62 protein-coding genes, 6 tRNA genes, 1 other RNA gene and 1 other annotated feature (1 of these 70 cut by a window edge) are annotated in these 57,490 nt (G+C 37.0%); of the genes, 20 read left to right on the top strand and 49 right to left on the bottom strand.

Annotated features, from left to right (window positions below; all coding sequences use genetic code 11):
* From rimO to B5D29_RS05030, 5 genes are all read left to right on the top strand, one after another.
* Positions 1-575 carry the end of a 30S ribosomal protein S12 methylthiotransferase RimO gene (rimO, locus tag B5D29_RS05050; protein WP_078768492.1) on the top strand. The gene continues 760 nt to the left of window position 1, outside the view, so the window shows 575 of its 1,335 coding nt (coding positions 761-1,335); its start codon lies beyond the left edge, outside the window; it ends in the stop codon at positions 573-575.
* Positions 562-1,146 (top strand): CDP-diacylglycerol--glycerol-3-phosphate 3-phosphatidyltransferase, encoded by a 585-nt coding sequence (gene pgsA, locus B5D29_RS05045; protein WP_078768491.1) that lies wholly within the window; start codon positions 562-564, stop codon positions 1,144-1,146. The genes rimO and pgsA overlap by 14 nt, the downstream gene beginning before the upstream one ends.
* Positions 1,147-1,216: 70 nt before the next feature.
* Positions 1,217-1,428, top strand: a binding site (T-box leader).
* A 41-nt stretch (positions 1,429-1,469) separates the two neighbouring features.
* Positions 1,470-2,123 carry a serine O-acetyltransferase gene (gene cysE / locus B5D29_RS05040; RefSeq protein ID WP_078768490.1) on the top strand — a complete coding sequence of 218 codons (654 nt, stop codon included), beginning with the start codon at positions 1,470-1,472 and terminating at the stop codon, positions 2,121-2,123.
* Positions 2,110-3,504 carry a cysteine--tRNA ligase gene (cysS, locus tag B5D29_RS05035; RefSeq protein WP_078768489.1) on the top strand — a complete coding sequence of 465 codons (1,395 nt, stop codon included), beginning with the start codon at positions 2,110-2,112 and terminating at the stop codon, positions 3,502-3,504. Before cysE ends, cysS begins: the two co-directional genes overlap by 14 nt.
* A gap of 3 nt (positions 3,505-3,507) precedes the next feature.
* The gene (locus tag B5D29_RS05030; protein ID WP_200803072.1) at positions 3,508-4,638 is read left to right on the top strand and encodes an aldo/keto reductase; all 1,131 of its coding nucleotides are present in this window, start codon (positions 3,508-3,510) and stop codon (positions 4,636-4,638) included.
* Positions 4,639-4,696: 58 nt separating this feature from the next.
* Here B5D29_RS05030 and dapB read toward each other — a convergent pair whose 3' ends face one another.
* From dapB to asd, 3 genes are read right to left on the bottom strand one after another with little or no spacing between them, the layout of a single operon-like run.
* Positions 4,697-5,449: a 4-hydroxy-tetrahydrodipicolinate reductase gene (gene dapB, locus B5D29_RS05025; protein WP_078768488.1), complete on the bottom strand. Its 753-nt coding sequence runs from the start codon at positions 5,447-5,449 to the stop codon at positions 4,697-4,699.
* A 19-nt stretch (positions 5,450-5,468) separates the two neighbouring features.
* Positions 5,469-6,359 carry a 4-hydroxy-tetrahydrodipicolinate synthase gene (gene dapA, locus B5D29_RS05020; protein ID WP_078768487.1) on the bottom strand — a complete coding sequence of 297 codons (891 nt, stop codon included), beginning with the start codon at positions 6,357-6,359 and terminating at the stop codon, positions 5,469-5,471.
* Positions 6,360-6,383: 24 nt separating this feature from the next.
* Positions 6,384-7,466, bottom strand: coding sequence for an aspartate-semialdehyde dehydrogenase (gene asd / locus B5D29_RS05015; RefSeq protein ID WP_078768486.1), 1,083 nt, complete (start codon positions 7,464-7,466; stop codon positions 6,384-6,386).
* 146 nt (positions 7,467-7,612) lie between these two features.
* Here asd and queA point away from each other — a divergent pair, with 146 nt between their 5' ends.
* The 5 genes from queA to B5D29_RS04990 all read left to right on the top strand — a co-directional run bounded on the left by queA (position 7,613) and on the right by B5D29_RS04990 (position 11,344).
* On the top strand, positions 7,613-8,650 hold the full coding sequence (gene queA / locus B5D29_RS05010) for a tRNA preQ1(34) S-adenosylmethionine ribosyltransferase-isomerase QueA (RefSeq protein ID WP_078768485.1): 1,038 nt from the start codon (positions 7,613-7,615) through the stop codon (positions 8,648-8,650).
* A gap of 9 nt (positions 8,651-8,659) precedes the next feature.
* Positions 8,660-9,793 carry a tRNA guanosine(34) transglycosylase Tgt gene (gene tgt, locus B5D29_RS05005; protein WP_078768484.1) on the top strand — a complete coding sequence of 378 codons (1,134 nt, stop codon included), beginning with the start codon at positions 8,660-8,662 and terminating at the stop codon, positions 9,791-9,793.
* Between the two features lie 69 nt (positions 9,794-9,862).
* Positions 9,863-10,285 (top strand): preprotein translocase subunit YajC, encoded by a 423-nt coding sequence (gene yajC, locus B5D29_RS05000; protein WP_242941748.1) that lies wholly within the window; start codon positions 9,863-9,865, stop codon positions 10,283-10,285.
* 64 nt (positions 10,286-10,349) lie between these two features.
* Complete coding sequence (locus tag B5D29_RS04995) at positions 10,350-10,730, top strand: hypothetical protein (protein ID WP_078768483.1); 381 nt, start codon at positions 10,350-10,352, stop codon at positions 10,728-10,730.
* 2 nt (positions 10,731-10,732) lie between these two features.
* A complete protein-coding gene (locus B5D29_RS04990) occupies positions 10,733-11,344 on the top strand; it encodes a stage II sporulation protein M (protein WP_078768482.1) in 612 nt (203 codons plus the stop codon).
* On the opposite strand, the gene B5D29_RS04985 is transcribed toward B5D29_RS04990, so the two are convergent.
* From B5D29_RS04985 to B5D29_RS04975, 3 genes are all read right to left on the bottom strand, one after another.
* A complete protein-coding gene (locus B5D29_RS04985) occupies positions 11,334-12,266 on the bottom strand; it encodes a tyrosine recombinase XerC (protein WP_278286413.1) in 933 nt (310 codons plus the stop codon). The genes B5D29_RS04990 and B5D29_RS04985 overlap by 11 nt on opposite strands.
* A gap of 176 nt (positions 12,267-12,442) precedes the next feature.
* Positions 12,443-13,813 (bottom strand): DNA repair protein RadA, encoded by a 1,371-nt coding sequence (radA, locus tag B5D29_RS04980; protein WP_078768480.1) that lies wholly within the window; start codon positions 13,811-13,813, stop codon positions 12,443-12,445.
* On the bottom strand, positions 13,814-14,503 hold the full coding sequence (locus tag B5D29_RS04975; protein ID WP_078768479.1) for an N-acetylmuramoyl-L-alanine amidase: 690 nt from the start codon (positions 14,501-14,503) through the stop codon (positions 13,814-13,816).
* Between the two features lie 137 nt (positions 14,504-14,640).
* On the opposite strand from B5D29_RS04975, the gene B5D29_RS04970 reads away from it, so the two are divergent.
* Positions 14,641-15,597: a D-2-hydroxyacid dehydrogenase gene (locus B5D29_RS04970; RefSeq protein WP_078768478.1), complete on the top strand. Its 957-nt coding sequence runs from the start codon at positions 14,641-14,643 to the stop codon at positions 15,595-15,597.
* A gap of 293 nt (positions 15,598-15,890) precedes the next feature.
* On the opposite strand, the gene B5D29_RS04965 is transcribed toward B5D29_RS04970, so the two are convergent.
* The 6 genes from B5D29_RS04965 to B5D29_RS04940 all read right to left on the bottom strand — a co-directional run bounded on the left by B5D29_RS04965 (position 15,891) and on the right by B5D29_RS04940 (position 19,995).
* A tRNA-Leu gene (locus B5D29_RS04965) sits at positions 15,891-15,977 on the bottom strand.
* Positions 15,978-16,013: 36 nt separating this feature from the next.
* Positions 16,014-16,610 (bottom strand): stage II sporulation protein R, encoded by a 597-nt coding sequence (locus B5D29_RS04960; RefSeq protein ID WP_078768477.1) that lies wholly within the window; start codon positions 16,608-16,610, stop codon positions 16,014-16,016.
* 46 nt (positions 16,611-16,656) lie between these two features.
* Positions 16,657-17,532: a 4-(cytidine 5'-diphospho)-2-C-methyl-D-erythritol kinase gene (gene ispE, locus B5D29_RS04955; protein ID WP_078768476.1), complete on the bottom strand. Its 876-nt coding sequence runs from the start codon at positions 17,530-17,532 to the stop codon at positions 16,657-16,659.
* A complete protein-coding gene (locus B5D29_RS04950) occupies positions 17,522-18,703 on the bottom strand; it encodes an aminotransferase class I/II-fold pyridoxal phosphate-dependent enzyme (RefSeq protein ID WP_242941747.1) in 1,182 nt (393 codons plus the stop codon). Before B5D29_RS04950 ends, ispE begins: the two co-directional genes overlap by 11 nt.
* Positions 18,700-19,179, bottom strand: coding sequence for an Lrp/AsnC family transcriptional regulator (locus B5D29_RS04945; protein WP_078768475.1), 480 nt, complete (start codon positions 19,177-19,179; stop codon positions 18,700-18,702). Before B5D29_RS04945 ends, B5D29_RS04950 begins: the two co-directional genes overlap by 4 nt.
* A 9-nt stretch (positions 19,180-19,188) precedes the next feature.
* Complete coding sequence (locus tag B5D29_RS04940; protein ID WP_159443404.1) at positions 19,189-19,995, bottom strand: histidinol-phosphatase HisJ family protein; 807 nt, start codon at positions 19,993-19,995, stop codon at positions 19,189-19,191.
* A 131-nt stretch (positions 19,996-20,126) separates the two neighbouring features.
* On the opposite strand from B5D29_RS04940, the gene B5D29_RS04935 reads away from it, so the two are divergent.
* Genes B5D29_RS04935 through B5D29_RS04920 form a run of 4 tightly spaced genes read left to right on the top strand, consistent with a single transcriptional unit; the run spans position 20,127 to position 23,778 of the window.
* Positions 20,127-21,119 (top strand): glycoside hydrolase family protein, encoded by a 993-nt coding sequence (locus B5D29_RS04935; protein WP_143406727.1) that lies wholly within the window; start codon positions 20,127-20,129, stop codon positions 21,117-21,119.
* On the top strand, positions 21,091-22,113 hold the full coding sequence (locus B5D29_RS04930; protein ID WP_143406726.1) for a right-handed parallel beta-helix repeat-containing protein: 1,023 nt from the start codon (positions 21,091-21,093) through the stop codon (positions 22,111-22,113). Before B5D29_RS04935 ends, B5D29_RS04930 begins: the two co-directional genes overlap by 29 nt.
* A gap of 24 nt (positions 22,114-22,137) precedes the next feature.
* On the top strand, positions 22,138-22,407 hold the full coding sequence (locus B5D29_RS04925; protein ID WP_078768471.1) for an ACT domain-containing protein: 270 nt from the start codon (positions 22,138-22,140) through the stop codon (positions 22,405-22,407).
* Between the two features lie 15 nt (positions 22,408-22,422).
* Positions 22,423-23,778, top strand: coding sequence for a PFL family protein (locus tag B5D29_RS04920; protein WP_078768470.1), 1,356 nt, complete (start codon positions 22,423-22,425; stop codon positions 23,776-23,778).
* Between the two features lie 106 nt (positions 23,779-23,884).
* On the opposite strand, the gene B5D29_RS04915 is transcribed toward B5D29_RS04920, so the two are convergent.
* On the bottom strand, positions 23,885-24,550 hold the full coding sequence (locus B5D29_RS04915) for a hypothetical protein (protein ID WP_078768469.1): 666 nt from the start codon (positions 24,548-24,550) through the stop codon (positions 23,885-23,887).
* Between the two features lie 224 nt (positions 24,551-24,774).
* Here B5D29_RS04915 and B5D29_RS04910 point away from each other — a divergent pair, with 224 nt between their 5' ends.
* On the top strand, positions 24,775-25,833 hold the full coding sequence (locus B5D29_RS04910; RefSeq protein ID WP_078768468.1) for a mechanosensitive ion channel family protein: 1,059 nt from the start codon (positions 24,775-24,777) through the stop codon (positions 25,831-25,833).
* Between the two features lie 21 nt (positions 25,834-25,854).
* On the opposite strand, the gene B5D29_RS04905 is transcribed toward B5D29_RS04910, so the two are convergent.
* The 30 genes from B5D29_RS04905 to B5D29_RS04770 all read right to left on the bottom strand — a co-directional run bounded on the left by B5D29_RS04905 (position 25,855) and on the right by B5D29_RS04770 (position 48,277).
* On the bottom strand, positions 25,855-26,391 hold the full coding sequence (locus B5D29_RS04905; protein WP_078768467.1) for a nitroreductase family protein: 537 nt from the start codon (positions 26,389-26,391) through the stop codon (positions 25,855-25,857).
* Between the two features lie 53 nt (positions 26,392-26,444).
* Positions 26,445-26,518, bottom strand: a tRNA-Cys gene (locus B5D29_RS04900).
* Positions 26,519-26,558: 40 nt separating this feature from the next.
* Positions 26,559-26,634 (bottom strand) — tRNA-Gly (locus B5D29_RS04895).
* 4 nt (positions 26,635-26,638) lie between these two features.
* A tRNA-Phe gene (locus B5D29_RS04890) sits at positions 26,639-26,714 on the bottom strand.
* Positions 26,715-26,721: 7 nt separating this feature from the next.
* Positions 26,722-26,798, bottom strand: a tRNA-Asp gene (locus B5D29_RS04885).
* Positions 26,799-26,828: 30 nt separating this feature from the next.
* Positions 26,829-26,904 (bottom strand) — tRNA-Val (locus tag B5D29_RS04880).
* An 81-nt stretch (positions 26,905-26,985) separates the two neighbouring features.
* Positions 26,986-27,870 (bottom strand): Hsp33 family molecular chaperone HslO, encoded by an 885-nt coding sequence (gene hslO, locus B5D29_RS04875; RefSeq protein WP_078768466.1) that lies wholly within the window; start codon positions 27,868-27,870, stop codon positions 26,986-26,988.
* Positions 27,871-27,872: 2 nt separating this feature from the next.
* The gene (locus B5D29_RS04870) at positions 27,873-28,613 is read right to left on the bottom strand and encodes a class I SAM-dependent DNA methyltransferase (protein WP_078768465.1); all 741 of its coding nucleotides are present in this window, start codon (positions 28,611-28,613) and stop codon (positions 27,873-27,875) included.
* Positions 28,606-28,908 carry a YerC/YecD family TrpR-related protein gene (locus B5D29_RS04865; protein WP_078768464.1) on the bottom strand — a complete coding sequence of 101 codons (303 nt, stop codon included), beginning with the start codon at positions 28,906-28,908 and terminating at the stop codon, positions 28,606-28,608. Before B5D29_RS04865 ends, B5D29_RS04870 begins: the two co-directional genes overlap by 8 nt.
* Before the next feature lie 109 nt (positions 28,909-29,017).
* Entirely contained in the window at positions 29,018-30,292 is a 1,275-nt protein-coding gene (locus tag B5D29_RS04860; RefSeq protein ID WP_078768463.1) for a diaminopimelate decarboxylase, read from the bottom strand.
* Between the two features lie 20 nt (positions 30,293-30,312).
* Positions 30,313-30,897: a ribosome biogenesis GTP-binding protein YihA/YsxC gene (yihA, locus tag B5D29_RS04855; protein WP_078768462.1), complete on the bottom strand. Its 585-nt coding sequence runs from the start codon at positions 30,895-30,897 to the stop codon at positions 30,313-30,315.
* A gap of 1 nt (position 30,898) precedes the next feature.
* The gene (gene lon / locus B5D29_RS04850; RefSeq protein WP_078768461.1) at positions 30,899-33,301 is read right to left on the bottom strand and encodes an endopeptidase La; all 2,403 of its coding nucleotides are present in this window, start codon (positions 33,299-33,301) and stop codon (positions 30,899-30,901) included.
* A 107-nt stretch (positions 33,302-33,408) separates the two neighbouring features.
* Positions 33,409-33,498, bottom strand: coding sequence for a stage V sporulation protein SpoVM (spoVM, locus tag B5D29_RS08900; protein WP_143406725.1), 90 nt, complete (start codon positions 33,496-33,498; stop codon positions 33,409-33,411).
* Positions 33,499-33,507: 9 nt separating this feature from the next.
* Complete coding sequence (locus B5D29_RS08695; protein ID WP_159443403.1) at positions 33,508-33,654, bottom strand: hypothetical protein; 147 nt, start codon at positions 33,652-33,654, stop codon at positions 33,508-33,510.
* Between the two features lie 51 nt (positions 33,655-33,705).
* Positions 33,706-34,350, bottom strand: coding sequence for a thiamine diphosphokinase (locus B5D29_RS04845; protein ID WP_078768460.1), 645 nt, complete (start codon positions 34,348-34,350; stop codon positions 33,706-33,708).
* Positions 34,335-35,216, bottom strand: coding sequence for a ribosome small subunit-dependent GTPase A (rsgA, locus tag B5D29_RS04840; protein ID WP_078768459.1), 882 nt, complete (start codon positions 35,214-35,216; stop codon positions 34,335-34,337). The genes B5D29_RS04845 and rsgA overlap by 16 nt, the downstream gene beginning before the upstream one ends.
* A 47-nt stretch (positions 35,217-35,263) precedes the next feature.
* Positions 35,264-37,273 (bottom strand): Stk1 family PASTA domain-containing Ser/Thr kinase, encoded by a 2,010-nt coding sequence (gene pknB, locus B5D29_RS04835; protein WP_078768458.1) that lies wholly within the window; start codon positions 37,271-37,273, stop codon positions 35,264-35,266.
* Between the two features lie 20 nt (positions 37,274-37,293).
* Entirely contained in the window at positions 37,294-38,022 is a 729-nt protein-coding gene (locus B5D29_RS04830) for a Stp1/IreP family PP2C-type Ser/Thr phosphatase (protein ID WP_078768457.1), read from the bottom strand.
* Complete coding sequence (gene rlmN, locus B5D29_RS04825) at positions 38,019-39,056, bottom strand: dual-specificity RNA methyltransferase RlmN (RefSeq protein WP_078768456.1); 1,038 nt, start codon at positions 39,054-39,056, stop codon at positions 38,019-38,021. Before rlmN ends, B5D29_RS04830 begins: the two co-directional genes overlap by 4 nt.
* Positions 39,049-40,287 carry a 16S rRNA (cytosine(967)-C(5))-methyltransferase RsmB gene (rsmB, locus tag B5D29_RS04820; protein WP_078768455.1) on the bottom strand — a complete coding sequence of 413 codons (1,239 nt, stop codon included), beginning with the start codon at positions 40,285-40,287 and terminating at the stop codon, positions 39,049-39,051. Before rsmB ends, rlmN begins: the two co-directional genes overlap by 8 nt.
* The gene (locus tag B5D29_RS04815) at positions 40,284-40,979 is read right to left on the bottom strand and encodes a zinc metallopeptidase (protein WP_242941746.1); all 696 of its coding nucleotides are present in this window, start codon (positions 40,977-40,979) and stop codon (positions 40,284-40,286) included. Before B5D29_RS04815 ends, rsmB begins: the two co-directional genes overlap by 4 nt.
* A 6-nt stretch (positions 40,980-40,985) precedes the next feature.
* Positions 40,986-41,915 (bottom strand): methionyl-tRNA formyltransferase, encoded by a 930-nt coding sequence (gene fmt / locus B5D29_RS04810; RefSeq protein WP_078768454.1) that lies wholly within the window; start codon positions 41,913-41,915, stop codon positions 40,986-40,988.
* On the bottom strand, positions 41,915-42,367 hold the full coding sequence (gene def, locus B5D29_RS04805) for a peptide deformylase (RefSeq protein ID WP_078768453.1): 453 nt from the start codon (positions 42,365-42,367) through the stop codon (positions 41,915-41,917). The genes fmt and def overlap by 1 nt, the downstream gene beginning before the upstream one ends.
* 15 nt (positions 42,368-42,382) lie before the next feature.
* Complete coding sequence (gene priA / locus B5D29_RS04800) at positions 42,383-44,608, bottom strand: replication restart helicase PriA (protein WP_078768452.1); 2,226 nt, start codon at positions 44,606-44,608, stop codon at positions 42,383-42,385.
* Complete coding sequence (rpoZ, locus tag B5D29_RS04795) at positions 44,608-44,817, bottom strand: DNA-directed RNA polymerase subunit omega (protein ID WP_078768451.1); 210 nt, start codon at positions 44,815-44,817, stop codon at positions 44,608-44,610. The genes priA and rpoZ overlap by 1 nt, the downstream gene beginning before the upstream one ends.
* A complete protein-coding gene (gene gmk / locus B5D29_RS04790) occupies positions 44,818-45,408 on the bottom strand; it encodes a guanylate kinase (protein ID WP_078768450.1) in 591 nt (196 codons plus the stop codon). It lies immediately after the preceding gene.
* Positions 45,398-45,649, bottom strand: coding sequence for a DUF370 domain-containing protein (locus B5D29_RS04785; protein WP_078768449.1), 252 nt, complete (start codon positions 45,647-45,649; stop codon positions 45,398-45,400). The genes gmk and B5D29_RS04785 overlap by 11 nt, the downstream gene beginning before the upstream one ends.
* Before the next feature lie 19 nt (positions 45,650-45,668).
* Positions 45,669-46,547 carry a YicC/YloC family endoribonuclease gene (locus B5D29_RS04780; RefSeq protein WP_078768448.1) on the bottom strand — a complete coding sequence of 293 codons (879 nt, stop codon included), beginning with the start codon at positions 46,545-46,547 and terminating at the stop codon, positions 45,669-45,671.
* A gap of 153 nt (positions 46,548-46,700) precedes the next feature.
* A complete protein-coding gene (locus B5D29_RS04775) occupies positions 46,701-47,366 on the bottom strand; it encodes a hypothetical protein (RefSeq protein ID WP_078768447.1) in 666 nt (221 codons plus the stop codon).
* A 2-nt stretch (positions 47,367-47,368) separates the two neighbouring features.
* Positions 47,369-48,277 carry a dihydrodipicolinate synthase family protein gene (locus B5D29_RS04770; RefSeq protein WP_078768446.1) on the bottom strand — a complete coding sequence of 303 codons (909 nt, stop codon included), beginning with the start codon at positions 48,275-48,277 and terminating at the stop codon, positions 47,369-47,371.
* An 89-nt stretch (positions 48,278-48,366) separates the two neighbouring features.
* Here B5D29_RS04770 and B5D29_RS04765 point away from each other — a divergent pair, with 89 nt between their 5' ends.
* The 4 genes from B5D29_RS04765 to ssrS all read left to right on the top strand — a co-directional run bounded on the left by B5D29_RS04765 (position 48,367) and on the right by ssrS (position 51,148).
* Positions 48,367-49,059, top strand: coding sequence for an N-acetylmannosamine-6-phosphate 2-epimerase (locus B5D29_RS04765; RefSeq protein WP_078768445.1), 693 nt, complete (start codon positions 48,367-48,369; stop codon positions 49,057-49,059).
* Between the two features lies 1 nt (position 49,060).
* Entirely contained in the window at positions 49,061-49,942 is an 882-nt protein-coding gene (locus tag B5D29_RS04760) for an ROK family protein (protein ID WP_078768444.1), read from the top strand.
* A gap of 665 nt (positions 49,943-50,607) precedes the next feature.
* On the top strand, positions 50,608-50,925 hold the full coding sequence (locus B5D29_RS04755; protein ID WP_078768443.1) for a DUF1292 domain-containing protein: 318 nt from the start codon (positions 50,608-50,610) through the stop codon (positions 50,923-50,925).
* A gap of 27 nt (positions 50,926-50,952) precedes the next feature.
* A non-coding RNA gene (gene ssrS / locus B5D29_RS04750) (6S RNA) lies at positions 50,953-51,148 on the top strand.
* Positions 51,149-51,243: 95 nt separating this feature from the next.
* Here the strand turns inward: ssrS and B5D29_RS04745 are convergent.
* The 6 genes from B5D29_RS04745 to tnpA all read right to left on the bottom strand — a co-directional run.
* Positions 51,244-52,263: an NAD-dependent epimerase/dehydratase family protein gene (locus tag B5D29_RS04745; RefSeq protein ID WP_078768442.1), complete on the bottom strand. Its 1,020-nt coding sequence runs from the start codon at positions 52,261-52,263 to the stop codon at positions 51,244-51,246.
* A gap of 69 nt (positions 52,264-52,332) precedes the next feature.
* Positions 52,333-53,775, bottom strand: coding sequence for a transglutaminase domain-containing protein (locus tag B5D29_RS04740; RefSeq protein WP_159443402.1), 1,443 nt, complete (start codon positions 53,773-53,775; stop codon positions 52,333-52,335).
* 88 nt (positions 53,776-53,863) lie between these two features.
* Entirely contained in the window at positions 53,864-55,261 is a 1,398-nt protein-coding gene (locus tag B5D29_RS04735) for an oxaloacetate decarboxylase subunit alpha (protein WP_078768440.1), read from the bottom strand.
* 10 nt (positions 55,262-55,271) lie between these two features.
* Complete coding sequence (locus tag B5D29_RS04730) at positions 55,272-55,649, bottom strand: biotin/lipoyl-containing protein (protein ID WP_078768439.1); 378 nt, start codon at positions 55,647-55,649, stop codon at positions 55,272-55,274.
* A gap of 15 nt (positions 55,650-55,664) precedes the next feature.
* Positions 55,665-56,987, bottom strand: coding sequence for a carboxyl transferase domain-containing protein (locus tag B5D29_RS04725; RefSeq protein WP_078768438.1), 1,323 nt, complete (start codon positions 56,985-56,987; stop codon positions 55,665-55,667).
* Between the two features lie 244 nt (positions 56,988-57,231).
* Positions 57,232-57,490, bottom strand: a 259-nt coding sequence (tnpA, locus tag B5D29_RS04720; RefSeq protein WP_143406724.1) for an IS200/IS605 family transposase, incomplete at its 5' end; no start/stop codon positions are given.

Raw genomic sequence — 57,490 nt, 5'->3', positions numbered from 1 at the left:
ATAAAGTTTGCAAGTATATTGATATTCCGCTTCAACATTCAGATGCTACTGTTCTAAAAAATATGAACAGAGTAGGGGACGGAAACGATTACAGAGTGCTCCTCAATAAAATGAGAGAGGCTATTCCGGGTTTGGCACTTCGTACAACATTTATGGTCGGCTTCCCTGGCGAAACTGATGAGCAGTTCGAAAATCTTTGCGAGTTCGTAAAAGATATGAAGTTTGACAAAATGGGTTGCTTCACTTTTTCACCTGAAGAGGACACTCCTGCTTTTGATATGGAAAATCAAATTGATGAAGATGTCATGAAGCGTAGACAGGAAGTTTTGATGAATGCTCAATTTTTCATTACCGAGGCTTCAAACAAAGGCAGAGTCGGCAATGTATACAAGGTAATTGTTGATTCTTTTGCAGACGGAAAGTACACAGGTCGGTCATATATGGATTCGCCTGAAATTGACAGCGGAATTATTTTTACTTCAAATAAAAAACTTAATATCGGCGACTTTGTCGATGTTAAGATTACAGATTTTGACGGATATGATTTGATAGGAGAACATTATGAATTTACCTAATAAAATTACAGTTTTCAGATTTTGCTGTATACCGTTTTTGTGGCTGTTTTCTCTTTGGCAGTTCAGATACCATTGGGTTGCCGCACTTTTGGTTTATTTTATAGCTTGTGTCAGCGATACCGTTGACGGCAACATTGCAAGAAAGAGAAAACTTGTAACTGATTTTGGAAAGCTGATGGACCCTCTTTCAGACAAGGCACTTGTGCTTGCGGCATTTCTTATTCAGATAAATCTCGGAATCAGAACAGATATTGTCATTATGATTATGATGGCAAGAGAATTCCTTGTTGCAGGTATGCGTATGGCAGCCACAGTTGAGGGTGAAGTTATTGCGGCAAATGTTTTCGGCAAGGCAAAGACTTTTATTCAAATGGCAACAACAGGTATGACCTTCTTGCTCCTTGCAATTATGGAAAAAGACGGAGAAATTATTATTGCCACAAATGGCTTTAATCCTCCGCAATGGCTCACTGTTTACTGTACAATCGCTTTTTGGATTGCAGGTATAGTTACAGCTTTGTCGGGTATAAAATATACATTAGACGGCTGGAAGCATATTAAAACAAAATAATTTTGTTGTTTTAATCGTTAAAAAATTAAAATTTATGCTTGCATTTTTTCAAAAAATGAATATAATGTATTTAAAGGCTATGATTGGGAGAAGTAACAGTTTTTCGCCTATTCAGAGAGCAAACGGTTGGTGAGAGTTTGTATAGGTTAAATTGTGAAATGCACCCATGAGCTTCTCAAAGGAAATTTAGTATTTTGAGACGGTGGGCACCGTTATCCGCAAAGGCTATATTGGTAGCTTGAGTATAAATCAGAGTGGAACCGCAGTATTACTGCCTCTGTCGTTTGACAGGGGCTTTTTATTTTTGAAAGGCAGATATATTAATGTTTAAACAATATAAAGAAGACATTCAGAGCTTTATTGACCATGACCCGGCAACAGATAATCCGTTAGAGATTATTTTGCTTTATCCTGGCTTTAAAGCACTTCGTTCTCATAAAAAAGCACATTGGTTTTACAATCATAATATGCCGTTTATAGCAAGGGCGATAAGTCAACGCTCTGCACATAAAACCGGTATAGAAATTCATCCGGGTGCAAAAATCGGCAGAAGGGTTGTAATTGACCACGGTCACGGTATTGTTATCGGCGAAACCGCAGAAGTCGGTGACGATGTTATGATATATCAGGGCGTAACTCTCGGCGGTACGGGTAAAGATATAGGCAAACGCCATCCTACCGTAGAAAGCGGAGTGATGATAGGTGCGGGTGCAAAGGTACTCGGGCCTATCACAATCGGAAAAAACGCTAAAATCGCCGCTGGTGCGGTTGTGGTTAAGGATGTTGAACCTAACTGTACGGTTGTGGGTGTTCCGGGTGAAATTGTCAGAATAGACGGTGAAAGAGTGGATGATTTGGACCAAATCAATATTCCTGATCCGATTATGAATGCAATAAGAAAAAATGAGGAGCAAATAAGAAAGCTCCAAGGAGATATAAAAGAATTAAAGGAGATTGTTAATAATGAAAATATTTAACACAATGTCAAGAAGAAAGGAAGAATTTATTTCCGTTGACCCAAATGAAGTAAAGATTTATGCTTGCGGACCTACCGTATACAACTTTATTCATATCGGTAACGCAAGACCGCTCTGCGTTTTTGATGTGCTTCGCAGATATTTGGAATACAGGGGATATAATGTAAAATTTGTTCAGAATTTTACCGATGTTGATGATAAAATTATCAAGAGAGCAAATGAAGAAAACAGCACTTTTGAAGAAATTTCAGAAAAGTATATCAAAGAATTTTGGACTGATGCGCATGGTCTTAATTTTAAAGACGCTACTGTTCATCCAAAGGCAACGGAAAACATTGATGAAATTATAGAAATTATTAAAACTCTTGAAGAAAAGGGTTATGCTTATGCTATTGATGGAGATGTTTATTACAGAACATTAAAGTTTAAGGATTACGGCAAACTTTCTCATCAGCCTATTGACGATTTACAATCGGGTGCAAGAATTGCTGTCGGAGATAAAAAAGAAGACCCTCTTGATTTTGCTTTGTGGAAAGCCGCAAAAGAAGGTGAACCTTACTGGGATTCTCCGTGGGGAAAAGGCAGACCGGGTTGGCATATTGAATGTTCTGCAATGAATAAAAGATATCTTGGTAATACAATTGATATTCACTGTGGCGGTCAGGATCTTATTTTCCCTCACCACGAAAATGAAATTGCTCAGTCCGAAGCCGCAAACGGTTGTATGTTTTCAAAATACTGGATGCACAACGGTTATATCAATGTAGACAATGTAAAGATGAGCAAGTCACTCGGCAACTTTAAAACTGTTAGAGAAATTGCCGATGTTTACGGCTATGAGGTAATCAGATATTTCCTTATTTCTTCACATTATCGTTCACCGATTAACTATAATCTTGAAATTATCGAACAGTGCAAGTCTGCACTTGAAAGACTTTATAACTGCCGTGAAAGTCTTGATTTTTCCATTAAGAACGCAAAAACCGATATTGCTGATGATGAAGAAATCTTGGCGTTGATTGACAGCAGAAAAGAGCAGTTTATCAATTCTATGGATGATGACCTTAATACTGCTGACGGTATTGCTGCTGTATTTGATTTGGTAAGTGATATCAATACAAAAATCATCAATAAGGATGTTTCAAAGAACGTTTGTCAAAAGGCTGCAGATATGTTTGATGAGCTTACAGGTGTTTTGGGGCTTGTTTATAACAGAAAGTCAAATGATATTAATGACGATATAGAAAAGCTTATTGAGGAGCGTCAACAAGCAAGAGCAAACAAAGATTGGGCAACTGCCGATAGAATTCGTGATGAACTCAAAGCACAAGGCATTACTCTTAAAGACACACCTCAAGGTGTAACTTGGGTTAAGGAATAAACTATGGTTGACAGAGTTAAGTTTAAAAATGTTGAAGTTTCCCGTTTGGGGCTTGGTAATATGCGGCTTCCGTGTAAAACTCCGATTAAGCGAGAGGCTAACCCTTTAATTGATTACGACAAGGCGCAACAAATAGTTGATATGGCATACGAAAACGGTGTCAATTATTTTGACACTGCGTATATGTATCACTGCGGCAAAAGTGAGAAATTTATCGGTCAAACACTAAAAAAATATCCGAGAGACAGTTACTTTTTAGCTGATAAACTTCCGATTTGGATGTGCAAAACTCCTGCCGATATGGAAAAGATATTTAACAAACAGCTTCAACGCACAGGCATTGATTGTTTTGATTTTTATCTTCTTCATTCGCTTGATAAGAGTAATTTTGAAAAGTGCGAAAAATACGGTGCTTATGATTTTGTTCTTAAAAAAAAGGCAGAGGGATTGGTTAAAAATATCGGCTTTTCTTTCCACGGAACAGTTGAGGATTTAAAGAAAATCGTTTCGGCTCACCCTTGGGACTTTGCTCAAATTCAGATGAATTATCTTGATTGGAAAAATCAGGATGCAAAAACTCAATATCAAATTTTGACCGATGCGGGTATTCCTATAATAGTAATGGAACCTGTTAGGGGCGGTAAACTTGCTGATTTGCCGAAAGATGCAGAGGCTGTTTTGAAGCAAAACGCTCCTGATAAAAGCATTGCATCTTGGGCGATGAAATTTGTTGCAAGTTATGATAACGTAATTACTATCCTCAGTGGTATGAATTCGTTAGAGCAAATGCAGGATAATCTCAATACCTTGACCGATTTTGTTCCTATGAATGAAAATGAATTTAAAGTTTGTGAGAATGTTGCATCAATCATTAATAAAAACGATATTATTCCTTGTACGGGTTGTGATTATTGTGCCGACTGCCCAAAAGGTGTAAAAATCAGCACGATATTTGATGTGTACAATAAGCTCAAAACAGGGGAGTACACCGAATTTGAAGCGAAGGATCAGTATAAAAACATTGATGTAAATCATACTGCTTGTGTAAAATGCGGCAAGTGCAAAGAACATTGCCCGCAAGGAATTGACATTCCGAATGAATTAGCAGGAAAAATCAATGATTTATTTTCATAATTTAATGTTTACTAAAAAAGAGCAAACCGTAATTGGTTTGCTCTTTAATGTTATTGGTTTATTTTACAAGTTCTGCCATATCGTACATACCGGCTTCTTTGCCTGTCATAAATACAGCAGCGTTTACAGCGCCAACAGCGAAAACTTCTTTTGACCTTGCAGAGTGAGAGAGTGTGATAATCTCATCTCTTCCGGCAAAAATAATTTCGTGCTCACCAACGATTGTGCCGCCTCTGATTGAGTGCATACCGATTTCGTTCTTTGTACGCTTTTCACGCTTCGAATGACGGTCGTATTCATACTTCATACGGTTGTCGAGTTCCTCATTGATAGCATCTGCAAGCATAAGCGCAGTACCTGATGGAGCATCAATCTTTTGGTTATGATGCTGTTCAACAATTTCAATATCAAACTCATCACCCAAAAGTGCAGCTGCTTTCTTTGCAAGAGTAGCAAGAAGGTTGATACCCAAACTGTAGTTGTATGTGAAGAATACCGGGCATTCTTTTGATGCTTCGGCAATCTTTTTCTTTTGGCAGTCATCATAGCCTGTTGTAGCAATTACAAGGGCTGTTTTTGTATTCTTGCCATATTCCAAAAGACTGTCAAGAAGTGACGGATTTGAAAAGTCAATAACAACATCTGCTTCTTCTTTTACATCCAAAATGCTTTCATAAACAGGGAAGTCGGTCATATTGTTGTTGAACTTGTCTACACCGGCAACGATAGTTGCATCATCACGGTTTGCAACAATATTTTGGATAACTCCACCCATTTTGCCACAGCATCCTGATAATATAATTCTTGTCATTTATACTTCCTCTAAAATCTTATTTAATAAGTCCGTACTTTTGCATAACGCTCTTTACATATTCTGTGTGTTCATCAGTCATTTCGCAAAGAGGCATCTTGCAAGGTCCTGCAGCCCAACCCATCATATTGCAAGCAGCCTTTACAGGGATTGGGTTAACCTCAACAAACATTGCGTTTGCAAGTTCAAGATATTTTGCCATCATTTCTGTGCACTTGTTTGCGTCACCGTCAAGATAAGCCTGAACCATATCGTGAGTTTCCTGTGGGCAAATGTTTGAAAGGACAGAGATAACGCCCTTGCCGCCACAAGCCATAACTGCAGGGATTTGGTCGTCGTTACCGCTCCAAATATTGAGGTCGTCACCGCAAAGTGCGTGAATCTTCATAACCTGGCTGATGTTGCCTGATGCTTCCTTAACACCGTTGATTCTCGGAAGTTTTGAAAGTTCTTTAAGAGTTTCAGGAGCAATGTTTACGCCTGTTCTTGACGGAACATTGTAAAGAATGATAGGTACATTTGTTGCATCATGATACATTGTGTAGTGCTTGATAAGACCTTTTTGTGTGCACTTATTATAATAAGGAGTTACAAGCAAAAGTGCGTCAACACCATATTCACAAGCCTTTTCAGCAAGTTCAAGGCCACATTCTGTATTATTTGAGCCGGCACCTGCAATAACAGGTACTCTGCCGTTAACATAATCAACACAGAATTTAATTGCTTCAAGGTGATGTACTGTTTTAAGTGTTGAACTTTCACCAGTTGTGCCGCAGATTACAATAGCATCTGTTCCGTTGTCAATCTGCCAATCAATAAACTTCTTAAATTCATCGTAATTAATGCTGAAGTCGTCATTCATTGGGGTAATGATAGCTACAGCCGAACCTGTAAATACCGGATTCTTCATAATAGTATATTCTCCTTATATAGATTAGTCTAAATAACCTTCAGCGGCAAGCAATTCTGCAAGCAATACTGCACCGCCTGCTGCGCCACGAAGTGTGTTGTGTGAAAGACAAACAAACTTGTATTGATATTGTGTATCTTCTCTGAGTCTGCCGATAGAAACTGCCATACCGTTTTCAAGCATACGCTCTGAATGAATTTGAGGTCTGTCAGGTTCTGTGAAATAGTTGAGGAACTGCTTTGGTGCAGACGGAAGCTCAAGTTCTTGTGCTCTGCCCTTGAAGTTGTTCCAAATTTCAATCATTTCTTCCTTTGTTGGTTTCTTTTCAAAGTTTACAAAAACTGCGCCGAGGTGACCGTTTGAAACAGGAACTCTGATACATTGTGCTGTAAAGTTAGGCTTTGTAGCATTTTCGATGTGGTCGCCTTCGATTTTACCCCAAAGTTTGAGAGGCTCTTTTTCACTCTTCTCTTCTTCGCCACCGATGTATGGGATAACATTGTCGATCATTTCAGGCCATGTTTCAAATGTTTTACCCGCACCTGAAATAGCTTGGTATGTGCAAACCAAAACATCCTTTACACCGAACTTGTCGTGAAGAGGGAAGAGGGCAGGAACATATGACTGAAGTGAGCAGTTTGACTTAACTGCGATAAAACCACGCTTTGTACCGAGTCTCTTTCTTTGCTCAGGGATAATGTGGATGTGTTCAGCGTTAAGTTCAGGAACTACCATAGGAACATCAGGAGTGAATCTGTTTGCAGAGTTGTTTGAAACAACAGGGCATTCATGCTTTGCATATGCTTCTTCAAGTGCCTTGATTTCGTCCTTCTTCATATTTACCGCACAGAATACGAAGTCTACCATTGATGTGATTTTTTCAATATCGTTGGTAGCGTCCATAACTACCATTTCTTTATATTTATCTGCGAGAGGTGTGTCCATACACCATTTGTTGCCGATAACTTCGCCGTAAGGTTTGCCTGCTGATCTTGATGATGCTGCAAGAACAACAACATTGAACCATGGGTGATTTTCAAGCAAGGTCATAAATCTTTGACCAACCATACCTGTGGCACCTACGATGCCGACATTAAATTTTTTCATAAATAATTCTCCTTAGAACTTGTATTATTTATCATTTTGCAATATAATAAACAAAGTGCAATTTGCACAAGATAATTTAGTATATATAATATCACTATTTATATATGGATGTCAATTAATAATTATATAAATTTGGAGAATATTTGATGAAAACTTCTGACTTTTATTATGATTTGCCTCAAGAACTTATTGCGCAGACTCCGATGGAGCCGAGAGATATGTCAAGACTTATGGTTATTGACAAGAATACAGGCGAGATAGAACATAAAATTTTTAAGGATTTGATAGATTATTTAAGACCCGGCGATTGTCTCATTCTTAATGACACAAGAGTTATTCCTGCAAGAATTTACGGTGTAAAAAAGGAAACAGGCGCTGTTGTCGAATTCTTACTTTTAAAGCAAAGTGAAAATAATGTGTGGGAATGTCTTTGCAAACCTGGCAAGAGAGCAAAGGTCGGCACATCATTTGTTTTTGGCGATGGAATTGTTGAATGTGAGGTTGTTGATGTTACCGATGACGGCAACAGAAAGGTTCAATTCAAATGTGATTCCAAAGAAATTTATACAATTTTGGACAAGATCGGCAAAATGCCTCTCCCACCTTATATTACGGAAGAACTTAAAAATGGTGAATTGTATCAAACCGTTTATTCAAAAGAATTAGGCTCTGCGGCGGCTCCGACAGCCGGATTGCATTTTACCGAGGAAATGCTCAAGAAAATTGAGGAAAAGGGTATAAAGATTGGCTATGTAACGCTTCATGTCGGTCTTGGAACATTCAGACCTGTAAAGGTTGATGATGTAAAAAATCACAAAATGCACAGCGAACATTATCATATCAGCAAAGAAACCGCTGATTTGATTAATGACACAAAGAAAAACGGAGGCAGAGTTATTGCAGTCGGTACAACAAGCACAAGAACTCTTGAATCTGTCGCAACTAAAAACGGCTGTATTTGTGAGGATGAGGACGATACATCAATCTTCATTTATCCTGGATATGAATTCAAATGTATTGACGGTTTGGTAACAAACTTCCACTTGCCTGAAAGTACTTTGATTATGCTCATTTCGGCTTTTGCAGGCTATGATAATGTAATGAACGCTTACAAAATCGCAGTGGATGAGAAGTACAGATTTTTCTCATTTGGTGATGCATGTTTCTTTACCGATATAAAATAAGGAGATATTATGGGATATAAATTATTAAAAACAGAAAATAAGGCAAGACGAGGTGAATTCTCAACTGTTCACGGCACGGTTCAAACTCCTTGTTTTATGAATGTTGCAACTGTTGCCGCAATAAAAGGCGGGCTTTCAACTGTTGATTTAAAAGAGGTCGGCGCACAGGTTATGCTTTGCAATACCTATCATCTTCATGTAAGACCGGGTGATGACAAAGTAAAAACTCTTGGCGGATTACATAAATTTACTAATTGGGACAGACCTATTTTGACCGATTCAGGCGGATTTCAGGTTTTTTCTCTTGCAAAGCTCAATAAGATTACCGAAGACGGTGTTACATTCAATTCTCATGTTGACGGCAGAAAAATCTTTATGGGTCCTGAAGAAAGTATGCAAATTCAGTCAAATTTAGGTTCGACAATTGCAATGGCTTTTGATGAATGTGTTGCAAATCCTGCAAAGTACGAATATTCAAAAGAGGCTTGTGCTCGTACTTTGAGATGGCTTGAGCGATGCAAAGTTGAGATGGATAGGCTCAATTCATTGCCTGACACAATCAATAAAAATCAAATGCTTTTCGGAATCAATCAGGGTTGCACCTTTGATGATTTGAGAGTTGAGCATATGAAAGAAATCGCAAAAATGGACCTTGACGGTTATGCTATCGGCGGTCTTGCAGTCGGTGAACCAAAAGAGGATATGTACCGAATTATCTCTGCCGTTGAACCATTTGCTCCTGTCGATAAGCCAAGATATCTTATGGGCGTCGGAACTCCCGGAAATATTCTCGAGGGTGTCAGCCGAGGTGTAGACCTTTTCGACTGTGTTATGCCTGCAAGAAATGCCCGTCACGGTCAGCTCTTTACTAAAAAAGGTATAATTAACATCAACAATGCCAAATATATCCTTGATGACCATCCGATTGACGAAGAATGTCAGTGTCCGACTTGTCGTAATTATTCACGAGCATATGTCAGACATCTTCTTAAAGCAGGGGAAATGCTCGGTATGCGCCTTGCGGTTATGCACAATCTTTATTTCTATAATAACCTTATGACCGAAATCAGAGAGAACATTGACAACAATTCATTTGAAGATTACAAAAATGAATATGTTGATAGATTGGATACAAGAATTTAAAATAGTTCTTGCAATTATTTGACAGATACTATATAATTGTAGTACTTAATGTATTTTAGGAGGCAAAAAATGATTTTAGATTTAATGCAAGCAATAACTTTAATGCAAGGAACAACGCAGGCTGCCGGTCAAACAAAGGCAGGTTCTACATCTTATATTGTACTTATGGTTGTACTCGTTGCCGTAATGTATTTTATGATGATTCGTCCGCAAAAGAAGCGTCAAAAGGAAGAGCAGGAAATGCGTGCTTCTCTTGAAATCGGTGATGAAATTATTACAATCGGCGGTATTGTTGGTAAGGTAGTTACCATCAGAGAAGAAGATATAATTATCGAAACAGGTGCTGACAGAAACAAGATGAAGATTCAGCGTTGGGCTGTAAACACAAATGTTACAAAGACAGAACAACACAAGAAAGAAGTTGAAAAGGCAAGGGAAGCTGCCAAGGAAAAGAAAGAAGCTAAAAAGTCAGACAAAAAGTCAGACAAATAATTAGTGTAATAAATAAATCATCCCCCGAATATCCTGTAATAAAGGATATATGGGGGATTTTTTTATGAAGAAAACAGATAATATTCTTTTAGGATTTGTTCTGAAATCGGTATTTTTATCAATTGCTTTTGTCGTTTTTTTGACAGCAGTATTTAGTAAAATAGTAATAACTTTTGATTTGGATAATTTGTATTGTTCGTATTTAGGGTACGCTGTTTTGTTTATCACAAGTTTTATTACTGCACTTTTGTCAACGATGAATTTTAAAAACAGTCTTGCCTTGATGTGTGTATTATCAAACATTCCTGTAATAATACTATCTGTAATAAATTCCATAGTGAATAAATCATTTATTCAGCTTGCAATATGTGCAGTAATTGTTATCGTAGGAAGTTTGCTTTCTGCAATTATAAATGCAAAAAGAACCAGAAAGTTAAAGGTATAAATATGAAAAGTATCGTTGTTTCAAAACAAAAGTTTGATTTTGAAGATTTTGTTGAAAGCAACCGTCAATTTATTTATCTTTTGCTGATATATATTGCTGGAGTATTAGCAGGGTCATTGCTTTTTAGAAGTCTTGAACTTTCAAAATTTTCAAATTTTTTGAGTGACTTTATAACAATAAAAAGCGACAGTCTGCTTTCCGTTGTGATTGACAGACTGTCGGTTTATTTGTTGGTTTATACTGTAACAATTTTGCTTGGATTGTGCATCATTGGCTTTCCGATAATTAATGCTGTACCTTTTTTATGTGGCTTTGAAATCGCTGTAAAGATAGCGTTTTATTACAATATGCATTCGCTGAAGGGGATAGGGTACTCACTTTTAATGATTGTTCCCGAAGCCTCGGCTTTTATGGTGATTTTGTTTTTCACAATCGCTTCTTCAAAAGAATTGAGCAAAAACATTTTTGATATTTCACTTCAAAAAAACACTGAAAAACAACTTGTTTTAAAGGATTATTTAAAATCATTTTTAATCTACGGAGCAGGGATTACAGCAATATCACTTGTAAATTCTTTGATTATTTTCCTTTTGAATTCAATAATCAAGATGTAAAATTGGGCTTATTGTTAGCAAGGGGATTTGAATCAATTGCTTGCTTTGAAGCGTCACTTTGGATGTGTGTATAAATTTCTGTTGTTCCAAGATTTTCATGACCGAGGATTTCCTTGAGAACAAGCACATCAACATTTCCGTGCTGATACATCAAGGTGGCGGCAGTATGTCGAAGTTTATGCACAGACAATCCTCGACCGCCAAGACCTGCTTTTTCAAGATTGTTTGCAACCATAATTTCAACCATACGAGGACTGATTCGTTGGTAACGACTGCTTATGAACAAAGCTTTGTCCTTGACCTTGTCATTTGGGCGAACTTTCATATACTCTGTTACAGCGTCAATGCACGCTTGGTTGAGGTAGACTGTTCGCTCCTTGTTGCCTTTACCGGTTATTACAAGAGTACCGTCAGATTTAATGTCGGAATAATCGATAGAAACAAGCTCGGCAAGACGCATTCCGCAATTCAGGAACAGGGTAATGATTGCAAAATCTCGTTCTTTGTACTTTCCGTCTATTACAGAGAGTAATTTTTGTGCTTCTTCTAAAGTTAAATATTTTGGAAGAGATTTTTTTGTTTTAGGTGCATCAAGGTTTTTCATTGGATTGACGGAAAGTAAACCAAGGTTGTCCGATAGATAGCTAAAAAATCGCCTGATGCACACAACACGGCGGGCACGGGTCGTTTCGTTATTGCCACGAACATTTTTGCAGTAGACTAAAAAGGTATATGCATCATTCAATGTAATACCTTGGATAAAGTTAATGTCAATTTGAGATAAATCAATTTCGTTGTCAGGCGTTGCTTCAGGATAAAGTCCTTTGTGCTTTGCCATAAAACGAAAGAATGTTCTCAAATCGCTTGCATATTCAGTTACGGATAAAGTGCTGTGTCCCTTAATTGCTTCAACATATGTCAAATAGTCTTGCACTAAAGGGGGCAGTTTTACAAAATTTTCTCGTTTCATAAGAATTTATTATAATACTTAAAAAAACTAATTATTTCGCAAAATTAATATTTTGCGAAATAAAGGGGAGCTTTGAGTATTTTTTCCTTTCATTATTTTATTTAAATTTAAGCATAATTAGTTTTTTGTTATTCTTCAGTAATTGCATCGAATGCTGAACGGATGTTTCGTACAGGTACAATGTCCATATTGATTTTTATTTCTTTGGACAAGGCTTTATAATTATGAAATGGAATTATACATTTTGTGAATCCGAGTCGCTGTGCTTCGGTAATTCGTTGCTCACAATTATTCACGGCTCTGATTTCTCCGGCAAGTCCGATTTCGCCAAATGCAAGCGTGTTTTCATTTACAGGCTTATCTTTTAATGATGAAATCAACGCCATAGCAACGCTTAAATCAGCTGCAGGTTCGTATAATTTTAATCCACCGATTATGTTCAAATATGTATCCATTCCATTGAACAAAAATCCCGCACGCTTTTCAAGCACTGCAATAATCATACTCATTCGGTTGTAATCAAAGCCCGTGCTCATTCGTCTTGGCGTTCCAAAACCTGATGAAGTAACCAAACCTTGAACTTCGGCAAGAATCGGTCGTGAGCCTTCCATTGTACACGCAACGCATGTTCCGCTTGTATTTTTCGGTCTGCCTGAAAGCATCATCAATGATGGGTTTTCAACCTCGTTCATACCGCTTTGAGTCATCTCAAAGACTCCGATTTCGTTTGTTGAACCAAATCGGTTTTTGGCACTTCGCAAAATTCTGTATGAATAATTTCGTTCGCCCTCAAAATATAACACAGTATCAACAATATGTTCAAGCACCTTTGGACCTGCAATTGCACCGTCTTTGTTAACATGACCAACAACAAAAATCGGAATTCCGAGCGATTTTGCAAGGTGCATAAAGATATTTGTGCATTCTCTAACTTGTGTGATACTTCCTGCGGATGAAGAAATGTCATCAATCATCATAGTTTGAATCGAGTCGATTATAACCATATTTGGCTTTTCGGCTTTGATAGTTTCAACAATAAGCGAAACATCGGTTTCTGCAAGAATAAATAAATTTTCGGTATCAACATTAAGTCTGTTTGCACGGAGTTTGATTTGTCGTGCCGATTCCTCACCGCTAATATATAAAATCGTGTGTTTTTGTCCTAAACTTTGACAGATTTGAAGCAAAATAGTTGACTTGCCAATACCCGGATCACCTGAAAGTAAAACTAAACTTCCTTCTACAATTCCGCCACCGAGTACTCGGTCAAATTCTTTTATTCCGGTTGAAAGCCTTTTTTCTATATCACTGTCTATTTCGTTAAGTCTTTGAACAGGCTTAATACTTGCTTTTGACCTTGTAATGCCTTTTGCGGATACTATCGGGGTTTGCTCCTCCATAGTGTTCCATTCGCCACAACCCGGACATTTTCCAAACCATTTTACGCTTTCGTATCCACATTCACTGCACACATATACGGATTTTACTTTTCCTGCCATTTATACTTCCTCACAAATTCCTACAAGAATTGAATAAGCCATATCTCGCTGATATTCTTTGTCTTGCAGTCTTTTATTTTCGTTTTCGTTGCTTACAAATCCACATTCTACCATTACAGATGGTTTTTGAGCTTTGTATAATATGTAATAACTGTTATCTGATACTTTATTTTCTCTTTTGTTTTCCGGCTGAATATTTTTCTTTACGCTTTGTAAAATTTTGTCTGCAAGTGTCGGACTGATTTCATCATTCGGAGAATACCAAACCTGTGTTCCCCATTCAGCTTCATTTTCAAAATGATTTTGATGGATTGAAATCAAAATGCTGTTAGGTACGGAATTTATATAATCCATACGATTATACAAGTCAGATTTTGTGCGTTGCTCCCCTGCCCTGTACATCTCATAATCGCCATCACGGGTTAAAACAGTATTTATTCCCGATACCATGAGAAAATCGTACAAATCAAGCGAAATTGAAAGATTAATATTTTTTTCGAGTGAACCGTCAATTCCAACGGTACCGACATCAATTCCGCCGTGACCCGGGTCAATGATTACAGTCTTTTTTGTTTGAATATTGTTGATTCCTACTGTTTTTACCATAACATTATCAATTTTATAACTTATATTTATGCAAACAGCTATAAGTAAAAATCCGGAAAATAATATCATTAATGCTTTTTTCATTATATCACCGTTTTGGTTAAAAGTATAGACATTAATAATATGATTAAATTATACAACATATTTATCAATCTTTCAATAAATCGGTTGATTTATTTATTTAGAAGGGATATAATTTGTACTGTAAAGGAGATGATTTTTTGAAAATAGTAAATTTAGACGGATATACAACAAATCCGGGTGACCAGTCTTGGGATAGCTTTAATCAATACGGCGATTTTACCGTATATGAAAGAACTGCACCGGAAGAAGTGTTTGAGCGTGCAAAAGATGCAGACGCTCTTATCATAAACAAAACTATAATCACAGCAGAAATGCTTGAACAAATGCCAAACTTAAAATATATAGGTTTGCAGTCAACAGGATATAATGTTGTGGATTGTGATGCGGCAAAGAAAAAAGGCATTGTTGTTTCAAATATTCCTGCGTATTCAACAGCAGCGGTTGCACAGCTTGTTTTTGCACTTATTTTGCAAATTACAAACAAGGTTTCACTTCACAGTGATGCTGTTCATAACGGTGAATGGACATCTTGCCCTGACTTTTGCTTCTGGAAAGCACCGTTAACAGAACTTGACGGAAAGACAATCGGTATAGTTGGATTCGGTTCAATCGGACAAAGAGTTGCAGAGATTTCAAGAGCGTTCGGTATGAATGTTTTGGTATTTACTCCTCATCCAAAGCCTGATGAATTTAAAAATGTTGCATTTGTTGATTTTGACAAGCTTTGTAAGGAAAGTGATATAATTACCTGCCATTGTCCTCTCACACCGCAAACAGAAAATTTGATTGATAAGAACGCTATTTCAAAAATGAAAAAAAGTGCTATTGTAATTAATACATCAAGAGGTCCTGTTGTAAATGACCGAGATCTTGCCGATGCACTTAATAACGGTGATATTCAGGCGGCAGGAGTTGATGTTTTGAGAGTTGAACCGCCAACAGCCGATAACCCACTCCTTACGGCAAAGAATTGTATAATCACTCCGCATATTGCTTGGGCAGCATATGAAACAAGAAAACGCCTTTTGGGCATACTTGAGGATAACCTCAAAGCGTTTATTGACGGCAATCCGCAAAATGTGGTAAATATGTAAGTTGTTCGTTTGTAAGCTCGTTACCTTCGCTGTCAACAGAAGTATTTTTAGAAAATTGCTTATTGACATTTTGGAGTTTTTCAAGTAAAGTGTAGATATAAGATACATTGTCGCTGGGAGTGCCGTCATTGACGGTCCCAGTCTTGAACGGCAATGTGTCTTTTTTTGCTTTTTACTGAAATTTCGTGTAAATAGTATTGATTTCTTCTGCTTCTACATTAACAACATCTTAAAATTGGTGTTTTTGAACAAAAAATAAAACACCCTCGATATGTGATTATCAAGGGTGTTTATGGTGCTGGTGACCGGACTTGAACCGGTACGGTATTGCTACCGAGGGATTTTAAGTCCCTTGCGTCTGCCGATTTCGCCACACCAGCACAACACATATATATTAATTGATTTTTAATATAATGTCAAGATTTAATTTTATTTTTTAGCTTATTAACTATTTCAAGCATTTTAAATTTTGGGATATATTTTTTTGATGTTATCATTTTCTTTTCTTCTTTTGTTAGCACTTTGTCAAAATCGTCTGTGCAAGCCGATATACAAACACTCGGATACATTACACACCACCAGTTGTGACCTTTACCCTCCCCTATTACAATCTTAATTGTGTTATAATTTCCTGATGGCAGAGTGAAATCCTCATATTCTCTGATGTCAAAAAATTCGTTGTCAACATAAATCTTTATGCTGTAATTACTGTTGCAATTTTTTAAGGTGCGTTCAGCAGATTTTTGAAATAAATCAATGTTGCTTTTAGCTGTTGTTATTGATTCGTCAAGGCTGTTGCAGTTTTCAAAAATATATGCAGTGTCTTTTAACAAGTTGTCCTTAACTTTTAATTTTATTTCTTGGTCGGCTTTTGAATCGCTGTTTGCTAAAATGTGAAGTCTTAAAACTTTGTGGCTGATATCATTCGAAAGTGTGTTGATTGGTGAGATTATTCCGAAAACAATTAATGAAATTAGGAAAATCGGAACAAAAAAATAAATCTTTTTGAACATATAAAAACCTGCCTTTCAAACAAATGATTGGCAGGTTTTATTATTTTTATTCGTTTTCGATTTTGCAACCCTTGCTTACAGGCGTGCAAATGTGAATATCTTTAGCATAGTTTTTTAATTCTTCGGATGATTTTTCGGCATCTTCTTTGTTTAAAAATATACCAAAAACTGTTGGTCCTGAACCGCTCATACATGTTCCAAGTGCTCCGTTTGAATGCATAATTTCTTTGATATAAACTCTTTCGGGAACTTCAATAAATTGTTCAAAAACATTTTCCATTTTTGAGCAAATTTGCTCTAAATCCCTTGACTGCATGGCATAGAGCATACCGAGTTTGTCGGGAGTATGTACTTTGCCGTTTTCATCAAAAGCCTTGAAAGCATTGCCGGTGTTGACGCCTGTTTTTGGCTTTGCAAGCAAGATGAAGCACTTGCGAAGCGGTTTTACCGGATTGAGCACTTCGCCGATGCCTTGTGCAAGAAGTGTTCCGCCACAAATACAAAACGGAATATCAGCACCGATTTTGACACCGATTTGACACAATTCTTTGTTGCTGAGATTGGTATTATACATTTGGTTTAGTGCAACGATAACACCTGCTCCGTCAGCGCTTCCGCCGGCAAGTCCGGCAGCGTGCGGAATTCGTTTCTTTATATCAATATGGATGCCTGTATCTTTGATATTGTTCGCTTTGAAAAACGCATCGGCAGCTTTGTACGCAATGTTTTTTTCATTAAGCGGAATACCTTCTTCGTCGCAAGAGAGAGTAATCTTTTTGCCTTTTATTTTTTCAACAGTAACTGTGTCGTAAAGACCAACCGACTGCATAATCATAAACAAATCGTGATAGCCGTCTTTTCTTTGTGCAACGATATCAAGCATTAGGTTTATTTTTGCGTATGCTTTTACTTTAATTTTCATTTTTTAATTCCTTAACCAATTTGCCTATTCTTGTAATGGCTTCTTTTATATTGTCGATAGAATAGCAATAAGAAGCTCTGATATATCCTTCACCGCTGTCGCCAAAAGCGTTGCCCGGGATAACCGCAACATGCTTTTCTTTGATAAGTCTTTCGCAAAATTCATCACTTGAAAGACCCGTTGATTTTATGCAAGGGAAAACATAAAATGCGCCCTTTGGCTCAAAACATTCAAGGCCGATTTTTCTGAATGCGTCAACCGTAAATCTGCGACGCATATCGTAGTCCATAACCATTTTTTTGATGTCGTTGTCACCGTTTTTTAATGCGTCTATTGCTGCATATTGTGAATTTGTCGGTGCAGACATAATTGCAAATTGATGAAGTTTTGTCATTTGCTTGATAACAGGTGCAGGTCCAAGTGCATATCCAAGTCGCCAACCTGTCATAGAGTAAGACTTCGAAAAGCCATTGATAACAATTGTTCGTTCTTTCATTCCGTCAATTGAAGCAATTGTGATGTGTCCCTCGGGTGTATATGTCAGCTCGCTGTATATTTCATCAGAAATAACAAAAAGATTATGCTTTTTGATTACTTCACTGATTGATTTTAGCTCTGCCTCATTCATTATTGCTCCTGTCGGATTGTTTGGGAACGGAAGCACAATAGCCTTTGTTTTCGGCGTAACAGTTTTTTCAATATCTTCAGGTGTTAGTTTAAACTCGTTTTCAAGTTTTGTTGCAATAGGAATTGCTTTACCGCCCGAAACATCAATAATAGGTTTATAGCAAACAAATGACGGCTCAACAACAAGCACTTCATCGCCACTGCTGATAAGCGTACGGATAGCCATATCAATGCCCTCACTGCCACCAACGGTTACAAGCACTTCTGTCTTTGGGTCGTATTGAACAAGATATTTTCGTGTATAGTATCTTGAAATTTCGTTTCTGAGTTCAATAAGGCCTGCGTTTGCAGTATATCTTGTTTTTCCTCGTTCAAGATAGTCTATTCCCTGTTGTCTGATATGCCACGGAGTTAAAAAATCAGGCTCACCGACACCGAGAGAAATTACATTGTCCATTTCCTCGGCAATAGAAAAGAATTTTCTGATGCCCGATGGCTTAACATTGCTCAGATTAGGGTTTAAAAATTCGTTATAGTCAATCACAGCGAGATTGTCCCCCTGTCATCTTTTGTTGGTTCTGCAAAGCTGATGCCCTGCTCTTTATACTTTTTGAGGATAAAGTTTGTAGTTGTTGAAACAACATCCTCAAGCGGAGAAAGTCGCTTTACAACAAACATTGCAACTTCTTCAAATGATTTGTTTTGAACGATACAGCAGAGGTCGTAGCCACCGCTCATAAGATATATGCTTTCAACTTCTTCAAGGTTTGCAATTCGCTGTGCAACCTCATCAAAGCCGTGACCGAATTTTGGCTGTACTTTAATTTCAATAAGTGCCGTACAGGATTTTGCGTTTACCTTGTCTTTGTCAATTATAGCGCGATAACCTTTGATTACACCGCTTTCTTCGTAAATTCTGATTTGTTCTCTGACTTCATCCTCGCTAACTCCGAGCATAACCGCAAGTTCCTCGTTTGTAAGTCTTGGATTTGTTTCAAGTAAATATAATAATCTGTCCATTTTGTCTCCTTATTCTATTGTAATGAGTTTTGGCTCTCTTTTTTCAAATACGGTGAAATGTTCAAAGCCACATTCTTTTAATATGTCATAGCCTTTGTCAATATTGTTGCACACTTTATCAAAATAATGTGAATCAGAACCGACTGTTACATATTTTCCACCCATATCGTGAAACTTTTTGATATATGCTTTATTTGGCAATGTGTCGTTCATATCCATTGAAAGCCCGGAAGCATTAAGCTCAATAGCCTTGTTATTTGCTATTATAACGCTGAAAATTTCTTCAATGATGTCATCGAATTTTGACATATCAACATCTATTTTTTCTCTTGCAACAATGTATCTCAACGGATAGGTTAAATGTGCAAGGCTGTCAGTTTTATTCCATTTTGCCAAATCAAGTAAAGAATTAAAATATTGTTGCAACAGGCTGTAAATGTCATACTGCTTGTAATCTAAAAAGTAGAAATCTTCCATATTTTTTAGATTATGCACAGAACCGAGCACAAAATCAAAATCGTATTTTGATAAGAATGCTTCTGAAAGTTCTTTTTCAAAAAGTGCCTGACCAAGCTCAACGCCGTTGTATACTTTGATTTGAGGAAACGCTTTTTTTGCTTCAAGTACTTCTGCAAATTGTTTGTCCTCAAAATCCCAACAACCGTCTTTTGTTCCGTCAATATCGCAGTGGTCGGTAATCGCTATTCCGATACCGCCGTTTTTAATAATTCCCTCGCATAATTGCTCGCAAGAATGATGTCCGTCAAATGAATTTATTGAATGAGTATGTGTGTCAAATATGTTTTTGTATTTCATAATCATCACCCGGCTCATTATATCACAATATATACTAAAATAAAATACTTATAAATAAAAATATTTATTTGACAATTATATAATTTAAAACTATAATATAGGTTAATTATTATTTATAAATAGAGGTTATTATGATGGAATTTAAAAAGAAACTTTTATCACTTATTATGAGTTTTATGATTTTGATTGTTTCGGTTTTGCCGTTTACAGCTCTGACTGTTTTTGCATTTGATTCGATTCAAATTCTTGATTCTTCATCAAATGTTGTTTTGGAAGTTCCTGTCGACACAGTTAATGTTACGGAGCCTTTAAAGCAATCTCTTCAGTTTTGTGCCTTGAACGCAAGTCCGCAAAATGTTTTAACAATCAAAATGCCTGCGGGTGAATATGTAATCACTAAAACTAATACTGCAACAAGTAATACTGTTCTTGATCTTACAAATGGTACTGTTATTCGCAATGATTGTCCGGGCAGAGGAAATATTATTAATTCACCAAGTGGCTATTATGGTTATGACGGACTTTACAATTTTACATTAAGAGGTGGAGAACTTTCTTATACGGATAATAATGTAAACGAATCTACCCTTTCAAGAATTGCTCATGCTAATGGTGTAAGATTTGAAAATGTAAAGTTTACCGATGGGTTTATTTCTCATTTTGTAGAGGTTGCAGGTTCAACTAATGTTGTTTTTGACAGATGCGTTTTTGATGGCTTTACAGGTGATTTAAGCACATCAAGCTGTGAGGCTATTCAAATTGATATTCTTGAAGAAGATGAACATTTTTCAGGCTTTCCTTTTTATGACGGAACAATGAACAATGGGGTTACTGTTGAAAATTGTGTATTTAATAATCTTGTAAGTGGCGTAGGAACAAAATCTATGTTCCATGGGTATTATCAAAACAATATCACTATAAGAAATAATACATTTTCAAATTTAACAGGATGTGCAATTTTCTGTACGGCATATGTAAATACAGATATTTACGGTAATAGAATTACAAATTGTGGTGAGGGTATCAATTATTTTATGATGCGTCCTGATTCAAGACTTCGTTCAGTTTGTGATTTTGATGCGTTAGGTTCGGTTAATAAAGATTGTAAAACTCGAATTTTTTAATAATAATATCAGCGTAAATTCAACAATTGATGTTTCAACTGCATCTGCTATTTACATTTTTGGCAATAATGTTACATCTGCTAAAAAGAAAAAATATGATTCTTATGCCAAGGTTGCAAATTATGCCGTTAATAAGATTTCCGTTTATAGTAACACAATTACTACAACAGGTCACGGCATCAGAATGTATGATACAGTAAATTCAAAAATACATAATAACACTGTTTCGAGCACAAGGACAAACGGTGGATACGGCGTTTATTTAGCTAATAGCTCAAATTCAAACGACATTTATTCAAACACCATTTCACAGTTTTCAAACAGCGTTTTGATTGTTTCGTCAAGTGCCAAAAATAAGATTACAAATAATACTGTTAGCAGTGCCGGAAGCAGCGGAATTGTTGTTAACACAGGATGCAATAATAATTTAATTAGTTCTAATATTATTTCAAATTCAGAAAAGAACGGAATATTAATTGGAAAATGTAGTGGCACAAATATTCAGAGAAACAATATCGTTTCATCAGGCGCAGATGGAATTCATGTTAATTCAAAAGCAAATGTTAGTGCAATAACTTCAAACATTTTAAATGACAGCGGTAAATATGCTATTTATTTTGAAAAAGATGCAATCGGTAATGTTTATTTAAACAATTACAAGAATTGCTCTGCAAGATATGGATACAGTAAGGGCGAAAAAAAGGATTATAAATTTGCCAACTTAGCTGTTCCTGCAGTTAAACCTATTAAGAAAAGCGGAAGAACAGTTACTCTTTCTTGGAAAAAAGTCGGCGGTGCTTCAGTTTATTATATTTATAGAGCAACAAGTAAAAATGGTGCATATAGTTATGTAGGATCAACAAAGAAAACAAGTTTTAAAAACGGCAAACTCAAAAAAGGTAAAAAATATTACTACAAAGTATCGGCTGTTAAGGTTGGAAACGGTGTAAAGGCTCGTTCAAATCTTTCTTCCTATCGTGGTAAAAAAATATAAATTAATTAATTCGGAGGACATATTATGAGATGTGTAATTACAGTTGTTGGTAAAGATATGGTTGGTATTCTTGCATCGGTATCAGGGATTTGTAAGGAATGTAATGTTAATGTAACAGAGGTTTCACAGTCAATTTTGCAAGATATGTTTTGTATGATGATGATGGCAGATGCTTCAAAGTCTAATGTTGACTTCCCTGTTTTTGCCGAAAAACTTGCCAAGTACGGTGAGAATAACGGATTGTCTATTCATGCAATGCACGAGGACATCTTTAATTCAATGCATAGAATATAATCGGAGGACATCGTTTTGATTAATACATACGACATACTTGAAACAATAAGAATGATTCAAGACGAATGTCTTGATATCAGAACCACAACAATGGGCATTTCCCTTTTGGATTGCGGTGACAGTGACATTGACAAGTCTTGCCAAAAGGTATACGACAAAATCTGTAAAAAGGCAGAAAATCTTGTTAAAACAGGCGAAGACATCGAAAAGGAATATGGTATTCCTATTATTAATAAGAGAGTCAGTGTTACTCCTATTTCTATTCTTGCAGGTATCAGCGGTGGCGACCCTGTTAAGTATGCACTTACTCTTGAAAAAGCTGCAAGAACAATCGGAGTTAACTTTATAGGCGGTTACTCTGCTTTGGTCCAAAAAGGTTTTGCTGCAGGCGATAGAGAACTTATAGAGTCTATTCCGCAGGCACTTGCACAAACAGAGCATATTTGTTCATCTGTTAATATCGGCTCAACGAAGGCAGGTATTAATATGGACGCTGTTCGTCTTATGGGTCAAAAGGTTAAGGAAGCAGCTGAACTTACAAAAGATAACGATTGCATCGGCGCAGGAAAACTCGTTGTTTTCTGTAATGCTCCTGAAGATAATCCGTTTATGGCAGGTGCTTTTCATGGCGTTTCAGAGCCTGACTGCGTTATTAATGTCGGCGTATCAGGTCCGGGTGTTGTAAGAGCGGCAGTTGCTAAACATCCTGATTATTCAATTAACGAAATCGCTGAACTTATTAAGAAAACAGCATTTAAGGTTACAAGAATGGGACAGCTTGTCGGTACTGTTGCAAGTAAAAGATTGGGCGTTCCTTTCGGAATTGTCGACCTTTCTCTTGCTCCTACCCCTGCTGTTGGTGACTCGGTTGCTCACATTTTGGAGGAAATAGGCCTTGAGCAGTGCGGTGCTGCCGGTACAACAGCGTGCCTTGCAATGCTTAATGATGCTGTTAAAAAAGGCGGTGTTATGGCTTCGTCAAGCGTTGGCGGTCTTTCAGGTGCATTTATTCCTGTTTCAGAAGATGCCGGAATGATTGCTGCTGCTAAATCAGGTGCTCTCTGTATTGAAAAACTTGAGGCTATGACAGCAGTTTGTTCTGTAGGTCTTGATATGATTGTTATCCCGGGTGACACCACCCCTGAAGTCATCAGCGGTATTATCGCAGATGAAGCTGCAATAGGTATGGTTAACGGAAAAACAACTGCTGTAAGAGTTATTCCTGCCGTTGGCAAGAAAGACGGAGATGTCCTTGAATTTGGCGGATTGCTTGGTTCAGGACCTGTTATGAAGGTTAACACCAACTCCCCTGCAAAATTCATTTCTCGTGGCGGTAAAATCCCTGCTCCGCTTCATTCACTTAAAAACTAAATACTAAAAAAATTAAGGAGTCGAATGTTCGGCTCCTTTTTGTGTTGCTGTTAAAAATAAAAATACCGCCGAAAATCGACGGTATTTTTTATGTATTCAATTACAATTATGAAATAAGGCCTGTGCCATGGAATGTGATTGGTGTATATTCACCGTTCTCAACAACATATACAGCTGAAAGATTGATTGCAACTGCGTATGTTTTTCCGCTTGCCTTAAATTCATAGCAATCTGCGTTATTAACTGTTACGATATTGGATGTGTAGTTAATTGCTGCAGATGAAGGATCACTTGAGTATGAAAGAGTTCTCCAGTTGTCGTGGATAACTTGCTTCAAAAGAGCCTTGGCTTCAGATACACTGTAGCTCTTTGTTGTGGTAATCTCATGCTCATTCACATATCTATCATATTCCTGAGATGAAGAAGTACCGTTTTCCTCCTCCGCTGCCTCATTGCTCTTGATTGGTGCAACATAGCTAAACCACATTACCAAGAAATAAATAACCAACCAAATTAAAAGAATTAAAATGATAAGTGTAAATACTTTCTTGCCATTGCTTCCTTGTACACCGGCAAAAGCCTCTTCTTGCGTAGGAATTGGTGCGGGTGTAAATGGTTTACCCTTTTTGTTAGCTTTCTTTTCAGCCTTAGCATTTTTCTTGTCGATACTTTTAACAAGTTTTGCGTATTGGCTAGCCTGCTTTTTTTCGGCTTTGGCGGCTTTTTTTGCTGCCTTCTGCTCTTTTTTTGCGATTTTGGATTCTTTACTCAAAGCAGTCCCCTCCTTATAAGTATGAATGTAGTATAACATTATTTATATTAAAATTCAATAACTATTTTTATTTTTATAGCCAAATTTTGTGAATAAATTGTAAACATTAGTAATAAATTTAACAATTATACACTCTATATTGTAGATTTGTTAATAGAATATGATTGAAATATGTAAAAAAATGATTTAAAATAAACATATAATTTGTTTGAAAGGAAAATGATATGAATAAATTTCTTGATAGCATAACTGCTTTTGCTACTGACACCGAAAAAGTGATAGATTTGGTAATTGGTGTTGCGGTCTTTTTGATATTGTTTTTGTTTAGATACAAAATTTCAAATGTGCTTATTAATGTTTTTGGAAAATTGTTTTTGAAAAATAATAAGGAAAAGACAAATTCACTTGCTAATTCTTTGCAAAAACCTCTTGCCTATCTTATAGGCACTGTCGGTTTGTATATTGCATTTGCAATTAATTACAATAAGCCGGGTGTTACAAAAGTATTTAAAATTCTGATTATACTAATTATATGTTGGGGTGTAATTAATTATTTGTCCAACAATTTGTTCCTTCATCTGCATTTTGGTGATAGTTCAAATGACACAATGAACACTACAGCTTTAAGATTTTTGGCAAATATCTTAAAAATAGTTGTTATTGCATTTGGTGTTGTAATGATTATAAGTGAATTTGGCTATAATGTAAACGGATTACTCACAGGTTTGGGCGTTGGAGGCTTGGCTGTTTCTTTGGCGGCACAGGACGCTGTGGGAAACCTTATAAGCGGTTTTATTATAATTTTTGACAAACCGTTCAAGGTTGGCGATTTAATTGAATCTGCGACCGTTAAAGGCTTTGTTGAAGAGGTTACAATGAGAAGCACAAAGATTCGTACTCTTGACGACAGCGTTATAACTGTTCCTAATTCAACTTTAACAAAAGAAGCTGTTACAAACATTTCAATGATGGACAAAAGACGAATTAATTTGACCTTTGGTCTGGTTTATTCAACATCTAACGAAACCATTGAAAAGGTGCGAAATGAGATAAAAACTTACATCGTTCAAAACAAAGATATATTGCCTGAACCTTGTCGAATACACTTCAGAGAATTTGGCGACAGCGCCCTCAATTTTGAGGTTGTTTGCTACACTGAAACATCCGATATGGATGAGTACCTAAAAATCGAAAATGAGCTTAATCTCGCCATTAAAAAGATTATTGAAAACAATGATACGGATTTTGCTTTTCCGACTCAAACTGTATATGTACAAAAATAAAAAAGGGGCTTATCCCCTTTTTTATTTTATCCAGTTAATAATGTCGTTTGGCTCATTGCGTTTTGGCATCTCCGGTTCGATATTAGGGTAGCCGACAGCAATCACTGCAACGACAGTTTCTTCGTTTGGGATGTTGAGAGTTGACTTGAGCATCTCGCCGTCTCTAATACCCATTACAAGCGTTCCTAAACCCATTTCAGTTGCCTTAAGCAAAAGATTTTCGTTTGCAAGACCTAAATCGTAATATCCCCATCCGTTGCCACATTCGTTTTGTGCTTCGCCGTCAGGTTTGAAACCGGAACGATTATGTACAAAAGTTGTAACAATTAAAGCGGAGTTTTCGCAATTTTTCTGATTGAATTCCGGCAAGCAATTTCTAACCTTTTCAATTGCTTCTTGCTCAACTGCGCAATAATATCTTGCAGTTTGTGAATTCTTCCAAGATGGTGCATATATTGCCGATTTAATAAGTTCTTCGATTTGTTCGGCAGTCACAGATTTTTCAGCGCTGTATTTTCTGATACTTCTTCTTGATTTGATGACTTCGTTAAAATCCATAATAATCATTCCTTTGCAAAAATAAAAACCCGAATCGTAAGACTCGGGTTTTATGGAGGCACCACCCAGACTTGAACTGGGGATAAAGGTGTTGCAGACCTCTGCCTTACCTCTTGGCTATGGTGCCATAAAAGTAATAGAAAACACATTGTGTGTTTTCTATTATGTGGAGCGGATTACGAGACTCGAACTCGCTACCTTCACCTTGGCAAGGTGACGCTCTACCGGATGAGCTAAATCCGCAAATTGGTGCTTCCGGACGGAATCGAACCATCGACACGAGGATTTTCAGTCCTCTGCTCTACCGACTGAGCTACAGAAGCATATAAATGGCGACCCGGAACGGGCTCGAACCGTCGACCTCCAGCGTGACAGGCTGGCGTTCTAACCAACTGAACTACCGGGCCATTTATATTCCAAGGCTTTCGCCTTGGAAGTGGTGGAAACAACAGGGCTCGAACCTGTGACCCTCTGCTTGTAAGGCAGATGCTCTCCCAGCTGAGCTATGCTTCCGAATTGCTACTTGCAACGTGTTATACTATACAGTATTTTGGCTCAAATGTCAACACTTTTTTTCAACTTTTTTTAAACTTTTTATTTTTTGGTTGAAGCGTTGATAATTTGTTTTATGTCTTGAGGAGTGAATACATATTCTTTGTTGCAAAAATGGCATTCTACTTTTGTGTCTTTGTCATCGTTTGCCATTTCAGTAAGTGCTTCAATACCTGTTGATATAAGTGCATTTTCAACTTTTTTTCTTGAACAGTTACATCTGTATTCCGCTGTGCTTTCATCAAGTTTGTCAAGTTCAATCCCTTGCATTGCCTTGATTGCAATTTCATCAGGGATCATTCCCTCATCAAGCATTGTTGTAACTGACGGTATTTCCGAAACATTCTTTTCGATAATATCAATAATATCATCAGGACATCCCGGAAGAAGTTGAATGATATAACCTCCGGCTTTTTTTACGGTTAAATCTGGATTAACCAATACACCAAGAGCACAAACAGACGGAGTTTGTTCGCTTGTTGCAAAATAATTTGTTATATCTTCTGCAATTTCACCGCTTACAATAGGCACTTGACCAACATATGGTTCTTTCATACCAATATCTTTGATGACATAAAGTTGACCGTCTGTGCCTACTGCACCCGATACATCAAGTTTGCCGTTTTCTTTAAGCGGAATTTCAACAACAGGGTTCTGAACATAACCTCTTGTGTTGCCCTCATAGTCTGAAACTGCAATTAAATCACCACAAGGACCTGCTCCGTTCATTCTGACAGTAATGCTGTCCTCTTTGTCCTTTAGCATATCACCCATCATGGATGTTGCTGTTATAAGTCTGCCAAGTGCAGCGGTAACAGTTGCAGAAGTTTTATGAATTTGCTCTGCTTCATATACAATGTCGGTAGAGTCGGTTGCAATTACAAATGCAGAGCCGTCTACTGCAATATATCTAACAATTTTTCCCATTATTACACCTTTTTACATACAAAATATAATCTTTCGCTATCGTTTTTAGGTTCGTCATATGATAGCTCGTCATAAACTTTAATATTGACAAAACCGGAATTTTTAAGCCAAGTTGATAATTCCTCAACAGAATATGCTGTTTCTTCAAATTCTTCGCTGAATCGGTCGTAGTTTTCTCCGTTAAAAAGAAACATATCAAGTAGAATACGAACGGTTCTGTCATCAACAGCCTCATTATCCCAAACAAGATAATAATCATCTTCATCAAAAACAAAGGTATTATCTGCAAGAACTTCGTTGTGCTTATAAACAGTATTGACATCAAAAACGAATACCCCGTTATTATTCAACGAATCATAAACATTTTTGAATGTTGCTTGAACATCATCAATATTATTGAGATGATTAATACTGTCAAGACAACAAATACAAGCGTCAACCTTTTCAGAAAGCTCAAATTCCTGCATTTTAGCCTTTAGCAAAGAAAAGTTGTTCCCTGCTTCAAAAAGTCGATTAGAAGCGATTTCAAGCATTTCTTCGGAATAATCAAGTCCGATTATGTTATACCCTTTTTTCATAAAAGGGATACTCATTGAGCCTGTTCCGCATGCCAAATCCAAAACAGTACATGATTTTATACCGTTTTTTTCAAAAAATGACAAAATATAATCGCATCTTTTTTCGTATTCTACATTTTGAGTTAACTCATCATAGAGATAAGCAAAAGTTTGATAACTACTCATCACTTTCTTCTTCGCTGATTCTGTCAAAAATCTTGTCGTAACCGTCGCATCCGTACTGAAGTGAACGGTTTACACGGCTGATGGTTGCCGTTGAAGCACCTGTTTGCTCAACAATGTCGGTGTAAACACATTTTTCAGAAAGCATTTTTGCAACAACAATACGCTGACTGAGGGTTTTAAGCTCCTGAACGGTGCACAAATCCTCAAAGAAGTCATAACATTCTTCTGTGTTTTCAAGTGCCAAAATTGCCTTGAATAAAAAATCAACATTTTTGTTTTGTAGCTTATTATTCATAACTAAGCCTCCGTTTAAATTATGATAATATTTTAGCACATTAAATCGTGATAGTAAAGCATAATTTAAAAAAAGCGGTAAGAAATTTTCCTACCGCCTAAAAAATAGATTATTCTTTGATTAATTCATCATAAAAGTCAAAGCAATCAAATGTTGCAAAATAATCTTTTGGTGTTTCTGCTCTTCTGATGAGCTTGTATGAGCCGTCTTCACAGAGAAGAATTTCTGCACTCTTGAGCTTGCCGTTATAGTTATAACCCATTGAGAAGCCGTGAGCACCTGTGTCGTGGATGTAAAGAATATCACCCATATCAATCTTTGGCAACATTCTGTCGATTGCAAACTTATCGCAGTTTTCGCAAAGTGAGCCTGTAACATCATATTTGTTGTTGCATTCGTCATTTTCTTTGCCTAAAACCGAAATATGATGATAAGCTCCGTAAATTGCAGGACGCATAAGGTTAACGGCACAAGCGTCAACACCGATATATTCCTTGTGTGTGTGCTTTTCGTTAATTGCAGTAGTTACAAGCGCACCGTAAGGACCCATCATAAATCTGCCAAGCTCTGTGCAAAGTTTTACATCACCCATTCCGGCAGGAACAAGAACTTCGTCAAATACCTTGTGAACACCCTCGCCGATAACTCTAATGTCGTTTGGCTCTTGGTCAGGTCTGTAAGGAATACCAACACCGCCTGAAAGGTTAATGAATCCGATATGTACGCCTACTTTTTCCTTAAGCTCAACAGCAAGTTCAAAAAGAACCTTTGCAAGCATTGGATAGTAGTCGTTTGTAACAGTGTTTGAAGCAAGGAATGCATGAATTCCGAATTCTTCAACACCCTTTTCTTTCATAATTTTGAAAGCCTCAAAGATTTGCTCGGTGGTCATACCGTACTTTGCGTCACCCGGATTGTCCATAATATCATTACTGATTTTGAAAAGTCCGCCCGGATTATAACGACAGCTCATTTTCTTTGGAAGTTTGCCACAAGCCTTTTCAACAGCTTCGATATGAGTAATATCGTCAAGATTGATGATGCCACCTAAATCATTGCAATACTTGAACTCTTGAATCGGTGTGTCGTTTGATGAAAACATAATGTCATCACCTGTTGCACCAAGAGTTCTTGCCATCATAAGTTCTGTTTTTGATGAACAGTCGCATCCGCAACCGTATTCCTGCAAAATTTTAATAAGAAACGGATTTGGAGTAGCCTTTACAGCAAAATACTCTTTGTATCCCTCGTTCCAAGAAAACGCTTCCTTGAGTGCCTTTACATTTTCTCTGATTCCCTTTTCGTCATAGATATGAAAAGGTGTTGGATAATCCTTGATGATTTCCTGTGCTTTTTCTAATGAAAGAAATGGTGTTTTATTCATTTTTATCCTCCTCAAATCACTTATGCACCAAGTGATTTTTCAATTAACATTTTTACTGTATCAAGACCGAGTCCCGATTGTGAAGAAAACGGAATAATTAAGTTTTCATCTACCATAGAAAGTTCTTCTTTAATTTCCTTTTCTCTTCTCTTAAATTCTTTAACTTTGAGCTTGTCGGCTTTTGTGCAAACAACGATAAACGGGATGTCCATTTGTTGCATAAAGTCAATCATACCATAGTCATCTTGTGACGGTTTATGACGCATATCAACAAGTTGAACAACAAGTTTTATATTTCTTCCGCTTTGGAAATAGCCTTCCATAAGTTCACCAAAGCGGTCACGCTCTGATTTGCTGAGCTTTGCATATCCGTAGCCGGGTAAATCAACGAATTTATATCCGTCAACATCATAAAAATTAATTGTTATTGTTTTACCCGGAACAGAGCTGACTCTTGCCAAGGATTTTCTGTTAAATAATTTATTGAGCAACGAACTCTTTCCGACATTTGACCTACCTGCAAAAGCGATTTCAGGGACTTTGCTCGGTGGCAATTGACCCGAAATACCAAACGCTCTTTCAAATTCTGCTTTATTATAATTCATATCACTGTGTTACTGCCGACGATACGGTATCATCGGACTTTATAATTATGTTTTGTTTTTTGTCTTTTTTAGGAATATATTCAAGCGCTTGAATCATAACCTCATCAAACGAAGAAACAGGGATAAATCTTACCGCAGTTTTTACTTCATCGCAGATTTCGCTCAAATCCTTGAAATTATCCTTTGGAATAATAACCGTGTCACATCCTGCCTTATATGCTGCCATAGACTTTTCTTTAAGTCCTCCGATTGGGAGTGCCTTGCCTTTGAGTGAGATTTCACCCGTCATAGCAACATTGCGTTTTATCGGAACACCTGTAAGCTCACTTACTAAAGCAGTTGTGATTGCAAGACCTGCGGACGGACCATCTTTTGGAATTGCTGCTTCAGGGGCATGGATATGAATATCCTTTGTTTTGTAGAAATCGGATTCAATACCGTATTCTTTGGTTTTGCTCCTTACATAGCTGACGGCGGTTTTTGCACTTTCTTTCATAACGTCACCAAGATTACCGGTAAGCTCGATTTTGCCTGTGCCGTCAAGTGCTGAAATTTCTATCGGAAGCATTGTTCCGCCGACCTGTGTCCAAGCAAGTCCGTTTACAACACCAATTTGGTTTTCTTTTGGTATTTCGTCCTTTGAATATTTTTCAACACCCAAATAATCAGATAGATTTTTATCGGTTACCTTGAATGATTTTTTGCCGTTTTCAAGGTCAACCGTTGCTTTTCTGCATAGAGTTGCAATGTTCTTTTCAAGGCTTCTAACGCCTGCTTCCCTTGTGTAACATTCAATAATTTTGTAAATTGCATCATCAGAAATTTTGAACTCTCTTGCAGATAAATTGTGCTTTTTGAGTTCTTTCTTTACTAAATGCTGTTTAGCAATATTGAATTTTTCCTCAATTGAATATGAGTTAAGCTCAATTATTTCCATTCTGTCGTGAAGCGGAGCAGAAATGGTTGAAGTATCATTTGCTGTTGTGATGAACAGTACCTTGCTTAAATCAATTGGGAAATCAATGTAGTGGTCGTTGAATGAATTGTTTTGTTCCGGGTCAAGTGCTTCCAAAAGAGCAGATGACGGGTCACCTTTGTAATCATTTCCAACCTTGTCAATCTCGTCAAGCAATACAATCGGATTCATTGTTCCTGCATCAATGATTGCTTGCATAATTCTGCCCGGCATTGAGCCTATGTATGTTTTTCTGTGGCCTCTGATTTCGGCTTCGTCATGAACACCGCCAAGTGCAATACGAACATATTTTCGGTTCATTGACTTTGCAAGAGATTTGACAATACTTGTTTTGCCGACACCCGGAGGACCGTACAAACAAATGATTTGACCGTTGTACTCCGGATTACGCTTCAATACAGCCAATGATTCGATAATTCTTGTTTTAACTTTATCAAGACCGTAGTGATCGGCATCAAGAATTTTTCTTGAACGCTCAAGATTAATTCTATCTTTTGAATATTTGCCAAACGGAATTTCGAGGCATTTGTCAAGATATGTTCTGACAACTGTTCCCTCATGTGAACCTGAAGGCATTTTTATCAGTTTTTCACATTCCTTAAGTAGCTTTGATTTGATTTCTTCGCTACATTTTAGGTTATTAATTTTTGTTTTATATTCGTCTGCTTCTTCAAGAGGCGTTTCGCCTTCTCCAAGTTCATCGGAAATGACTTTCATTTCTTCACGCAAATAATATTCACGCTGTCCTTTATCGATTTCCTTTTGGAGTTTGTCCTGAATTTCGGCTTCAATTTCAAGTGAAGTGGTTTCTTTTTTAAGAAGCACAGTCAGTTTTTTTATTCTCTCTTGCGGATCAAATTCTTCAAGCATTGCCTGCTTGTCCGAAAATGAGAAAAAGCTGTTTTCACAGATATAGTCGGTAAGTTCTGCAATGTCCTCACAGCAAATTATCTTTGCAACGACTTCATTAGAAATCTTTTTGAAAATTGAAGCATAAACTTCGTATTCTTTTTTTACTGTTCTTATATAAGCGGTATTTTCCGCTGAAACTTCGACATCGTAAATCGGCGCTCTGTCAACAACTGCGTTGAAATGGTCGCCGTCAGTATACATTGTAACAATGCTTGCTCTTGCTATACCCTCAACAATAACACGAAGATTTGATGAATTAGGTATTTTTATCATTTGCTTAACCTTGCAAATAACACCTACTTCATAAACATCTCTTTCGCTCGGATCTTCAATACTCGAATCAATTTGAGAAACAAGAAAAATCATTTGATGAGTGTCCATAGCAGTGTTAAGAGCGGCAACACTCTTTTTTCTGCCGACATCAAAATGGAGCGTCATATTTGGATAAACCACAAGTCCACGAAGCGGAACAACAGGAATATCCTCAAAATTATTTAAATCAATATAGTTATCCATTATATGTAATCCTTAAAAATATTTACAATATTATATAATAAACAGAGATATATTTCAATACCAAAAATTTAAAAGGTGCTCCTTGGCACCTTTTAAATTTTCTTTTACTATTCTTCGTAATTTATTTTTTTCACTTTAAAAATTGAACGCAGGATAGGCGCAAGCAATTTTGGACTTTTTATAAGTATAACTTTCATATATCTCCCCTACTTTCTGCAACAGATTATGATTCCGAGGATGATGACTGCTATTGCAAGAATACGGGTTACCCAAACAGTTGGCAAGCAACACGCCATAACGCAACCGAGTCCAAAGGCAATCCATAACAAATCTCTCTTGCACATTTTCTTCATAGCAAACACCTCCGCTGTATCTGTGCTTACTATAATATATGCAATTTATACCTAATCGTTACTTTCAATTAAAAGAAGTGTGCCTTCGTCAAGAGAAATCTCGGCATAATCTTCGCTAACAAAATTGCTTTGTGCAAATTGGTCGTTTGGATTAATGTCAATTGTTTCTTTATCATAAAAGCCCGCCGTATAATAAGCGCCTTTAATTCTGACTCCTTTACAGTTTGAAAGATAAGCAAAAAGAGAAAAATTGTCGTATTCCTTATTAACAATACCTTTGTCGTTAATTAAAGAAAGTCGATTGTTTCGATTTTGAATAGAGCATTTTACACTGTGCTTTTGGCAGTAATCAAGTGATAAAATATTTGAATATGTATGGTCAAGCCTTGAGCCGATAGCACAAAAGATTTGAATTTCATTATACCCTCTGTCAACAGCTTCCATAACACAATGAAATGTGTCTGTATATGCTTTTTCAACTTCAAGAGATATAATCTCGCAATTTATATCAGGCTTTTCTGATGAATCGAAGTCACCTATAATTAAATTAGGAGTAAATCCTGCTTTTAAACAATTTTTGTATCCCGAATCAGCACAAATAATAAATGATTGCACATCAATATTTTCTTTCAAAAAGTCTATATCATTATCGGGCGCACCCGATATAATGGTGCATTTTTTTATTTGAGTTCCCATTCTTTAATATCTTTAACCTCGTTGTACATTGAAATGTAGCTTTCGTGTCTTGATTTACTGATTTTGCCGTCATTTACAGCTTCAATAACAGCACATCCCTTATCGTTTGTGTGTGAACAAGTAGAGAATTTGCAATATCCGAGATAATCGTCAAATTCCCTAAAGCAATAAGGTAAATCATCCTTTAGGATTTTTTCACACTGCTTAAATTCAAGTGACGAAAATCCGGGTGTGTCAGCAATATAACCGTTATCTGTCTTGAACAATTCACAATGGCGAGTTGTGTGCTTTCCTCTGCCTAATTTTTTGCTTGTTTCGCCTGTTTTTAAATCTAAATCAGGGAAAATATTGTTAAGCAGAGTTGATTTACCGACACCTGTATTGCCTGTAAAAGCCGAGCATTTACCGTTTAACAGTTTGTTAATTTCATCTGCTCCGTCACCTGTTGTATTATCGCAAACAACAACCTTAAATCCTGCTTTTTCATAAATGTTTTTATATATTTGAGCACTGTCATCAAGGTCGGTTTTTGTTAAAACAATGATAGGCTCGATTTTTTTGTATTCGGCAATAGCTGTGAGATTGTCAATTATCGTTGTATTAATCTTTGGGTCAACAAGTGACGCAATAATAAATAATTGGTCAAGATTTGCAAGCGGCGGACGAATAAGTTCGTTTTTTCTTGGATAAATTGTGTCTATAGTGTTTTCAGCATTTTCATTAATGCTGATTTCAACATCATCACCAACAAGAGGAGTAATCTTTTGCTTTCTGAAATTGCCCCTTGCTTTGCATTCGAATATTCCGTTGTCGGTATCGACATAGTAAAAACCGCCGATACCTTTTATAATTTTTCCTTTTGTCATATATCTTTTAAAAACATCAACGGCGATGTTGTCGCCGTTGAACAGAATTATTGTGTAGTTTGTGTGTTTTCGGTATGAACCGGAGTAGTAACGGTTACAAGATATTTAGAGGCAGAAGAGAAGTTAACTGAAATATCCTTGTCTTTTTTGCCGTCAATATGCTTTGTTTCTGTTACGCCGGTTTGTTTAAGTGAAACTTTGATGTTTTGAGATTTACCGCTTTCTGCAGTAATATTAATCGGAACATTTGAACCGTCAAGTGTAATTTTTCTGCTTGAATAAGTATCACTGCCGACCTTTACAACAAGTGTGTCTTTTCCATATGAGCCGTCATCATTTTGAACAACAGGCAATGTAATATTTACCGAATATTTAACAGCTTGTGCCGTTGTTGTAGTTACACCAGAACTGATAATTACTTTAATGGAATCAGTGGCTTTTGCTTGGGTTCCCGCAATTGGACTTTGCGACAAAACAATTCCTTTTTGAAGTTCGTCATCTTGAGTTACAAAAGAAATGTTTTTGAATCCAAATTTTTCAAGAAACGCTCTTGCTCCGCTTTGTGTAAGACCCGATACATCAGGAACTGTCAATGTTTCGATTACAGTTGTGGTTGGACCTGATGAAATATAGATAGTGATTTCCTGCTCAGCAGAAACAATAGTTGTAGCTTTCGGATCGGTATAAATAACTTTGCCTTCTTCAACATTGTCGCTTGGAATGTTCATAGTTTTAAATTGAGTTAAACCATCAAGTTGAAGAGTTTGTTCGGCAAGTTCAAGTGACAATCCATATACATTCGGCATAGGAATATTCTTGTCTGATGACGCAACATAAAGTGTAACTTTTGAGCCTTCCATAACCTTTGAGCCTGCTTCCGGATTTTGCTTTATAACTGTTCCCGGATCATATTGATCTGATTTTTCGTATTCGGCAACAAATTCATAATTATAGCTTTCGTTATCTTGAAGCTGGTCATATGAGAATCCCACAAAGTTTTCAAGTTTTTGTGTTTTAGTATTCATACCTGATGTAAACATCATTACAATACCGATAATAGCCGCTATCAAAACAATGACACCAACAACGATTGCCGCAATTGTTTTCTTTTTGCGTGAAGAATCGTCGTAATCCTCTGTTTCCTCATATTCTTCATCGTCAATAATAGGTTCGATTTCTTGTGAAGGTTCTTCTACAACTTCGTTATTTACATAATTAAAAGTCTTATTTGGGTCTTTAACAATTTCTTCGATATCAAGAAGCATTTCGGTTGCAGACTGATATCTGTCTGCAGGATTTTTTTGCATTGCGTGGAAGCAAATTTGTTCAAGTCCAAGTGGAATGTCCGGATTGATTTTTCTTAATTCTTCTGCATTTGAGTTGACTTGCATAAGTGCAACAGACACTGCGCTGTCAGCTTCAAAAGGAACTTTGCCTGAAAGCATTTCGTAAAGGACTACACCGATTGAATAAATATCTGCTTTTTCATCTGTGTATTCGCCTTTTGCTTGTTCAGGTGAAATATAATGAACAGAACCAATTGCCTGCTCTGTCAAAGTTTTTGTATCAGAACGGGAAAATCTTGCAATACCAAAATCGGTAACCTTGAGGTTCCCGTTTGGAAGCAAAATAATATTTTGAGGTTTAATGTCACGATGAACGATACCTTTATCGTGTGCGTGTTGAACGGCTCTCAAAATCTGCGTCATAAAGAACAAAGCATCGTTCCAAGTGATTGAACCTTGTTTGTTAATAAATTCTTTAAGTGTTATGCCGTCAATATATTCCATTACGATATATTGAAGTTTTTCGCCAAAGTTAACATCATAAACTTTAACAATATTTTCATGTGACAAAAGTGCAATTGCTTTTGATTCGTTTTTAAATCTACGCTTAAAGTCGTCATTATTTAAAAATTCTTCTTTTAAAATTTTAACTGCAACAATTCTATCGTCAACATTGTCATAAGCCTTGTAAACAACAGACATTCCGCCAACACCGATAATTTCTTGAATTTCATATCTGCCGTCTAATCTTTTTCCAACATAATTATCCATTATTATCTCCCAAACATATGTTAAATTGCAATCGCAACAACTGTAATATTATCGTTTCCGCCGTTTTTATTCGCTCTTTTAACCAATCTGTCGGCAAAAGCATAGTATTGACCGTCTTTGATATCTTCTGCCATTTCGGAATTGTTTACGCAATTACTGAGTCCGTCAGTACACAAAACAAGTGTTTCGTTTTCTTGCATATCAATTTCTGAAAAATCAACATCAATTCTTTTATCAACGCCAAGAGCTCTGGTAATGACATTTTTATTAGGGTGGTGCTCTGCTTCTTCTTTTGTGATTTCGCCTCTGTCAACAAGATTTTGAACAAGGCTGTGGTCAACGGTAATTTGTTCAACCCCGTCTTTGTTAACCAGATATGCTCTGCTGTCACCTGCATGTGCAATGTGCGCAACATTATCACGCACAACAACAGCAACAACGGTTGTGCCCATTCCCTTTAAGTCAGGTCTTGAATATGCCATATCATAAACTTCGATATTGGCAGCAGTAATAGCAGAATCAAGAAGATTTTTGATTGATGAATCTCGCATTTTTTCGTTGTATGATGATGTTATTTTATCGCTGATAACCTTAACGGCAAGAGCAGAAGCGATATTACCTCCTGCGGCACCGCCCATTCCATCACAAACGACAGCCCATGCAACTTCTCCCGGAAGTTCACCGACTGCATATGCGTCTTGATTGTTTTCTCTGACTAAACCCTTATCTGTTTTAGCAACTATTTTCATATGTTACCACCTTCGTTCTTCTTGCGTCTTAATTGTCCGCAAGAGGCGTTAATGTCCGAACCGAGCGTTCTTCTTATTGTAGCATTTATTCCAAGCGAATACAAGGTTTCGCAGAAATTTTTAATTGATTTATCCGTTGAACGAACATTGCCTCGTTCTTCAACATCGTTTACAGGTATCAAATTAACATGACAAAGCATTCCTTTTAGCTTATCTGCAAGTTCATGTGCACATTCGGTAGTATCATTTACGCCGTTTATAAGTGTGTATTCAAACGATACTCGTCTGCCGGTAACCTCTGCATAATTCTTGCAAGCATTAATTGCTTCATCTACACCCCATTTATCGTTTACAGGCATCATTGATGAGCGGAGTTTATCATTTGGTGCGTGTAGCGAAAGGGTTAATGTAATAGGAATGTTCTCATTTGCCAAATCGTACATTTTTGGCACAACTCCGCAGGTTGAAAGCGTTATATCACGCATTGAAATATTCAAGCCTTTGTCGTTGTTTACTGTTCTGATGAATTTAATTACATTATCGTAGTTGTCAAGCGGTTCACCAATACCCATAAGAACTATATGCGAAATTCTAATGTTTAAATCCTTTTGTGCGGTGTGAAGTTGTGATTCCATTTCGGCCGGTAGCAAGTTACGCTTGAATCCTGCAAGAGTAGAAGCACAGAATTTGCAACCCATTTTACAGCCGACCTGTGAGGAAATGCAAATAGTGTAGCCGTATTTATATTTCATAATAACGGCTTCAACATATTCCCCATCGTATAATCTGAAAAGATATTTTACTGTGCTGTCAATTTTTGAAACATATTTATCTTCTATTTCAACGGACGGTATAAAATAGTTTTGGTTTAATTTTTCTCTTAAATCTTTTGAAAGATTTGTCATTTCATCAAATGAATCGACGCCCTTTTCGTGTAACCACGAATAGATTTGCCCTGTTCTGAATTTAGGCAGACCTATTGAAAGAATCTCGTTATTTAATTCATCAAATGTAAGTGATTTTATATCAGTCATTTATCTTTTCCATTATTGCATAGAAAAATCCGTCACCACCATTTTCACTTGGGAAAACAGTGACTTTGTCTATAAGCTTAAAATTAATGTTGTCGTTTAAAAAATTTTCAACAACTTTTTCATTTTCTTTTTTATTAAGAGTACAGGTAGAATAAATAATTCTGCCGTTATTCTTTAAATATCTTGATGAAGTACTTAAAATATCGTATTGAATTTGTGGTAATTCCTTAATATCATCAAGATTTTTGTATCTGATTTCCGGCTTTCTTCTTATTATTCCAAAACCGCTGCACGGAACATCACAAAGAATTTTGTCTGCAATCGGCATTTCGCTGTTATAAACAAGAGCGTCATTAATGCTCGTTGATATATTATCTAATTCAAGCCTTTGAGCAGATTTTTTTATCAGTTCAACTCTGTGTTCGTACAAGTCAAAAGCATACACCTTTGCTCCGCTTTGAGCCATAGTAAATGTTTTACCGCCCGGAGCAGCACAAATATCAAGTACAACATCATTTTTTTTACATTCAAGAGCGTTTGCACAGGTATATGAACTGTAATCTTCAATATAAAACAAACCGTCCTTAAATGCCTTAATGTTACTTAAATCAAATGATGAGTTAATTTTTACAACATCACCGTATATTTCACATTCAACACCGTTATCTAAAAGTTCATACTGAAGTTCGCCTTCGTCAACAAACTTTCTGTTTGGAATTGCAAAAACAGGAGGTCGGTTGTTGATTGCTTGAAGTGTAGCAAGAGTTTTTTCCTCTCCGTACATTTTCTTCCACATATTGATAAGGTGAGACGGACAGGAATATTTGATGCTCAAATCATCCGTTTCATCAAGTTCCGATTTACATTCAATAATTTTATGTAATACAGCGTTAATCAGTTTTTTATAATACGAAAGACCGATTAAATCTGCTATTTCAACGGTTTCAAAAACTGCAACAGCATCAGGAACTTTGTCCATAAATAAAATCTGGTATGCACCGATATAAAGGATTATTTTGACCTTTGGTTTTGTTTTTGAAGTCAAGTGTTTGTCGATGAAATAATCAAGTGTGAGTTTGCGTTCTATAACACCGTAAACAAGTCTTGAAGTAAATCCTTTGTCCTTGCTATTAACCTCTGCAAGACCTTTGTCAACCGCAATGTTTGAATATGCTCCGTTTTTTAAAATATCATACAGTATGTCAAATGATGCAAGTCTGCTGTTCTTCATCGTCTGTTTCCACCGTTAACTACAAGCAAAAGCCTGAAAATAGTTGCAAGAGCAGATGCCAAAGCAGCAACATAAGTTAAAGCTGCGGCAGTAAGCACTTTCTTTGCACCAAAATATTCAGAATCTGTCATGAAATGATTTGATTCAATAGTTTCAAGTGCTCTTTTACTTGCATTGAATTCAACCGGTAATGTGATAAGCTGGAACAATGCAACAAAGCAATAAAGTATAATGCCGATATATGCAATTGTTTCAGAACGGATGAACATACCGATTAAGCAAAGCGGAATACCAAGTGATGAACCGATATTTGTTACAGGAATTACAAAATTTCTTATTTTAAGCGGAAAATAACCCTGTGCATGCTGACAAGCGTGACCTGCTTCGTGGCAAGCTACACCGATTGCAGCAATTGAACGAGAGTCGAATACATCTTCGCTAAGGCAAATTTCCTTGGTTCTTGGGTCATAATAATCTGTAAGAGTGCCGGCGACCTTTTTGATTTTTACATCATTAATTCCGTTGAGCTGTAAAAGTCGCCATGCGGCATCAGCACCGGTCATTCCGGAACGGCTGATAACTTGCGAATATCTGCGAAAGTTCTTTTTAACAGATGATTGACAAATTAATGCAAAGATAAAAACAGGAACCATAATAAAGCCTGTCATATAATACATCATATAATATCCCATAAAATACTACTCTCCTAAAATTGTACCGATTTCAATATTGTTGCCTTGGAGGAATGATTTTGCATCCATTCTCTTTTTTCCGTCAAGCTGAAGCTCAAGAATTTCAAGGCAATGTCCGTCACCACAGCAAACAACGAGCTTGTTTTTATTATCTACAATTTGACCCGCTTTATTTGCAGTGATGTCTGTATGAATGGTTTTGTGAATTTTTAAGCCTTTAGTATTAACTGTTGTTGTGGCAACAGGCCAGGTTTGCAATCCTCTGACTTGATTGTGGATTTTGTCTGCCGAATTATTCCAGTCAATATTGCACATTGATTTGTTTATCATAGATGCGTATTGACATTTTTTATTAGCTTGCTTTGTTGCAACGGCAGTGCCGTCTTTTATCATATTAAGAGTTTTAACAAGAGCACTCGCACCGATTGCGGACAATCTGTCAAAAAGTTCAGCACTTGTTTCGTTTTCACCGATTTCGGTCTTTTCTACATAGAATACATCTCCTGTATCAAGTCCCTCATCCATTTGCATAATAGAAACGCCTGTTTCCCTGTCACCGTTGAGAACAGCCCATTGAATCGGAGCAGCGCCTCTGTAAAGCGGCAAGATTGATGCGTGAACATTTATGCAACCGTATGGTGCAATTTCAAGTATCTCTTTTGGCAAAATCTTGCCGTAAGCAACTACAATAATTATATCAGGAGCAAGTTCTGTTAAAATTTCAACTGCATTTGAACCTTTGATTTTTTCGGGTTGATAAACAGGAATGTTGTGTTTTTGAGCACAAACCTTTACTTCAGGTGGGGTCAAAATCTGCTTTCTGCCAACAGGTTTGTCCGGTTGTGTAAAAACAGCAAGAACATCGTGCTTTGCTTCAATTAAGCTTTCAAGACAAGGTACAGCAAAATCAGGAGTACCCATAAATACAATTTTCATCAGCCTTCCAACTTTCCGATAACTTTTGATACAAATAATATTCCCTCAAGGTGGTCAAGTTCGTGGCAGAAGCATCTTGCTTTAAGCTCTTCGCCTGTGTAGATATGCCACTTGCCTGTTCTGTCCTGTGCTTTAACCTGAACTTTTGCAGGACGCTTGCAAACACCGTATTTGCCCGGAACTGACAAACAACCTTCTGTTTCCATTTGTTCGCCTTCTGACATTGTGATTTCAGGGTTTACAAGTTCGATCGGTCCGTCGCCACAGTCGATAACAACAACTCTTTTGAGCATTCCGACCTGCGGTGCAGCAAGTCCTACACCGTTAGCTTCATACATTGTATCAAACATATCATCAATAAGTGTTGACAGTTTTTCATCAAAATTTTCTATTTTTCTGCATTTTTTGTTTAAAACAGGATCGCCCATTTCAACAATTTTTCTTAAAGCCATAATATTTCCTCTTTTTTATGATATATCCGGTGGGTTTAAGCTAATACTAATGCTTACTTTGGAATATACCTTATCTTTGTTAACATCTTTTAAGATTTTTGTTATCATTTGGCGAATTCTTTGTGAATTTTTACACTTGATTGCCAAACGATACCTGTATGTATTATTAATTTTTGAGATTTTTGCTTGAGTAGGACCTAAAACAACAAGTTTTATATCCTTGTATTCATCACTGTTATACTCAACAAGACGGTCAAAAAATGCCTTTGAACAGAGTGCAACGGTATTTTCATTTTCACCTGTGAAAGTTGCTGAATAAATGTCGCAAAACGGTGGATAAATCATCAACTTACGAATCATAATTTCGTTATTATAAAAGCCGATATAATCCTGATGTGATGCAAAATCAATAGTTTCGTTTTGCGGATTAACAGTTTGAATAATCGCTGTTCCAGAATTGTCACGCCTGCCGGCTCTTCCGACAACCTGCGTGATTAGGTCAAAGGAACGCTCACTTGCCGTGTAGTTTTGGTCATAAAGAGAGTTATCGGCATTGACAACTCCGACAAGGGTTACATCCTCAAAATCAAGACCTTTTGCCACCATTTGAGTACCGATTAATATGTTGTATTCTTTATTACCAAACTGTTCAAGCAGTTTTTCGTGCGAGAATTTAGCTGTTGTTGTGTCAGCGTCCATTCTCAAAATTTTTGCATCGGGAAGCAATGCTTGAAGTTCTTCCTCAATTCTTTGCGTGCCAAAGCCGCTGTATCTGACAGCATCACTGCCACACTCGGGACAGATATTGTCAAGCTTTTTGGTATAACCGCAATAATGACACACAAGCCTATTGTTATAGCTATGATATGTCAAAGAAATTGAGCAGTTAGGACAAGTAATAACATGTCCGCATTCGTTACAAGCAATAAAGGTATTGTAACCTCTGCGATTAATTAGCAAAATGGCTTGCTTGCCGTTATCAATTGTTTCTGTTAAATGCTGAAGAAGTATTGATGAAATCGGACTTTTGTTGCCGTTTTTCATTTCGTTTTTCATATCAACGGTGATAACATTCGGCAAAACAGCATTGCCGTATCTTTGAGTTACAGTTGAAAGAACATATTTTCCGTTCAATGCGTTGCTGTATGTTTCGATAGACGGAGTGGCGGAGCTCATAAGAAAATAAGCCTTGTTATACCTTGCTCGGAATTTTGCAATATCCTTTGCGTTATATCGAGGTGTGCGCTCAGATTTATAAGTCTGCTCTTGTTCCTCATCCATAACAATGAGTCCAAGGTTGTGAACAGGTGCAAATATAGCAGACCTTGTGCCGACAACAATCTTTGCCAAGCCTCTGTCGATTCGCTTATATTCGTCGTTTCTTTCGCCAAGTGACAAACCGCTGTGAATAACGGCTACCTTATCTCCGTATCTTCTATGAAAGATAGAAAGCGTTTGAGGTGTTAAAGCGATTTCGGGAACAAGAACGATTACATCCTTGCCGTTTTCGATAACATCATCAATCAGTTTGAGATAAATCTGTGTTTTTCCGCTTCCTGTAACACCGAAAAGAAGCCCCGATTTGCCGGAGCCGAGCATATTTTTGTTTGTTAAGTATGCTTTTTGTTGTTCTTCAGAAAGTAAAATCTCGCTGTTGTCAAGAACCTCTTTGTTTTCATACGGATTGCGATAAATCTCTTTTGAATAGAATTCGATTATTCCGTTATTCTCTAAATTCTTGAGAACAGAAATTCCTACACTGCAAAATTCGCAGATTTCATTTGCCCCTGCCGTGCCGATATCAAAAAGTAAATCACAAACTATTTTTTGCTTTTTTGTAACTTGCGAAAGCTCGCTTTCATCATCGACAAGAAGCCTAACCATTCGCTCTGACTTCCCTTTTAAAACGCCGTATTTTCTTGGAAGCATCTGCTTTAAACAATCATAAGTTGTGCAAAAGCATCTTTCTTTAAGCCAGACTGCAAGTTTTACAAGCTCGTCATCCAACAGCTTTTCATCAATGCTTTTTATTTTTTTAAGATTGTTTGATTTTTCCAAATCGGTTTCAACAAGCTCAATAATAATACCGTCTCTTGTTTTATCGCCTCTGCCAAACGGCACAGAAACCTTTGAACCGATTTGTGCATTTTCAAGAATAGAGTTTGGCACGATATAGCTATAATCTGTGTCAAAACTAAAAAAGGTATTGTCAACAGCAACAGTTGCAACAACTGCTTTCATTATTTAGACTTGATTGAATCAGGCTCTTCGATAACATACTTGCCGTCCCAAATTTCTTCAATAGCGGTAGAAACGGTCTTTTCGTCAAGAATGGCGTTATTTTCGATTGCCTCATCTCTGATTTCTCTTGCTCTTTTTGCAGTGCCAACAACAAGGCTGTATCTGCTGTTTACATTATTTAACATTTTCTTTAAATCCGGATTGAACATTTACTTAATCTCCTTACTGTTAAGAGTTAACAACTCTTTATTAATTATATTGTTTATTGTATTTACACATTCGTCCAAATCATCATTGACCACTGTATATTTGTAAAGTGGCGCCATATCAATTTCCCGTTGTGCAATTTTCATACGATTTTTTACATCATCGATGTCATTTGTTGAGCGATTCACAAGTCGCTTTTCAAGGACCTCAAGGCTTGGTGGCAACAAGAAAATTGAAACTGCGTCAGGGCGAACTTTCAAAATACTTTGAGCACCCTGAACATCAATAATCAAAAAGCAAATTTTGCCATCATTGATTGCTTTTTCAACACCTGAAATCGGTGTGCCGTAGTAGCAATTATTATATCTTGCGTATTCAAGCAATTCATCATTAACTACCATAAGCTGAAAATCGGATTCTGACTTGAAGTAATAATTTACCCCTTCAACTTCGCCCTCTCTTGGCTTGCGTGTGGTTGCGGAAACAGATTCCACAACATCGTTTCGTAGCTTTTTTATTGCTTGAAATACTGTGTCTTTTCCGCATCCGCTTGGTGCAGATAAGATTATCAGTAAGCCTTTATTATTCGTCATTTTGCACCTCCACACCAAAGCGTACGGCAATTTGCTTTAAGTCCATATAGCTCAAAACAACATTGTCGCTGTCGGTAATTATTATACTCATGGTTTTTCTGCCGTGAGTTGCATCAATCAAAGTCCCGTCCTCTTTGCCCTTTTGCACAAGTCTTTTTGCAGGTGCGCTTTCGGGTGAAATAACGGAAATAACTCTATCGGCATTGATTAAATTTCCAAATCCTATGTTAACTAAATTCATTTGTATCTCCGATAGTCGATTACTCGATGTTTTGAATTTGCTCTCTGATTTTTTCAACCTCTGCTTTGATGTCTACAACTTTGCGTGCAATGTCAACATCGTTTGCCTTTGAACCGATTGTGTTGGTTTCACGGTTAATTTCTTGAACTAAGAAATCCATTTTTCTGCCAACAGGTTCATCGGATGAAATGAATGTATTCAGTTGTTCGATGTGGGAACGAAGTCTGACTGTTTCTTCTGCAACGGCAACCTTGTCGGCATAAATAGCAACCTCCTGCAAAATTCTGCTTTCATCAAGGGAAACATCGCCCAAAAGCTCGTGAACTCTCTCAACAAGTTTGTCGTTATATTCCTTGACAGTTTGAGGAGAACGCTCCTCAATATATGAAACGCAGTCCAAAATGAATTGACCTCTTGAATAGATGTCGTCTTTCATTTTTGAACCCTCAACTTCTCTCATAGCAACGAATTTGTCAATTGCTTCAGAGCAAACTTCTTGAACATATCCCCAAAGTTTTTCTTCATCTTCATCAGATTTTCTGACAACAAGAACTTCAGGAAAACGAGAAATAGTTGATGCGCCAAAGTCGTCTTTAAGTTCATATGTTTCGGCAATCTCTTTGAGTGCATTCACATAAGCGGTTGCCAATGTGTGATTAACAACAACATCTGCCGTGTCGGTGTTCAACGCTTCGATAGTAACATAACATTCAATCTTACCACGAGAAACTTTGCCGTTAATATATGATTTTAATTTTTCATCAAGAAAGCCATATTGACGAGGAACTCTTGACGAAAACTCGAAATATCTGTGGTTTACGGACTTAAGTTCAACGGTGATTACATAACCGTCAATTTCCTTTTGGGCTCTGCCGAACCCTGTCATAGATTTTAACATAATATTCCCCTTTATTTATATTAAAAATATTATATGTTTACTATTTCTAACAGTCAATGATTTGTTAACAATTTATTTACAATTTTAACAGTTTGTTTACACTGAAAAACGGCACAATCAAATTGTACCGTTTCTAAATCGTATTGAATTAAATTATTGTTGTGCAGGCTGTGTGCTTGGAGCAGTTGACGGTTGAATAGTTGTAGTTGTAGTAGTTGTTGTTGTTTCGTCTTTAGCCATCAAGCCTGTGTATCCCTGATGAACAATGTTTGTGTTTTTGTCATAAAATCCCATATCAAGCAACATCGGCAAAACATTGTTGTTGAGAAAATTAGGATCAGCATTTTCATCAATAATTGTATATGCTGTTGTTGATTTGTCAACATATCTCAAAGCATCTTGAAGTCCCTGAATTCCGTCAACTTCTTGTGCATCAACAAAGATATATGTTCCCTTTACAACAATAGTTCCTGCATAGGCTTGTTCAAGCGAAGTTGTCGTTTCGGTTGTAGTTTCTTTTGTAGTTTTTTCAGCGTTTTTGTTGCCGAATGTAATATTACCAGTAAAATAAAGCGCACAAAATACACCAACCAAAATAACAATAATCAAAAGAATTACAGGAAATTTGCTTGATTTCTTGTCAGGGTCTTTTTTGAATCTATGTCTTTCAATAGTTGGCTTTTTTTCTTCTTCGATATGAGTTTCGTTCATATCGACATTGATTCCGCCGTCATAATATGAGGCGTCTGTTTTTTTATGAACAACAAGAGGTGGGTCGAGTTGAACATCTGTTACCTCATCCTTGAAATCGTCACTCATAATTATTCTCCTAATTCAGATACATATTTCTCAATTTTGTTAACGATAGCAGTAATCTTTTCATCGTTGTCAACCGGCAAGAACGGGCTTCTCGGAACGCCTGCATTCACACCGAATCTTTGAGAAATAACATTCTTTGCGGCACCGTAAAGTGATGGTAATTTGAGCAAATCAAAAATTATATCATTTATTTTGTACTGCAAAACCTTTGCTTCTTCAATTCTGTTTTCGTTAATCATATTATCCAGTGCAACAAAAAGCTCCGGCATAGTACCGTAAGTACCGCCGATACCTGCGTTTGCACCCATAAGTCTGCCACCGAGCATTTGTTCATCGGAACCGTTAAATATGATGAAGTCATCACCTGCAACAGTTCTGTATCTTTCCATATTGAAAACAGGTTCTTCAGAGTTTTTAATACCGATAACCTTTGGATTTTTAGCCATTCTCTCAAACAAATCAAGAGGAAGATTGAAAGATGTGAGCTGTGGAATATTGTAAATAATAAACGGAAGGTCTGTTGAATCAATAATTCCATTCCAGTGCTTTTCAACACTTGCAGGAGAAAGATGATAATAAACAGACGGAACAGCAGAAACTGCGTCTACACCAACCTTTTCAGCGTGCTTTGCAAGTTTGATGCTTTCTTTTGTTCCGGCACATCCAACATGTACAATAATTGTAAAGTCGTCTGATGCAACTTCCTTAACAGCTTCAACAACTTGCATTCTTTCTTCTGTTGAAAGCAAGAAGCCCTCACCTGTCGAGCCACATACATAAACACCTTTTACACCTTTTGACTCATAAACCTTAACAAGTTTTTGGATTTCGCTAACATTTATTTCGTCATTTTCATCGTAAATTGTATTGAGCGCTACGAAAATTCCCTTGAATTTTTCTAAATTCTTCATATTTCTTCACCACAAAGATAATAGCATAAAACAGAATACATTTCAATATTATTATTGAATTTTGATACTTTAATTGTTATAATCAAAATATGGATATTAAAAATGAAATACTAAACAAAATCAAAGGCGGTCTTATCGTTTCTTGTCAAGCGTTAAAGACAGAGCCACTTTACGACTCTTACATTATGTCCAAAATGGCATATGCAGCTATGCTCGGTGGTGCAGTTGGCATCAGAGCAAATACAATAGTTGATATTTTGGCAATCAGAGAAAGAGTCGACTTGCCTATTATCGGCATTATCAAAGAGGAGTATCCGGACAGCGATGTTTACATTACTCCTACAATGAAAGAAGTAGACGCACTTGTTGAAATCGGATGCGATATTATTGCGACTGATGCAACAAACAGAACTCGTCCTGACGGTAAATCGTTTGAGGAATTCTTCAAGGAAGTTCGTGCAAAGTACCCTGATCAACTCTTTATGGCTGACACATCTTGCTTTGAAGAAGGCAAACTGGCTGCTGAACTTGGATTTGACCTGATTGGCACAACAATGGCAGGATACACACCGTATACAAAAGGCAGAAAACTTCCGGATTGTGAACTTATTGAGAGATACTCAAGTGAACTTGACAAGCCGATTATTGCCGAAGGCGGAATTTGGTGTCCTGACGACCTTAAGGCAGTATACAAAGCAGGCGCATTCAGTGCTGTTTGCGGAACTGCAATCACACGACCGATGGATATTACAAAACGATTTGTAAAGGCTTTGGAGGATTAATATGAGAATATTATGCTTCGATATTGGCGGTACATTTATAAAATACGCTTTGTGTAATGAAAAATTTCAGCTTTCTGAAAAACAAAAAATGCCTACCAATGCAAAGGAAGGCGGTCAAGCAATAATTCAGAGAATTATTGCTGTTATTGAAAGCTACGATAATATTGACAGGGTTGCTATTTCAACCGCAGGTCAGGTAGACAGCAAGAATGGTATTGTAGTTTATTCAACCGATAATATTCCTTACTACACAGGAATGATGGTAAAAAGCATTATTGAAAACAAAACAGGCATCTTGACCTATGTTGAAAATGATGTAAACGCTGTTGCGTTGGGCGAAGCTCGATTTGGTGCAGCAAAGGGATATTCTGATTTCATCAGTCTTGCACTCGGCACAGGTATCGGCGGAGCTATTTATCTTGATAATAAACTGTATAAAGGTTCAACATCGGCTGCCGGTGAACTCGGACATATGATAACTCACGCAGGCGGTAAGCAATGCACTTGTGGTGGCGAGGGTTGCTTTGAATGCTATGCTTCTGCAAATGCTTTGATTAATGCAGTTAATAAGATCTCTGACGAACCACTTGATGCTTTCCAGATTTTTGAAAAGGAAAATATGTCAAAGCCTGAAATCAGATCGGAAATTGACAAATGGATTGATGAAATCATCCTCGGATTGATGAACATTATTTATATTTTCAATCCACCGTTGATTGTAATTGGTGGAGGAATTATGAATGAAGATTATATCATTGAGCTGATTGACAGAAAAATCTACAACAGACTTATGGAAAACTTCCGTAATGTCAAGATTGAAAGAACGAAACTCGGTGGTGACTCGGCACTTTTGGGTGTTGCATACGAAGCATCGCAATTATAATATTGTAAATTTGGGAAGTGATTTTCACTTCCCTTTTCTTTTTATGTTTACACACAACAAAACTCCCGACTAATAAAGCCGGGAGCTATTTCCTTATTATTTAATTTTAATTGTACATCGGACCGTACCTCAAATCAAACTAATTTGAAATTTCTTAGCCCATTGGAATTTACCTCTTTATCTTAGAATTAAAATCCAAAAAGATAATACTTAGTACATTGGAGTTTACCTCACAATAAATTTGTTTGAATTTTAAGAGCCATCTACTCTGACTATCTGCAGGATGATAATCTTATATATCCTTACTATTCACTTTTTTCGACACCTACAAGTATTATACCCAACCCTGCAATAACTAATTAATATCTCATAAGATGCTCAATCGGTTATTAATTCCGTTTTAATAATCTCGATTGAAAAAGTTCCGTTATCTATTGGGATACTATATAGGTGGCTGGTGTATCAATCTGAAGTTTCATATCTCCAGCCTCCTTTCGATTATCGAACTATCCTTAAGTTCAACTAAATAATAGCACACCTTTTGGTGATTGTCAATAGTTTTTTTCAAAAAAATATAAAAAATATGTAAAAAGTTACAAATGAATGTTCCCTATTGACTAATTTATATATTAATATTATAATAAGAGCAGAAATGAGGTGTAATTATGGAAAACGAAGAAATCTACGAACCTGATCTTCTCTCTGTTACAGATGAAGACGGAAACGAAATTGTCTTTGAACTTCTTGAAAGATACGAAACAGACGATGATGTTTATGTTGCTATTACAGAATATCACGACACCGCTGAAGAAATCGTTGACGCTGATTATGAAGTAATTATTCTTAAGGTTGTTGAAGATGAAAACGGCGACGAATTCCTTGAGGAAATTCAAGACGAAATGGAATATGAGCAAATTTCCGATATTCTTATGGCAAAGGTTGAAGAAAAATTCGATGTTGAATATTTTGAACCTGAACAGTAATAATTGAATAGTTATTACATAAATTAATATTGTCTGCGCATCTCGGCAACCTATCGCCTAAATAACCCGAACAATTTTTATATTTAGGGAACCAGACTCCGATTTATGGGAATGCAGACCTCCCTGCTTTTGCAGGACGCTGGGAGCACAAAATTTATTGGGTGGTGCCCACCTGCGTTTAACAGCAGGTTATATTCGGCATAGGCGGATGTGTGGATATTTTATAAACTCAAGTTTTATACTTGGGTTTATTTTTTATCCACAAATAAAAAACGGATAGGTTTCCCTATCCGCTAAAATATGTATTTTAATTCAGGATTACTCACCCTTCATATCGAGGAGCTTTGCCTTACCTTCAAATGAAGCCTTTGAAAGTGTGATAGAATCAAAGATAGCTGCTTCGATGTCGTCAGGAGTACATCCGAGTTCCTTTGTGTCATCTGTTGGGATGAAGAGATTCATGCCCATAATGTCTGCAAGTCCTACAGGATCGATACCTGAATCAACATTTCTCTTTGCATAGTCTTTTCTCATAACAAGACCGAAAGCCTGGAATGTCCACTTTGGAACATCAACAATCTTTCTGTCAGGAATGCCATCCATAGCTCTGTAAACGATCTTAAGGAATTCTCTCCAAGTAAGGTTGTAGCAAGAAATACCATAAGCTCTTGCGCCCTTAACTTGCTCAGCAGCACCAACGATAGCTTCACCAACCTGGCGAACTGTAAGCATTGCTGTGCCTCCCTTTGGATACATTGTGAAAGGCATCTTTTCAAATCTTTGAAGCTGCTCAATAAGGATAACCCAAACAGGTCTTCTGCCCGGCTGTGTACCAAAGATGTATGGAAGCTCAAGAACTGCTACGCCCATATCGTCGTCAGCATACTTGAATGCAACATTTTCCTGGTCGATTCTTGAACGGATATAAGGGTGCTTTTCGCAGAGCTTCATATCAGGACGATCCTTTGCAAGCCATGCAAAATATGAACCAAGGACAACGCAACGCTTAACGCCACACTTCTTTGCCATAGCAAGACATCTGTCAACAGGGTCAATGTTGAACTTCTTATAAGCATCATAAACAGGAGCCGGGAATTCTACTCTTTCGTCTACACCTGCAGCGTAAACAAAAGCATCAACGCCTGTCATAGCCTTTTCAAGTTCTTCGTCTGTGAGTTCAAGGAAGTTACCAAATTCAATTTCCATTTCCTCTGGAATTGGAGCACCTTCCGGAAGAGGAGGAAGAGCAATAGTCTTTACCTTATGTCCTCTGTCAATAAAAATTTGTGCAGCTGCCGAGCCAAGAAGTCCGGTACCGCCGAAAATCAATACGTTCATAATACCCTCCGTATCTAAATTATTTTAACGCTACTATTCTACTACAAAATTTACCATTCGTCAATAAGATTAGTTAATAATTTGTTTATTTTTTTGTGAAAAATATATAGAAGCATAGTCTTTTGCGTTTATAATTCCATCTCTGTTTGTGTCAATATAAGGACTATACTCTTGATTTGTTGGAGTAGCATGGTATAAATTGTCAAACATTTCAAGCCTATCAAGACATTTATAGTTACGATTGTCATTAGTCAGTGTATAATAGAGGGTTCCGTCTATTTCGCCGAGAACTGCATTTTGAACTGAAAAATCTTTAAACTTATACTCCTTATTTGTCAACAAATCATAGCAATAGAGGTGTGAGGAAGTATTATCCGATGCTGTAAAATAAAAAATATCGTCTATTTTTACCATATAGCCGTATGGAGAAAATGTACCGTTGCTATATTTTGCATATACACATAGATAATTATTTTTATTAATAATTGTTGTGTTTCCGTTCAAATCTCTTTTGACAATATTGATTAAAAAATTATCTTTGTCGAGGTCGATATAATAATAATCACCTTTATATGTATATATATTTGAAATATAATTATTCCAGAAAGCGTTATCATAGGTGGCGTCGGTGCACTCGATTCCGGCAGGATATTTTATATCATAGTGTCCTCTGTTTGTTTCAAAATCACTTTGGCTTTTCAAAAAATTAGTATGAGAAAATTTGCTCATATCATTTTCATTTGTACTGCAATAAGAAGTGTCATCCCAAGTCAAATCAACATTGTACCATTTGTTGTCGATAAAAATTGCATTCCAAGCGTGGCTCATTTTGTCTGAAATAACATAACGGCAAGGAATGTTCAACTTATTCATAACAGCTGAATAAATGAGTGCATATCCTGCACAAACAATTTTTCTGTCTTTGACAAAGCCATATGCCGAATGATAAACATCCTTATCATTATTATTATCTATATTTGGATATATTGCCAAACTGCATATATAATCATGAACTGTTAATGCTTTTTGCAAATCCGTCATTGTGTTATCTGTCTTAGAAATAATACGATTTAATTCATTATCAAAATCAATCTTTGCTGATGCAATTTCGTTTTGTGACATTGTATATACCGGATAAACAGAAGAAGCATGCGGAAACGGATTTTCAAGATACGTGTAGCTGATATTGCTTGATACATAAAATAATTCAGGATGATTATTTATAACATTTGAATATATAATATTAAATTCGCTCAACGGAATTTGATATTTAGCAACATTAAAAAAAGTTTCACATTCCATAAGACTTTGATAAATTGTATTTTCTGCTTCACTCAATGTATTTGTATCAACAGAAATAGATTGGGCACTGATATCTGCGCAAGAATAATCCCCTTCCTGGATTAAATTAGCGTGTGTTTGGTATGATTTTGTGCGAGCATAAACAACAATAGGTGAAGTGATACCTACAATCATAATCAATGATAAAACTAAACACCATAATTTTTTCAATACAATCATCTCCAATCATTAAATATCTGTTATTTACATAATACATAAAAAACAGCACTCCGTCAAGAGTGCTGTTAATGTTTTGTTATTATACCGGATGAACCTTTGTTTCGATATTATCGTGCTTTCCGTCAAGTCCGTATTTTTTATCTCTTCTCTTTTCAAAGAATTTAACGGCAACCTGACCGAATTGAGCATAAGACAATACATCTTCTTCCTGCTCATAGTATTCAGAGATTTCGCTCTTGAACTGCTCGATAGTATCATTAAGCAAATCTGCCGGACGACAAGTGATAATCTCATCATCGCCGACAATCTTCTTTTGGAATTCAGGATCAATCTTACAAGGCGTTGCGCCGTATTTGCCGGCAACCAAATCCTTAAATTCTTTTGTTACCATCTTATATCTTTCGCCCATAATGACATTGAATACAGCCTGTGTACCAACGATTTGTGATGACGGAGTTACAAGTGGCGGGTATCCTGCATCCTTACGAACACGAGGAACTTCAGCGAGAACTTCTTCAAGTTGATCCTCTTTGCCTGCTTGCTTAAGCTGGCTGTTAAGGTTTGAAAGCATACCGCCCGGTACTTGATAAAGAAGAGTATTTGCATCAACGCCGAGCATCTTTGGATCAAGAAGTCCATTGTCAAGATACTTTTGACGAAGCGGTGCAAAGAAATCTCTAACTTCACTCAATGCCTTGAGGTCAAGCTCTGTGTCGTATTCTGTGCCCTTAAGAGCAGCAACCATCGATTCTGTTGCAGGATGAGAAGTTCCCATTGCGAGCGGCGACATTGCTGTGTCGATTACATCAACACCTGCTTCAATACCTTTGAGAAGAACCATTGAAGCAAGACCTGAAGTGTAGTGAGTGTGAAGTTGAATCGGAATGTTAACGGTTTCTTTAAGAGCCTTAACCAAATCGTAAGTTCCGTAAGGAGTCAAAAGACCTGCCATATCCTTAATACAGATTGATGAAGCACCTGCATTTTCAAGCTGTTTTGCATAGTGACAATAGTAGTCAACATCAAAAACAGGACCTGTTGTGTATGAAATAGCCGCTTGAACATGTCCGCCGTATTTATTAGCTGCGTTAATAGCTGTTTCAAGGTTACGAACATCATTAAGCGCATCAAAAATACGAAGAATATCAATACCGTTATCAATACTTTTCTTAACAAAATAATCTACAACTTCATCACTGTAGTGACGGTAGCCGAGCATATTTTGACCTCTGAAAAGCATTTGAAGTTTTGTATCAGGGCATTTCTTTCTGATAGTACGAAGTCTTTCCCACGGGTCTTCATCAAGGAAACGAAGGCAAGCATCAAATGTTGCACCGCCCCAACATTCCAAAGAATGATAACCGATTTTGTCCATTTGAGGAAGAATATCTACAAATTCTTCTGTTCTCATACGAGTTGCAATCAAAGACTGATGTGCATCACGCAAAACAGTTTCTGTAATTCCTATTTTAGCCATAGTGCACCTCTTATGCCAAAGTGATAATTGTTTGACCTGCTTCCACAGTGTCGCCCTTGTTTACATTAACTGAAGCAACAGTGCCGTCTTGAGGAGCAACAATTTCATTTTCCATCTTCATTGCTTCAAGAATAACAAGTACCTGACCTGCCTTTACAGAAGCGCCGTTTGAAACCTTAACATCAAGAATGTTACCGGGCATTGGAGCATCAACTTTAACACTGCCGGCAGCTGCAGGAGCTGCTTTTGGAGCAGCTTGAGGAGCAGGAGCAGCTGGTGCTGCGGCAGGAGCCGGAGCTGAAACAACAGGAGCAGATGCAGAAGCACTACCCTCTTCAACTGTTACATTGTATGGTGTACCGTTAACTGTAATTGTATAATTTTTCATTTTTATGTCCTCCGATTATTTAACAGAATGTTTTCTTGGAACAGTAGTTTCTCTCTTGTTCATGAGCATGTCAAGATACTGAGAAACCTTATTTCTTGTTTCTTCAGGTGCAAATACATCATCAACCGCACCGCAAGCAGCTGCTGTGTATACAGAACCGACAGTTTGCTTGTATTCATCTTCAAGTTTGGCTCTATCCTCACCGTTTGCAAGTCTGTCGTTATACAAGAATGCAACGCCTGCTTCAACATCAAGAGGAGAAGCAACAGCATTTTCCCAAGCTAAAGTTGCATCAGCATTTGCGCCTTTTCCTGCAAGAATGATATATGAAGCACCGATTGCCTGTCCTGTAATCAAGCTGATTTTTGGACAAGTTGCGCTTGCATAAGCAGTAGTAAGTTTTGTTGCCGCAACAAGCATTTGTGCGTCCTTACCTTTAGTAAGACCGGTTGAATTTGCAACAGTAATAACAGGAATGTTGAAAGCATCACAAAGTTTAATCATTGCTTCTGCTTTATATGAACAACAAGGGCAAATTTCGTCATTGTTAAAAGCGACAACGCCGACTGTTGAACCCTCAACAGTGCCAAGTTTTGTGATTACATTCTTGCCATATTCAGCTTTGAATTCAACAGAAAGAGTTGAATCAAGGATAGAATCAACAATATTTTCAACAGAACAGCCCTCAACAGCCGAAACAGATGGTGCAGAATATTCAAAATCCACCATCGGAGCACTGTAAAGATTGTTCTTTGGAAGCATACAAACAACCTTCTTTGCTTCCAAAATAGCAGAATCAACATCATCACACATAATGTCTACTGTTCCTGCTTGTGCACTTTCTTCGATTGTTGTTTCGCTTGGTGCTGTGATATAAAAATCACTGTCCTTGCTTGCAACAACAACATCTGCCATATTTGCAATAAGAGCTGATGTTCCCAGGCAAGCACCTGCGATAACGCTAATCTGCGGAACAACACCCGAAAGCATAGTTGCCGACTTTACGACTTCGCCAAAAGCATTGAGAACTTCAAAGCCTTGCGTAAGTTGAACGCCATTTGAATCATAAATGCCGACAATACCGCATCCTGTCTTTTTTGCCAAAGAAAAAACTTTTAATAATTTTGAGCATTGCTCAACAGTAACAGCACCGCCGTTTATATCACTGTCCTGCGCAAAAGCATAACATTCGGTACCGTTTACATATCCGTAACCGGCAACGACTTCAACCTCACCATTTTCACCTTTTGTGAATGGCTCAATTTCAGTAAAAATGCCGTCATCAAAAAGAGTAGCAAGTCGCTGAAGTGCAACACTCTCTTTGTTTGAATTACCCATTTTTTATCCTCCTTGAGAACTTAATAATCCATTTTGATTATAAAATCACCAAAATGACCTATTATTGATTTTAACATTATTTGCTTATAATATCAATATAAAATCATAACCACCAGTTAAACTGGTGGTTTGCACAGGCCCTATAAGGGCCGCCTACTGGCTTGTTTTCTGAAAGTCGGCACTGAAGTTTGCCATCGCATTACTGTTTCAAGCAGCCCCTCTCGTGGGGCTGTTTTTCTTTTGCTTACTTATTCTTGTTACCCGTGAACGGGTCTACATACTCTTTAAGTGAAATTTGGTCATTTGCAAAATCTTCCTCAAGTTGATTTTGTATGTACTTTTCTATCACTTTCTTGTTTCGACCGACTGTATCAACATAGTATCCCCTACACCAAAAATGTCTGTTGCCGTACTTATACTTTAAATTTGCGTGTCGGTCGAAAATCATCAATGTGCTTTTTCCCTTGAGATATCCCATGAATTGTGCTACACTAATGTACGGT

This window comes from Eubacterium coprostanoligenes (assembly GCF_900167205.1).
In the GTDB taxonomy this organism is placed as follows: Bacteria; Bacillota; Clostridia; order Oscillospirales; family Acutalibacteraceae; genus Eubacterium_R; species Eubacterium_R coprostanoligenes.
This window is presented reverse-complemented; position numbering and strand designations above follow the sequence as displayed.

Coding starts and splice junctions, on each gene's coding strand:
- B5D29_RS04865 (WP_078768464.1), bottom strand. CDS start 28,908: ATGAATAATAAGCTACAAAACAAAAATGTTGATTTTTTATTCAAGGCA.
- B5D29_RS04860 (WP_078768463.1), bottom strand. CDS start 30,292: ATGAATAAAACACCATTTCTTTCATTAGAAAAAGCACAGGAAATCATC.
- B5D29_RS04815 (WP_242941746.1), bottom strand. CDS start 40,979: ATGGGATATTATATGATGTATTATATGACAGGCTTTATTATGGTTCCT.
- priA (WP_078768452.1), bottom strand. CDS start 44,608: ATGAAAGCAGTTGTTGCAACTGTTGCTGTTGACAATACCTTTTTTAGT.
- B5D29_RS04770 (WP_078768446.1), bottom strand. CDS start 48,277: ATGAAGAATTTAGAAAAATTCAAGGGAATTTTCGTAGCGCTCAATACA.
- B5D29_RS04910 (WP_078768468.1), top strand. CDS start 24,775: ATGAATAAATTTCTTGATAGCATAACTGCTTTTGCTACTGACACCGAA.
- B5D29_RS04935 (WP_143406727.1), top strand. CDS start 20,127: ATGATGGAATTTAAAAAGAAACTTTTATCACTTATTATGAGTTTTATG.
- B5D29_RS04945 (WP_078768475.1), bottom strand. CDS start 19,179: ATGGACAGATTATTATATTTACTTGAAACAAATCCAAGACTTACAAAC.
- queA (WP_078768485.1), top strand. CDS start 7,613: ATGAAAACTTCTGACTTTTATTATGATTTGCCTCAAGAACTTATTGCG.
- spoVM (WP_143406725.1), bottom strand. CDS start 33,498: ATGAAAGTTATACTTATAAAAAGTCCAAAATTGCTTGCGCCTATCCTG.
- asd (WP_078768486.1), bottom strand. CDS start 7,466: ATGAAAAAATTTAATGTCGGCATCGTAGGTGCCACAGGTATGGTTGGT.
- B5D29_RS04775 (WP_078768447.1), bottom strand. CDS start 47,366: ATGAGTGACGATTTCAAGGATGAGGTAACAGATGTTCAACTCGACCCA.
- B5D29_RS05030 (WP_200803072.1), top strand. CDS start 3,508: ATGGTTGACAGAGTTAAGTTTAAAAATGTTGAAGTTTCCCGTTTGGGG.
- B5D29_RS04785 (WP_078768449.1), bottom strand. CDS start 45,649: ATGAATTTAGTTAACATAGGATTTGGAAATTTAATCAATGCCGATAGA.
- B5D29_RS04745 (WP_078768442.1), bottom strand. CDS start 52,263: ATGAACGTATTGATTTTCGGCGGTACCGGACTTCTTGGCTCGGCAGCT.
- ispE (WP_078768476.1), bottom strand. CDS start 17,532: ATGAAAATTAAAGTAAAAGCATACGCAAAAATAAACCTAATGCTTGAT.
- pgsA (WP_078768491.1), top strand. CDS start 562: ATGAATTTACCTAATAAAATTACAGTTTTCAGATTTTGCTGTATACCG.
- B5D29_RS04730 (WP_078768439.1), bottom strand. CDS start 55,649: ATGAAAAATTATACAATTACAGTTAACGGTACACCATACAATGTAACA.
- B5D29_RS04990 (WP_078768482.1), top strand. CDS start 10,733: ATGAAAAGTATCGTTGTTTCAAAACAAAAGTTTGATTTTGAAGATTTT.
- B5D29_RS04905 (WP_078768467.1), bottom strand. CDS start 26,391: ATGGATTTTAACGAAGTCATCAAATCAAGAAGAAGTATCAGAAAATAC.
- radA (WP_078768480.1), bottom strand. CDS start 13,813: ATGGCAGGAAAAGTAAAATCCGTATATGTGTGCAGTGAATGTGGATAC.
- fmt (WP_078768454.1), bottom strand. CDS start 41,915: ATGAAAATTGTATTTATGGGTACTCCTGATTTTGCTGTACCTTGTCTT.
- dapA (WP_078768487.1), bottom strand. CDS start 6,359: ATGAAGAATCCGGTATTTACAGGTTCGGCTGTAGCTATCATTACCCCA.
- B5D29_RS04780 (WP_078768448.1), bottom strand. CDS start 46,547: ATGTTAAAATCTATGACAGGGTTCGGCAGAGCCCAAAAGGAAATTGAC.
- cysS (WP_078768489.1), top strand. CDS start 2,110: ATGAAAATATTTAACACAATGTCAAGAAGAAAGGAAGAATTTATTTCC.
- B5D29_RS04760 (WP_078768444.1), top strand. CDS start 49,061: ATGAGAATATTATGCTTCGATATTGGCGGTACATTTATAAAATACGCT.
- rlmN (WP_078768456.1), bottom strand. CDS start 39,056: ATGACTGATATAAAATCACTTACATTTGATGAATTAAATAACGAGATT.
- B5D29_RS04870 (WP_078768465.1), bottom strand. CDS start 28,613: ATGAGTAGTTATCAAACTTTTGCTTATCTCTATGATGAGTTAACTCAA.
- def (WP_078768453.1), bottom strand. CDS start 42,367: ATGGCTTTAAGAAAAATTGTTGAAATGGGCGATCCTGTTTTAAACAAA.
- B5D29_RS04845 (WP_078768460.1), bottom strand. CDS start 34,350: ATGGGAACTCAAATAAAAAAATGCACCATTATATCGGGTGCGCCCGAT.
- gmk (WP_078768450.1), bottom strand. CDS start 45,408: ATGACGAATAATAAAGGCTTACTGATAATCTTATCTGCACCAAGCGGA.
- rsmB (WP_078768455.1), bottom strand. CDS start 40,287: ATGAAGAACAGCAGACTTGCATCATTTGACATACTGTATGATATTTTA.
- hslO (WP_078768466.1), bottom strand. CDS start 27,870: ATGGGAAAAATTGTTAGATATATTGCAGTAGACGGCTCTGCATTTGTA.
- B5D29_RS04995 (WP_078768483.1), top strand. CDS start 10,350: ATGAAGAAAACAGATAATATTCTTTTAGGATTTGTTCTGAAATCGGTA.
- B5D29_RS04725 (WP_078768438.1), bottom strand. CDS start 56,987: ATGGGTAATTCAAACAAAGAGAGTGTTGCACTTCAGCGACTTGCTACT.
- lon (WP_078768461.1), bottom strand. CDS start 33,301: ATGGATAACTATATTGATTTAAATAATTTTGAGGATATTCCTGTTGTT.
- B5D29_RS04755 (WP_078768443.1), top strand. CDS start 50,608: ATGGAAAACGAAGAAATCTACGAACCTGATCTTCTCTCTGTTACAGAT.
- yajC (WP_242941748.1), top strand. CDS start 9,863: ATGATTTTAGATTTAATGCAAGCAATAACTTTAATGCAAGGAACAACG.
- rsgA (WP_078768459.1), bottom strand. CDS start 35,216: ATGACAAAAGGAAAAATTATAAAAGGTATCGGCGGTTTTTACTATGTC.
- yihA (WP_078768462.1), bottom strand. CDS start 30,897: ATGAATTATAATAAAGCAGAATTTGAAAGAGCGTTTGGTATTTCGGGT.
- B5D29_RS04765 (WP_078768445.1), top strand. CDS start 48,367: ATGGATATTAAAAATGAAATACTAAACAAAATCAAAGGCGGTCTTATC.
- rpoZ (WP_078768451.1), bottom strand. CDS start 44,817: ATGTTCAATCCGGATTTAAAGAAAATGTTAAATAATGTAAACAGCAGA.
- pknB (WP_078768458.1), bottom strand. CDS start 37,273: ATGGATAATTATGTTGGAAAAAGATTAGACGGCAGATATGAAATTCAA.
- B5D29_RS04735 (WP_078768440.1), bottom strand. CDS start 55,261: ATGGCTAAAATAGGAATTACAGAAACTGTTTTGCGTGATGCACATCAG.
- B5D29_RS04960 (WP_078768477.1), bottom strand. CDS start 16,610: ATGTTCAAAAAGATTTATTTTTTTGTTCCGATTTTCCTAATTTCATTA.
- cysE (WP_078768490.1), top strand. CDS start 1,470: ATGTTTAAACAATATAAAGAAGACATTCAGAGCTTTATTGACCATGAC.
- B5D29_RS04830 (WP_078768457.1), bottom strand. CDS start 38,022: ATGAAAATAGTTGCTAAAACAGATAAGGGTTTAGTCAGAGAAAACAAT.
- B5D29_RS04925 (WP_078768471.1), top strand. CDS start 22,138: ATGAGATGTGTAATTACAGTTGTTGGTAAAGATATGGTTGGTATTCTT.
- B5D29_RS08695 (WP_159443403.1), bottom strand. CDS start 33,654: ATGAAGAAAATGTGCAAGAGAGATTTGTTATGGATTGCCTTTGGACTC.
- B5D29_RS04940 (WP_159443404.1), bottom strand. CDS start 19,995: ATGAAATACAAAAACATATTTGACACACATACTCATTCAATAAATTCA.
- B5D29_RS04975 (WP_078768479.1), bottom strand. CDS start 14,503: ATGAAAAAAGCATTAATGATATTATTTTCCGGATTTTTACTTATAGCT.
- dapB (WP_078768488.1), bottom strand. CDS start 5,449: ATGACAAGAATTATATTATCAGGATGCTGTGGCAAAATGGGTGGAGTT.
- tgt (WP_078768484.1), top strand. CDS start 8,660: ATGGGATATAAATTATTAAAAACAGAAAATAAGGCAAGACGAGGTGAA.